The organism is Micromonospora sp. NPDC005197 (assembly GCF_040608295.1).
Taxonomy (GTDB): domain Bacteria; phylum Actinomycetota; class Actinomycetes; order Mycobacteriales; family Micromonosporaceae; genus Micromonospora.
This window is the reverse complement of sequence record NZ_JBEXHY010000028.1, coordinates 1-57671: the sequence shown is the minus strand read 5'-3', so window position 1 is coordinate 57671 and position 57671 is coordinate 1. Positions and strand designations below refer to the sequence as shown.

47 protein-coding genes and 1 pseudogene (1 of these 48 running past the window's edge) are annotated in these 57671 nt (G+C 71.8%); 22 read left to right on the top strand and 26 right to left on the bottom strand.

The features are described from left to right. A protein-coding gene (gene xylA / locus ABZU46_RS12925) for a xylose isomerase (protein WP_354857007.1) crosses the window boundary here: on the bottom strand, positions 1 to 168 show its beginning. Its footprint begins 1020 nt before the window's first position; the window shows 168 of its 1188 coding nt (coding positions 1–168); its start codon is at positions 166 to 168; the stop codon falls past the left edge of the window. Positions 169 to 246: 78 nt separating this feature from the next. Here xylA and ABZU46_RS12920 point away from each other — a divergent pair, with 78 nt between their 5' ends. The 3 genes from ABZU46_RS12920 (at position 247) to ABZU46_RS12910 (ending at position 2751) form a co-directional block, all read left to right on the top strand. Continuing rightward, entirely contained in the window at positions 247 to 1485 is a 1239-nt protein-coding gene (locus ABZU46_RS12920; protein WP_354857006.1) for an ROK family transcriptional regulator, read from the top strand. A 118-nt stretch (positions 1486 to 1603) separates the two neighbouring features. Then, positions 1604 to 2275, top strand: coding sequence for a hypothetical protein (locus ABZU46_RS12915; RefSeq protein ID WP_354857018.1), 672 nt, complete (start codon positions 1604 to 1606; stop codon positions 2273 to 2275). Beyond that, the gene (locus tag ABZU46_RS12910) at positions 2266 to 2751 is read left to right on the top strand and encodes a PP2C family protein-serine/threonine phosphatase (RefSeq protein ID WP_354857015.1); all 486 of its coding nucleotides are present in this window, start codon (positions 2266 to 2268) and stop codon (positions 2749 to 2751) included. Before ABZU46_RS12915 ends, ABZU46_RS12910 begins: the two co-directional genes overlap by 10 nt. Before the next feature lies 1 nt (position 2752). Here ABZU46_RS12910 and ABZU46_RS12905 read toward each other — a convergent pair whose 3' ends face one another. Then, on the bottom strand, positions 2753 to 3394 hold the full coding sequence (locus tag ABZU46_RS12905; RefSeq protein ID WP_354857005.1) for a MarR family transcriptional regulator: 642 nt from the start codon (positions 3392 to 3394) through the stop codon (positions 2753 to 2755). 96 nt (positions 3395 to 3490) lie between these two features. On the opposite strand from ABZU46_RS12905, the gene ABZU46_RS12900 reads away from it, so the two are divergent. Beyond that, positions 3491 to 4621, top strand: coding sequence for a PP2C family protein-serine/threonine phosphatase (locus tag ABZU46_RS12900; protein ID WP_354857003.1), 1131 nt, complete (start codon positions 3491 to 3493; stop codon positions 4619 to 4621). A gap of 10 nt (positions 4622 to 4631) precedes the next feature. Here the strand turns inward: ABZU46_RS12900 and ABZU46_RS12895 are convergent, their stop codons facing one another. From ABZU46_RS12895 to ABZU46_RS12860, 8 genes are all read right to left on the bottom strand, one after another. Further along, a complete protein-coding gene (locus tag ABZU46_RS12895; RefSeq protein ID WP_354857002.1) occupies positions 4632 to 6116 on the bottom strand; it encodes a sugar transferase in 1485 nt (494 codons plus the stop codon). Between the two features lie 213 nt (positions 6117 to 6329). Next, the gene (locus ABZU46_RS12890) at positions 6330 to 8084 is read right to left on the bottom strand and encodes a substrate-binding domain-containing protein (protein ID WP_354857000.1); all 1755 of its coding nucleotides are present in this window, start codon (positions 8082 to 8084) and stop codon (positions 6330 to 6332) included. Positions 8085 to 8248: 164 nt separating this feature from the next. Next, complete coding sequence (locus ABZU46_RS12885) at positions 8249 to 9286, bottom strand: lactonase family protein (protein WP_354856998.1); 1038 nt, start codon at positions 9284 to 9286, stop codon at positions 8249 to 8251. A 149-nt stretch (positions 9287 to 9435) separates the two neighbouring features. Continuing rightward, a complete protein-coding gene (locus ABZU46_RS12880) occupies positions 9436 to 10038 on the bottom strand; it encodes an ATP/GTP-binding protein (RefSeq protein WP_234582070.1) in 603 nt (200 codons plus the stop codon). Beyond that, positions 10019 to 10408, bottom strand: a complete 390-nt coding sequence (locus ABZU46_RS12875; protein WP_354856996.1) for a DUF742 domain-containing protein — start codon at positions 10406 to 10408, stop codon at positions 10019 to 10021. Before ABZU46_RS12875 ends, ABZU46_RS12880 begins: the two co-directional genes overlap by 20 nt. Next, complete coding sequence (locus tag ABZU46_RS12870) at positions 10398 to 10820, bottom strand: roadblock/LC7 domain-containing protein (protein WP_354856994.1); 423 nt, start codon at positions 10818 to 10820, stop codon at positions 10398 to 10400. Before ABZU46_RS12870 ends, ABZU46_RS12875 begins: the two co-directional genes overlap by 11 nt. Beyond that, a complete protein-coding gene (locus tag ABZU46_RS12865) occupies positions 10820 to 13303 on the bottom strand; it encodes a nitrate- and nitrite sensing domain-containing protein (protein WP_354856992.1) in 2484 nt (827 codons plus the stop codon). The genes ABZU46_RS12870 and ABZU46_RS12865 overlap by 1 nt, the downstream gene beginning before the upstream one ends. A gap of 243 nt (positions 13304 to 13546) precedes the next feature. After that, positions 13547 to 15037, bottom strand: a complete 1491-nt coding sequence (locus tag ABZU46_RS12860) for a catalase (protein WP_354856990.1) — start codon at positions 15035 to 15037, stop codon at positions 13547 to 13549. Between the two features lie 232 nt (positions 15038 to 15269). Here ABZU46_RS12860 and ABZU46_RS12855 point away from each other — a divergent pair, with 232 nt between their 5' ends. From ABZU46_RS12855 to ABZU46_RS12835, 5 genes are all read left to right on the top strand, one after another. Then, positions 15270 to 15869, top strand: a complete 600-nt coding sequence (locus ABZU46_RS12855; RefSeq protein WP_354856988.1) for a hypothetical protein — start codon at positions 15270 to 15272, stop codon at positions 15867 to 15869. 11 nt (positions 15870 to 15880) lie between these two features. After that, on the top strand, positions 15881 to 17008 hold the full coding sequence (locus ABZU46_RS12850) for a hypothetical protein (protein ID WP_354856986.1): 1128 nt from the start codon (positions 15881 to 15883) through the stop codon (positions 17006 to 17008). A 227-nt stretch (positions 17009 to 17235) separates the two neighbouring features. Then, a complete protein-coding gene (locus ABZU46_RS12845) occupies positions 17236 to 18894 on the top strand; it encodes a sodium:solute symporter family protein (RefSeq protein ID WP_354856985.1) in 1659 nt (552 codons plus the stop codon). Positions 18895 to 18908: 14 nt separating this feature from the next. Then, entirely contained in the window at positions 18909 to 19217 is a 309-nt protein-coding gene (locus ABZU46_RS12840; RefSeq protein ID WP_354856983.1) for a hypothetical protein, read from the top strand. A gap of 118 nt (positions 19218 to 19335) precedes the next feature. After that, positions 19336 to 19719, top strand: a complete 384-nt coding sequence (locus ABZU46_RS12835) for a hypothetical protein (protein ID WP_354856981.1) — start codon at positions 19336 to 19338, stop codon at positions 19717 to 19719. Between the two features lie 122 nt (positions 19720 to 19841). Here ABZU46_RS12835 and ABZU46_RS12830 read toward each other — a convergent pair whose 3' ends face one another. After that, positions 19842 to 21647 carry a glycoside hydrolase family 6 protein gene (locus ABZU46_RS12830; RefSeq protein WP_354856978.1) on the bottom strand — a complete coding sequence of 602 codons (1806 nt, stop codon included), beginning with the start codon at positions 21645 to 21647 and terminating at the stop codon, positions 19842 to 19844. Between the two features lie 590 nt (positions 21648 to 22237). Between ABZU46_RS12830 and ABZU46_RS12825 the strand changes: the two genes are divergently transcribed. After that, the gene (locus ABZU46_RS12825; RefSeq protein WP_354856976.1) at positions 22238 to 23533 is read left to right on the top strand and encodes a hypothetical protein; all 1296 of its coding nucleotides are present in this window, start codon (positions 22238 to 22240) and stop codon (positions 23531 to 23533) included. Between the two features lies 1 nt (position 23534). Next, the gene (locus tag ABZU46_RS12820) at positions 23535 to 24242 is read left to right on the top strand and encodes a class F sortase (protein ID WP_354856974.1); all 708 of its coding nucleotides are present in this window, start codon (positions 23535 to 23537) and stop codon (positions 24240 to 24242) included. Between the two features lie 72 nt (positions 24243 to 24314). Here the strand turns inward: ABZU46_RS12820 and ABZU46_RS12815 are convergent, their stop codons facing one another. Further along, positions 24315 to 29396, bottom strand: coding sequence for an NAD-glutamate dehydrogenase (locus ABZU46_RS12815; RefSeq protein ID WP_354856971.1), 5082 nt, complete (start codon positions 29394 to 29396; stop codon positions 24315 to 24317). Between the two features lie 286 nt (positions 29397 to 29682). Between ABZU46_RS12815 and ABZU46_RS12810 the strand changes: the two genes are divergently transcribed. Further along, complete coding sequence (locus ABZU46_RS12810) at positions 29683 to 31647, top strand: penicillin-binding transpeptidase domain-containing protein (RefSeq protein ID WP_354856969.1); 1965 nt, start codon at positions 29683 to 29685, stop codon at positions 31645 to 31647. A gap of 139 nt (positions 31648 to 31786) precedes the next feature. Here ABZU46_RS12810 and ABZU46_RS12805 read toward each other — a convergent pair whose 3' ends face one another. From ABZU46_RS12805 to ABZU46_RS12780, 6 genes are all read right to left on the bottom strand, one after another. Beyond that, the gene (locus ABZU46_RS12805; RefSeq protein WP_354856968.1) at positions 31787 to 33187 is read right to left on the bottom strand and encodes an arginase family protein; all 1401 of its coding nucleotides are present in this window, start codon (positions 33185 to 33187) and stop codon (positions 31787 to 31789) included. 85 nt (positions 33188 to 33272) lie between these two features. After that, positions 33273 to 34196 (bottom strand): tetratricopeptide repeat protein, encoded by a 924-nt coding sequence (locus tag ABZU46_RS12800; RefSeq protein WP_354856966.1) that lies wholly within the window; start codon positions 34194 to 34196, stop codon positions 33273 to 33275. A 163-nt stretch (positions 34197 to 34359) separates the two neighbouring features. Next, positions 34360 to 36048: a methylmalonyl-CoA mutase family protein gene (locus ABZU46_RS12795; RefSeq protein WP_354856964.1), complete on the bottom strand. Its 1689-nt coding sequence runs from the start codon at positions 36046 to 36048 to the stop codon at positions 34360 to 34362. 95 nt (positions 36049 to 36143) lie between these two features. Next, the gene (locus ABZU46_RS12790) at positions 36144 to 36554 is read right to left on the bottom strand and encodes an Asp23/Gls24 family envelope stress response protein (RefSeq protein ID WP_354856962.1); all 411 of its coding nucleotides are present in this window, start codon (positions 36552 to 36554) and stop codon (positions 36144 to 36146) included. A gap of 94 nt (positions 36555 to 36648) precedes the next feature. Then, on the bottom strand, positions 36649 to 37653 hold the full coding sequence (gene meaB, locus ABZU46_RS12785) for a methylmalonyl Co-A mutase-associated GTPase MeaB (RefSeq protein ID WP_354856960.1): 1005 nt from the start codon (positions 37651 to 37653) through the stop codon (positions 36649 to 36651). Continuing rightward, positions 37650 to 38849: an acetyl-CoA C-acetyltransferase gene (locus ABZU46_RS12780; RefSeq protein WP_354856959.1), complete on the bottom strand. Its 1200-nt coding sequence runs from the start codon at positions 38847 to 38849 to the stop codon at positions 37650 to 37652. The genes meaB and ABZU46_RS12780 overlap by 4 nt, the downstream gene beginning before the upstream one ends. Before the next feature lie 62 nt (positions 38850 to 38911). Between ABZU46_RS12780 and mce the strand changes: the two genes are divergently transcribed. From mce to ABZU46_RS12760, 4 genes are all read left to right on the top strand, one after another. Continuing rightward, a complete protein-coding gene (gene mce, locus ABZU46_RS12775; RefSeq protein WP_354856957.1) occupies positions 38912 to 39385 on the top strand; it encodes a methylmalonyl-CoA epimerase in 474 nt (157 codons plus the stop codon). Between the two features lie 369 nt (positions 39386 to 39754). Then, positions 39755 to 41110, top strand: coding sequence for a crotonyl-CoA carboxylase/reductase (gene ccrA / locus ABZU46_RS12770; protein WP_354856955.1), 1356 nt, complete (start codon positions 39755 to 39757; stop codon positions 41108 to 41110). 285 nt (positions 41111 to 41395) lie between these two features. Further along, positions 41396 to 42658 (top strand): cell division protein DivIVA, encoded by a 1263-nt coding sequence (locus tag ABZU46_RS12765; protein ID WP_354856954.1) that lies wholly within the window; start codon positions 41396 to 41398, stop codon positions 42656 to 42658. A gap of 177 nt (positions 42659 to 42835) precedes the next feature. Continuing rightward, positions 42836 to 45067 (top strand): hypothetical protein, encoded by a 2232-nt coding sequence (locus ABZU46_RS12760; RefSeq protein ID WP_354856953.1) that lies wholly within the window; start codon positions 42836 to 42838, stop codon positions 45065 to 45067. A gap of 89 nt (positions 45068 to 45156) precedes the next feature. Here the strand turns inward: ABZU46_RS12760 and ABZU46_RS12755 are convergent, their stop codons facing one another. Next, complete coding sequence (locus ABZU46_RS12755) at positions 45157 to 45468, bottom strand: hypothetical protein (protein WP_354857013.1); 312 nt, start codon at positions 45466 to 45468, stop codon at positions 45157 to 45159. Positions 45469 to 45772: 304 nt separating this feature from the next. Here ABZU46_RS12755 and ABZU46_RS12750 point away from each other — a divergent pair, with 304 nt between their 5' ends. The 3 genes from ABZU46_RS12750 to ABZU46_RS12740 all read left to right on the top strand — a co-directional run bounded on the left by ABZU46_RS12750 (position 45773) and on the right by ABZU46_RS12740 (position 48006). Then, positions 45773 to 46582 (top strand): helix-turn-helix transcriptional regulator, encoded by an 810-nt coding sequence (locus ABZU46_RS12750; protein WP_354856951.1) that lies wholly within the window; start codon positions 45773 to 45775, stop codon positions 46580 to 46582. Next, positions 46573 to 46761, top strand: a complete 189-nt coding sequence (locus ABZU46_RS12745) for a DUF397 domain-containing protein (RefSeq protein ID WP_354856950.1) — start codon at positions 46573 to 46575, stop codon at positions 46759 to 46761. Before ABZU46_RS12750 ends, ABZU46_RS12745 begins: the two co-directional genes overlap by 10 nt. A 150-nt stretch (positions 46762 to 46911) precedes the next feature. Further along, entirely contained in the window at positions 46912 to 48006 is a 1095-nt protein-coding gene (locus tag ABZU46_RS12740) for an AI-2E family transporter (protein ID WP_354857011.1), read from the top strand. Positions 48007 to 48009: 3 nt separating this feature from the next. Here ABZU46_RS12740 and ABZU46_RS12735 read toward each other — a convergent pair whose 3' ends face one another. From ABZU46_RS12735 to ABZU46_RS12710, 6 genes and pseudogenes are all read right to left on the bottom strand, one after another. Beyond that, positions 48010 to 48807 carry an alpha/beta hydrolase gene (locus tag ABZU46_RS12735; RefSeq protein WP_354856948.1) on the bottom strand — a complete coding sequence of 266 codons (798 nt, stop codon included), beginning with the start codon at positions 48805 to 48807 and terminating at the stop codon, positions 48010 to 48012. 70 nt (positions 48808 to 48877) lie between these two features. Next, the gene (locus tag ABZU46_RS12730; RefSeq protein ID WP_354856946.1) at positions 48878 to 49201 is read right to left on the bottom strand and encodes a hypothetical protein; all 324 of its coding nucleotides are present in this window, start codon (positions 49199 to 49201) and stop codon (positions 48878 to 48880) included. A 694-nt stretch (positions 49202 to 49895) separates the two neighbouring features. Beyond that, positions 49896 to 50126: pseudogene (locus tag ABZU46_RS12725) on the bottom strand (sigma factor); the annotation flags it as partial. 40 nt (positions 50127 to 50166) lie between these two features. After that, the gene (locus tag ABZU46_RS12720; protein WP_354856945.1) at positions 50167 to 51957 is read right to left on the bottom strand and encodes a 3-hydroxybutyryl-CoA dehydrogenase; all 1791 of its coding nucleotides are present in this window, start codon (positions 51955 to 51957) and stop codon (positions 50167 to 50169) included. Between the two features lie 125 nt (positions 51958 to 52082). Then, positions 52083 to 53174 carry an alpha/beta hydrolase gene (locus ABZU46_RS12715; RefSeq protein ID WP_354856943.1) on the bottom strand — a complete coding sequence of 364 codons (1092 nt, stop codon included), beginning with the start codon at positions 53172 to 53174 and terminating at the stop codon, positions 52083 to 52085. A 106-nt stretch (positions 53175 to 53280) separates the two neighbouring features. After that, positions 53281 to 53697: an FHA domain-containing protein gene (locus ABZU46_RS12710; RefSeq protein ID WP_354856940.1), complete on the bottom strand. Its 417-nt coding sequence runs from the start codon at positions 53695 to 53697 to the stop codon at positions 53281 to 53283. Between the two features lie 256 nt (positions 53698 to 53953). Here ABZU46_RS12710 and ABZU46_RS12705 point away from each other — a divergent pair, with 256 nt between their 5' ends. Further along, positions 53954 to 55450 carry an aldehyde dehydrogenase family protein gene (locus ABZU46_RS12705; protein ID WP_354856937.1) on the top strand — a complete coding sequence of 499 codons (1497 nt, stop codon included), beginning with the start codon at positions 53954 to 53956 and terminating at the stop codon, positions 55448 to 55450. A gap of 79 nt (positions 55451 to 55529) precedes the next feature. Further along, positions 55530 to 56189: a class I SAM-dependent methyltransferase gene (locus ABZU46_RS12700; RefSeq protein WP_354856936.1), complete on the top strand. Its 660-nt coding sequence runs from the start codon at positions 55530 to 55532 to the stop codon at positions 56187 to 56189. Between the two features lie 4 nt (positions 56190 to 56193). Here ABZU46_RS12700 and nucS read toward each other — a convergent pair whose 3' ends face one another. Continuing rightward, positions 56194 to 56853 carry an endonuclease NucS gene (gene nucS / locus ABZU46_RS12695; protein ID WP_039908963.1) on the bottom strand — a complete coding sequence of 220 codons (660 nt, stop codon included), beginning with the start codon at positions 56851 to 56853 and terminating at the stop codon, positions 56194 to 56196. Positions 56854 to 56924: 71 nt separating this feature from the next. On the opposite strand from nucS, the gene ABZU46_RS12690 reads away from it, so the two are divergent. Further along, positions 56925 to 57542 (top strand): DUF4126 domain-containing protein, encoded by a 618-nt coding sequence (locus ABZU46_RS12690; protein ID WP_354856934.1) that lies wholly within the window; start codon positions 56925 to 56927, stop codon positions 57540 to 57542. Positions 57543 to 57671: the final 129 nt, after the last annotated feature.

Sequence of the window (57671 nt, the reverse complement as noted above, 5' to 3'; positions counted from 1 at the left end):
GTCGTCGTGGAAGGTGATTCCGTACGCGCCCAGCTCGGCGAGCCGGTGCACCGCCTCGACGGCGTCCAGCTCGGGACGGGTCGCGTCGCCGAACGGGTCGCGGGCCTGCCAGCCCACGGTCCAGAGCCCGAAGGAGAACTTGTCGGCGGGGGTGGGACGGGGTGCCATGAGCAACCTCCGGGGTGGTGGTGTCAGGTATTTGTTCAGCGATTGAATTATTTGCCCGCCCTATGGCACTGTCAAGGGGTGAGCCCCACCCACGCCCCGGCCGGCGCAGCCCGTCAGGGCAGCCTCCGCGAGCTCAACCTCGCCCTGGTTCTCGGCCGGATCGCCGCCGCCGAGCGTCCCCCGTCCCGGGCCGACCTGGCAACCGCCACCGGCCTGACCCGCGCCACCGTCTCGGCGGTGGTCGAGGACCTGCTCGCGGGCCAACTGGTCAGCGAGGCCGACCCGGCGCCCCGGGCGGGCGCCGGCCGCCCGGCCCGGGGGCTGGTCCTGGCCGACCAGGGCCCGGCCGGGCTCGGCCTGGAGGTCAACGTCGACTACCTGACGGTGTGCGTCGTCGATCTCGCCGGCCAGGTCCGGCACCGCACCGTGCACCGGGCCGACCTGCGCCCGGTCGCCCCCGCCGACGCGCTGGCCCGCCTCGTCGACCTGGCCCGGCAGGCCCGCGCCGACGCGGCCCGGCAGGGCCTCACCCTGGCCGGAGCCGCGCTCGCCGTACCCGGCCTGGTGGACGACGCCGGCCTGGTCCGGCTCGCGCCGAACCTCGGCTGGCGGGACGTCGCGGTGCCCGAACTGCTCAGCAGGCACCCGCCCCTGACCGAACAGGTGCCCGGCATCCCGGCCCTGGTGGTGGACAACGAGGCCAACCTCGCGGCGCTCGGCGAGCTGCACTCCCGGCCGCCCGGCCCGGCGAGCTTCCTGCACATCTCCGGCGAGGTCGGCATCGGCGCGGGGATCGTCCTGGACGGCGCGCTGTTCCGCGGCGTACGCGGCTGGAGCGGCGAGATCGGCCACCTCCCGGTCCACCCCGAGGGCCGTCCGTGCCGCTGCGGAGGGCAGGGTTGCCTGGAGCAGTACGCCGGTCAGGAGGCGATCGTGGCCGGCGCCGGGCTGGTACGGGCGGAGCTTCCCGCGGACACCGCGACGGCGCGACTGGCCGAGCTGGCCGAGGCCGGTGACCCGGACGCGCTACGGGCGCTGCACGACGCCGGTACGGCACTCGGGGTGGCGGTGGCCGGCGTGGTCAACCTGCTGGACCTGGACACCGTGGTGCTCGGCGGCGGGTACGCCCCGCTGGCGCCCTGGCTGTGCCCGCCGGTGCTCGCCGAGATCGCGGCCCGGGTGCTCACCGCCGCCTGGTCACCGGTCACGGTCCGGCCCTCGACCCTCGGTCCGGAGGCCGCCGCCGTGGGCGCGGCCGGCTCGGTGGTACGGCGGATCGTCGCCCGCCCCGCAGGCTGGCTGAACCGCTCCGGCTGACGCGCTCCGGGCGTGCGTCGGTGCGGCTCGGTACGCTTGCCGTCGAGCAACTATCGGCAGGCGAGGAGCGCAGGAGCAGCATGCGTAGAGGTCGTCGGACGCCCGGCAGCGTCGGGCGGTGACCACGACCCGACGGGGCGGCATCGCAGGTCCGGTCGGCGGCGACTGGCAGGCGTCGCGACCACCGACCCGCCAACGCGGCGGCGGTGCGCTGCCGGCCGACTCGCCACTGGCCCGCGAGCTGCTCGACGGGCTCGCCGAGGCCGTGCTGACGACCGACGAGACCGGCCGGGTCACCCTCGTCAACGCCCGGGCAGCCCAGCTGCTCCCGGAGATCGTCGCGGGTGTCGAGCTGTCCGAGTGCCCGGTGGCGGCACTGGCCCGGGCCCTGCAGGACGGCACCGAGAGCTTCGACGCCGAGCACCACGGCCGGCACCTGCGGGGCGGTCGACGGCGTACCCACCGAGCCGAGCCGCTGGCGGGACGCCGAGGCCGCGGACCTGAGCGCCGTGCTCCCACCCGGGTTCGGCCGGCCGGGCGCGCTGCTGGTCAGCCCGATGCCCGGTCCCGGGGGGTCAGCCGGTGCACTGCTGTTGGTCCGCCGTGCCGGCCGGGCCGGCTTCGACCCACGCGACGTCGAGCTGGCCCGCGAGTTCGCCGCGCGGGCCGGCGCGGCGCTGGCCGCCGCCGAGCTGTACGGCGAGCAGGCCCACCTGGCCGGGTGTTGCAGACCAGCCTGCTCCCGCCGGAGCTGCCGACCGTGCCCGGCGGCAGCGACCGCTGGAGCTGATCCACCTGCTCAACCGCACCCTGTTCGACGCGCCCGACGCCGCACGGCGCAGCCAGCTCACCACCCTGCTGCTCGGATCACTGGAGCGCGGGGCGGCGGGGGTGGACATCCGGATCGCCGGCGGCGGGCACCCCGCGCCGCTGCTGGTCACCGCCGCCGGTTCGGTCGTCCCGGTTCCGGTCGGCGGGATGCCGGTCGGCGCACTGGCCGACGCCCGGTTCGCCGAGGCGCAGGTGCACCTCGACCCGGGCGACCTGCTCCTCGCGTACACCGACGGGGTGACCGAGGCGAACGGCGGCCCGGTCCACGCCGAGAAGTTCGGCGCGCACCGGCTGCGCGCCGCACTGGCCGCAGCGGCCGGGCTGCCTCCGGCCACGCTGGTCGACAGGCTGCTCCACGTGGTGGACGAGTGGCTGGGCGGGCAGGCTCACGACGACATCGCCGTGCTGGCGGTGTGCGCGTCGGCGCCGGCCTGAGTCAGGCGGTCCGGGCCACCGGCGGCTCACCGGTGGGCCATTCGCGCGGCGTGCCCACCGCCCGCTCGGGGCCGGTCTGCCACACCGTTCGGGTCGACCGCTCCGGGCGCTCCGACGAGTCCCCCGCCGGCCCGGTGGGCCGGTCCGGATCCCGCGGGTCCGCGTCGTCCGGCCAGTCGTCTCGCCCAGGCGGCCGGTCCCCGTCATCCGGCGCCGAGCCGCTTCGCGCCTGCTGCCGGCGGGCGGCCTCGTCGAACTCCCGCATCCCGCTCACCAGGGCGGTACGGCCCGCCGGAGTCATCGCCGCCAGCACTGTGGCAATTCGCTTCTGCCGGTCGGCGCGCAGCTCCGCGAGGAGTCGACGGGCCTCCGGGGTGAGGTGCAGGGAGATCTCCCGCCGGTCGAAGCGACCCGGCTCGCGCTCCAGCATGCCGGCCGCGACCAACCGGTCGCAGAGTCGGCTGGCGGAACTGAGCAACATGTCCAGGCGGGTGGCGAGCCGGCGTAGGTTGATCCCGTCGTGCTGCTCGACCACCATCACAGCCCGTAGTTGGGCTCCGGAGACCCGGCTGGCGGTCGCCTCGCGGGCGGAATCCCATACGCCCAGCAGGGCTCCCGCCGCCGCGTCCAACGCGGCAGCCATACTCGTCGCAGGGTCCGGTGGACCGTGTTCTTCGGCCATGGCGGCCCGAGACTACTCCGAAGCCACTGGTAGTCGAGCTTTGATCAAGGAGGCCTGATGAGTAAACCGGTCAATCGGGCACGTCGTACCCTGAACGAGACACCCGCCGACCTTCTCGTGGGCAGCATCGGGAAGATCTTCAAAGAGGCGTACGGGATCACCGAAGCGGAGCTGTACCAGGTCGACTACCGCCTCTCGGAGCTGTTGCCACTCACCGAGGGTGACTCCATCCGGGACGCCGGACACCCCGCCTGGCGGGCCTTCGACCACCAGGTGCCCCTGCTGGTCGACGGCACCGCCTGGGTGCCGGTCAGCATGCGCGGCGAACGGCGGGGCGTCCTGCGTCTCGCGCCGGTGGCCGACGACCCGGCAGTGCTCGGCGAGCTGGCCGACGTCGCCACCGCGCTCGCGCACGAGCTGGCGGCCGTCTCCGCCGGCACCGACGTCTACCGCGTCGCGCGGCGCAGCCAGCGGCTCACCCTGGCCGCCGAGATGCAGTGGGACCTGCTCCCCGGCCGCAGCCGGATCCGACCCTCGTTCAGCCTGGCCGGGCAGCTGGAGCCGGCGTACGCCGTGCGGGGCGACAGCTTCGACTGGGCCGACGACGGGCAGCGTCTCTGGCTCTCCACGGTCAACGGGACCGGTGAGGGTGTCGCGGCGTCCCTGCTCACGTCGCTGGCCACCCACGCGCTGCGCAACGCCCGCCGGGCCGGCCTCAGTCTGGGTGATCAGGCCGCCCTCGCCGACCAGGCCATCTACGACGAGTACCGGGGCAAGCGGCACCTCTCCGTGCTGTTGATGGAGCTGGACCTGCGCTCCGGGACGATGAGCGTGGTGGACGCCGGCTCGCCACGCCTCGTCCTGCTGCGGGGCGGAGAGGTCACCGAGCAACCGCTGGAGGCGCAGTTCCCGCTCGGCATGTTCGAGGCGACCGACTACCACGAGCAGACGTTCACGCTGGAACGCGGCGACCGGCTCTTCGTGGTCAGCGACGGCGTGGTGGAGGCCACCGGGAAGAACGTGCGCTACGGCGAGACGGCACTGGACCGGTTCCTGCGCCGGACGGGCCCGATGGAGCCACTGGACGCCGTGCGGTCGCTGATCGGTGACCTGCGCGCGTTCGTGGCCGGCGACCTCGTCGACGATGCCGTGGTGGTCTGCCTGGACTGGACCGGCCCGCAGGCGTGAGCGGCGGCGGTCAGTACGCGCCGCGGCTGTTCAGCACCGCGCCGGCGGTCTTCCAGAGGATGGTGAGGTCGGCGGCGAGCGACCAGTTCTCCACGTAGTAGAGATCGAGTCGGATGCCGTCCTCCCAACTCAGGTCGGATCGACCGCTGACCTGCCACAGCCCGGTCATGCCGGGCTTCACCAGCAGCCGCCGGGCCACGTCACCGTCGTAGCGGGCCACCTCCGAGGGCAGCGGCGGACGCGGCCCGACCAGGCTCATCTGGCCCAGCAGCACGTTGACCAGCTGCGGCAGCTCGTCCAGCGACCACTTGCGCAGCAGCCGGCCGACCCGGGTCACCCGAGGGTCGTCGCGCATCTTGAACATCAGGCCGTCGGTCTCGTTGCGGGTCGCCAGCTCGGTGAGCAGCGCGTCGGCGTTGACCACCATCGTCCGGAACTTGAACACGCCGAACTCCTGGCCGCCCCGACCCACCCGGACCTGCCGGAAGAGCACCGGCCCCCGGCTGTCCAGTTTGATGGCCAACGCGATGACCGCGATCAGCGGCAGCAGCAGCGCCAACGCCAGCGACGACGCCGACCGGTCGACGAACCCCTTGACCAGCTTGCGCGCACCACGGAACTCGGGCGCCTCGACGTGGATCAGGGGCAGCCCGGCGACCGGACGGGTGTGGATCCGTGGGCCGGCCACATCGGTCAGCGCGGGCGCCACGACGAGGTCGACGCCGGTCCCCTCCAGCTGCCAGCCGAGCCGACGCAGTCGGGCCGCCGTCAGCTCACCGGAGGCGGTCACCGCGACCGTGTCCGCGCCGATCGCGGTGGCGGCCTCCGGGATGCCCCGGAACGATCCCACCACCGGCACGTCACCGAGCCGCTGGGCCACCGGCGCGAGCAGCGCGTCGGGGATGCACGCGCCGACCACCTGATAGCCGGCGTACGGCTCCCGGCGCAGGGTGTGCACCAACTCCAGGACGTGTGCGGTGTCGCCGACCACGAGCACCTTGCGGGACCAGCCGGTGCCCTTCGAGCGGGCCCGGTGCAGGCGTTTGCGCGCGACGAACCGGGTCACCTCCAGCCCGACCGTGCCGACCGCGAACGAGATGCCGAGGAAACCACGGGAGACGCCGACGTCGGCGATGTAGCCGGCGATCGCGATCGCGCCGGCCAACCGCAGGCTCGCCGAGCTGACCCGCCGGTACTCGTCCGCCCCGTAGCCGACGACCCGGTCGTCGTAGCAACCGAGCGCCTTGAGGGAGATCAGCCAGGCCAGGACCAACCCCGGCGCCACCAGCACGTACGGGATCTTGGAGCCGACCGGCTCCTCGTCCCCGAACCGGCCGACGTACCCGACGAGCAGCGCGATGATGAGGATTGTGGTGTCCAGCACGACCAGGACCCGGACGTAGGACCGTTCGTCGGCGCGGGCCACCAGCCCGCTCGGCGGGCCCTCCGGCGTCGCCGAGGTGCTGGCGGGGGTCAACAGTGTCGCCGCGGTCACCGGCCCTCCCACTCTGCTCAGGACGGCCCCGGCCGACGAGTCGGACCGGAGGCGGACGGACGATGCCGGGACACGTCGACATCCTGCCTTGATAACTATGGCTGCCGATTGCTTCCGACGTATTGCCGTCACTTTTCTTCAACCCTGCGGCCATAAAAGGAACCCGCCGTACCGCTGACGCGGTACGGCGGGTTTCTCCTGCTGTGCGGCCGGTCAGCGCGGCGCCGGGGGGCGGCGCGCGATGGCGGTGAGGAAGATGCTGCCGATCTCGTTCGGGTCCTTGGTGACGAAGACGTCGCCGCCGGTCACCTTGGTGATCGACTCCAACTCGGTCTTGCTGACGCCCTCGCCGATACCGATCATGATGACCTGCACGGGCCGCTCCGGGTCCGCGACCTGCTTGAGCTTGGCGAGCAGTTGCCCCTGGCTGAGGCCGTTGTCGTCCTCGTTCTTGCCGTCGGTGAACAGCACGATGGAGTTGACCCGGCCGGGCTGCCAGTCCTCCTGCACCGCCTGGTACGCGGCCAGCATGGTGTCGTAGAGGCCGGTGTCACCGCTGGACGGCTTGATGGTGGCGAGTGCCCCCTCCAACTGCGCCCGCTGGCCGGAGAGCGGCCCGATCGGGACCAGTTGCCGGTAGTCCCGGTTGCCGACCAGCTTGGTGGAGAAGGTCCACAGGCCGATGGACCAGGAGTCGTCGAAGAGTCCCAGGCCGCGGCGGGCCGCGTCCACGGTGACCTCCTCCCGGCTGCGGTTGTTTGCGCTGGGCACCAGGTCCTTCATCGAGCCGGAGACGTCGATGACGGCGAGCATCCGACCCGACTGGGTGGCGATCGACCAGCTGGAGACGACACGCTGTATCGCGGCCGGGTCCAGGCCGCCCGCCGCGGTGCCGCCGGCCGCCGGGGCGGTCGACGCGCCGCCGGCCGGGCTCGGGGCGCCCTGCGGCGCGTTGAAGCCGGCACCCCAGTTGCCGTCCGGACCGCGCAGCGACTGCGCCGCCAGCCGGTCGCGGAACTTCGGGGCGGTGAGCAGCTCGAACAGCACCTTTGCCGCCGCCGCCTTGGTCGGCTCGATGCCGGGCAGCACCGCGTACGGGTAGTCCAGCGGCATCGGGGCCGGCTCCATGTAGAGCGCGGCGAGCGGCACCGGGGGCTTCTTGCTGTTGTAGGCGATCACGTCTTCTTCGGAGAGCGCCGCCGCACCGAGCGCGCTCGCGATGGACGTCGGGTCCGTGGCGGTCGGGAAGCGGGCCAGCAGGTCGTTGCGGAGCGAGGAGCGACCCGTGGCCAGCGCCCGCAGCGCGCCGACGGTGTTGCGCTGGGCGTCCCCGCCGGCACCGCTGGCGGCCGTGGTCAGCGAGAGCAGGCCGGACAGGCCGGCCGCGTCCCGGGTCGGCTCGACGATGCCGGTACGCAGCGGCTTGCTGCTGTTGACCTGCTTGAGCAGATCGGCCCAGGTGAACTTGGCGTTGGGCCAGCCCAGCCGCGTGGCCACCGGCTCGGGCATCGCCACGACGACGGGGCTGCGCGCGATGGAGGCGCCGTTGGTCGGCGCGAACGCGGTGGCGTCCTTCTTCAGTCGCAGCAGCCAGGTCGAGGAGTCCGGCACCCAGACGTCCGGAGTGACCGCCGTGCCGCTGGCCTGGCCGACGCCGGCCAGCACGGCACCGTGCTTCGCGGCCACCACGGCGGCCACATCGACCGGGTCGGACGCCGAGACGTCCACCCGGATGCAGGTGGGGCCGACCGCGGCGCCGTCCTTGACCCACTGGGACGCGGCGGCGTCCACGGCGGGCGCCAGCTCGGAGGCGACCGCCACGGCGAGTCGGATCTCTCCCGAACAGCTGGGCTGGATCAGCTCCTTATAGCCGAACCAGACGCCGGTGGTGACGACGAGAACCGTCGCCGTCGCGGCGGCGGCTGCTAGATGAAGTTTTGTACGCATGCGATGGCGGCCTGCTGACACGCTGACCATCTTGCGTATTAGGTGCCGTCTCTGCCACATCCGTTCGGACTAAAGTTACGCAGGAGAAACAGTTGATCACCAATTAGCAACAGAGTGTGACGAGGCGGCCCCACGGCGTTGCCAAACCGGTTTCCCTCTCACGTCCGGTCCCGCCGCCGACCGACTCACGGCAGCACGCAGGTCGGGCTCGCCACCGGGACGGGCTCGCCGACCGGGGCCGGGATGCCGGTGCTCGCGTCCCGCCGGAAGGCCCGCACCATGTCCGCCCGCTCGTCGGCCACGTACAGGTGCTCCCCGATGAGGGCGAAGTGTCGCGGCCACTCACCGCCGGTGTCCACTTCGGCCACCAGATCGGGCAGCTCACCGGCCAGGTCGAAGACAGCGATGGTGCCGACCCCGCGGTTGGCGACGTAGAGGAAACGGCCGTCCGGGTCGACCGCGACCTCCGACGGCTGGACGTGGCCCGCTCGCTCACTCGCCTCGACCCGGCCACGCTGGTGCAGTGCCCCCTCGTCGGTCACCTCGTACGCGGTGACCGAGGCGTCCAGCTCGCCGACCAGATAGCAGCGCCGGCCGTCGGGATGGCGGGCCAGGTGCCGGGGCCCGGTGCCGGGCGCCGTCCGCATCCGCGGACCGCGCGGCACCAGCCGCCCGCTCGCGCCGTCCAGGTCGTACCGGTAGACCGAGTCGGTGCCGAGGTCCACCGCGAGCAGCGGCTCCCGGCCCCGGCCCGGGGAGACCATGTGGGCGTGCGCCCGGTCCTGGCGTTCCGGGTCGGGGCCGTGCCCCTCGTGCACCACCAGATCGGTGCGCTCGCCGGGCACGCCCTGGGCGTCGAGTGGGAAGACCGCGACGCTGCCGCCGCCGTAGTTGGCCGCCACCAGGTGGTCACCGTCGGGCAGCACCGCCAGGTGACAGGGCTCGGCGCCGCCGGTCGACCGACTGCCGAGCGCGTCCAGCGCGCCGTCCGGCCCGACCTGCCAGGCGCTGACCTCCCCGTCGGTCAGCTCGTTCACCGCGTAGAGCACCGGACGGGTGGGGTGCCGCACGAGGAACGACGGTGACGGCGTGACCGCCACCGTGCCGAGGGGGGTCAGCGCCCCGGTGGCCGGGTCCCGGTGGGCGGCGACGATGCCGCTTCCCCGCCCTCCGCTCTGCGCGGTGTAACCCCCGATGTGGACGATCTCGCCCTGACCAGTCACGCTGCACCCCTTTGCCGGCATCCTGGAGTAGATCCAACCAGAGCTGCCCGCGAAGCCGACCCGCTAACCGGCTTTCCGAGGACCGGATCGGCCCGCCGATCCCGCGTCGGCGGGCCGACGCCAGGCCGCCCGCCCGCGGCGGGGCCGGGTCAGGCGGCCGGCACCGGCTCACCGCGCTGCCGGGCCACGTGCTCGACCAGGGAGATCAACACCAGCTTGCCGGACTGCCGGTCCCGGGCGTCGCAGAGCACCATCGGCACGTCCGGATCCAGGTCGAGCGCCCGGCGTACGGTCTCCAGCTCGAACCGACGGGTGTCCTCGAAGCAGTTCACGCCCACCACGAACGGGATGCCACGCTGCTCGAAGTAGTCGATCGAGGGGAAGCAGTCGGCCAGCCGCCGCGTGTCGGCGAGCACCACCGCGCCGAGGGCGCCGAAGGCCAACTCGTCCCAGAGGAACCAGAACCGGTCCTGGCCGGGGGTGCCGAACAGGTACACCTGAAGGTCGTCGTTGATGGTGATCCGGCCGAAGTCCATCGCCACCGTGGTGGTCGACTTGCCCTCCACCCCGGAGATGTCGTCGGTGCCCACGCCGGCGTCGGTCAGCACCTCCTCGGTCTGCAACGGTCGAACCTCGCTCAACGCGCTCACCAGCGTCGTCTTGCCGGCACCGAAGCCCCCGGCGATGAGGATCTTCAGTGCCAGCGGGACGGTGACCGAGGTGCCCGCCTGGTCATAGCGCACGGAGTCCACTGACCACCGCCTTGAGGATGTCGTCGTCGGGAAGGTCGCTGCCGGCCGGCGGCTCGTGCACCGCGACCAGCCCCTGAGCGAGGAGGTCACCGAGCAGCACCCGGATCACGCCGACCGCGAGGTCCAGCTCGGCCGCCAGCTCGGCCACCGACACCGGGCGACCTGCCAACGTGACCAGCCGCCGGTGCTCCGGCGGCAGCTGCGGGTGAGCCGCCAGGTCGAGGTCCGAGCCGGCCAGCACGAACGCGACCAGGTCGAACCCGTCGGCGGCCGAGCGCACCCGGCCGCCGGTGAGCGTGTACGGGCGGACCACCGGGCCCGCGTCGCCGTCCAGCCACTCGTGCTGGGGGCCGGGCGGCTCAGCCCGCATCACCGGCATCCGTCACCGGTCGGGCGGCGGCGGTGAGGTTCTCCCCCACGCGAATGACCAGCATCGCCATCTCGTACGCGACCAGGCCGATGTCCGCGTCGGCGTCGCTCACCACGGCCAGGCAGGCACCCTGCCCGGCGGCGGTGACGAAGAGGTACGCCGACTCCATCTCCACCACCGTCTGCCGGACCGGACCGCCGTCCACGTGCCGGCTCGCGCCCCGGGCCAGGCTGGAGAAGCCGGCGGCGAGCGCGCAGAGGTGCTCGGCGTCGGAGCGCTCCAGCTCGGCCGAGGCGCCGAGCAGCAGCCCGTCGGCGGAGAGCACCACCGCCTCCCGGGCGGCCGGTACCCGTTGCACCAACTCGTCGAGCAACCAGTCGAGGCTGGCGCTCTGCTTCGTCGTTTGCCGCACTAGGCGTCCCTCTCAGTCGCGGTCGGAGGTTCGGAGGCCGTCGGAGGCGCCGGAGCCGGGCCTGCCACAGCCGGGCCTGCCACAGCTGGGCCTGCCACAGCCGGAGTCGTGCCCGCGCGGTTCGCCGGAGCGGTCGTGCCGGGCGCACCGCGCCGAGCGGCCGAGCCCGGGGCGACGACGGTGGCCCGGCCGCGTGCGGTGCCGGCCTGGAGAGCCGCCATCACCCGGCGTACCTCCTCCGGCGAACGTGGCGTCGGCGCGTCGGTGACGGTGGACCGGGGCAGGGCGGTGGGGGTACGCCGTCGCACCCGGCGGGGCAGCCCCTCCAGGTCGTCAGTCGTCCCGTCGGAGGACGACTCGCCGTTGGCGCCCGGCGCGTCCGTGCCCGCCCCACCGGCGCCCGGTCCGTCGGCGGACGGGCGGTCGGGCGTCGGGCCCGTGGGTAGGGCGAGAGTGGGCAGGTCATCGGTGGCGGTCGCGGCCACGGCTGGGCTGCTACGGCCGGCGCGGGGCCGGGGCACCGCGCCTCGGCGCACAGGTCGGGCCAGGCGCCGGTCGCCCGCGGTGGCGGCCAGCGTGGCGGGGTCGGGGCCGGCCGGCGGCTCGGTGGTGACCAGGTCGGTGGGGACCAGCACCACGGCGGTGACGCCGCCCGCCTCGGAGGGCCGCAGCCGTACGCGGACGGCGTGCCGGGCCGCCAGCCGGGCCACCACGAACAGGCCGAGTCGGGCACTCTGCGCCGGGTCGAACTCGGGTGAGCTGGCCAGCCGGGTGTTGGCGCTCTCCAGCGCGGCGGCAGACATTCCCAGCCCCTGGTCGGTGACCTCCAGGACGTACCCGTTGGCGACCTGCTCCCCGCTGATGGTCACCCGGGTGTCCGGCGGGGAGAAGGCGGTGGCGTTCTCGACCAGCTCGGCGAGCAGGTGGATGATGTCGCCGACCGCCCGACCCAGCACGCCGACGGGCTGCACGCTGGTGATGTCCACCCGGTCGTACGCCTCGACCTCGCTGATCGCCCCACGCACCAGGTCGACCATCGCAACCGGGTTGCGCCACCCTCGGCCCGGCGCGGAACCGGCGAGAATGACCAGGTCCTCGGCGTGCCGGCGGAGCCGGGTGGCCAGGTGGTCCACCTGGAACAGTTGGGCCAGCTCGTCCGGGTCCTCGGCGCGACGCTCCATCCGGTCCAGCAGGTGCAGCTGCCGGTGCACCAGGCCCTGGCTGCGCCGGGCGATGTTGAGGAACACCTCGTTGAGCCCTCGGCGCAGGGTGACCTCGTCCACGGCGGCCTGGACGGCGGTGCGCTGCACCTCGGTGAAGGCCCGCCCGACCTCGCCGATCTCGTCGTTGCCGTACTCCAGGGGTGGCGCCTCCCGGGCGACGTCGACCTGCTCGCCGCGGCGCAGTCGGGTCACCACGTCCGGCAGCCGGTGCTCGGCCAGCTCCAGGGCGGCGGTACGGACCCCGCTGAGTCGCCGGACCAACGTGCGGCCGACCCGCAGCGCCACCAGCACCGAGACCACCACGGCGGCGAGCCCGAGCACACCGGCGGCGGCCAGCCGGACCAGGATCCCGACGGCCATCGGCACCGAACGGTCGGTGAGCCCGTCGGCCTCGGCCAGCTCGAAGTCGCGCAACTGCTGCTGTACCTCGTCGTGGCTGGTCTGCCACGACGCCGCGTCCACCGGTGGCCGACCGGACCCGTTGGCCCCGATCAACGCGTCCTGCATCGCGCGCAGGCTGGTGAACGCCGGGCTCTCGGTCAGTCGCTGGTACGCGGTGCGCCCGGCCTCGGGCAGGTCGGCCACCGCGCTCTCAGTGAGCCACCGCTGGTTGCCGATGGCCTGCACGAGCAGGGCGTGCTCCCCCTCGGCGAACTTCCCGGCGGTCAGCACACCGGCCAGCATGGCGTCGGTCTGGCCGAGCAGCTCCCGGGAACGGCCCAGCGTGGTGAGGGCCAGCGCCTGTCGATTGATGGCCGGATCGTTCAGATTCGCCATCGCGGAGAACGCCTGGAAGGCTGCCGAGACCATGCCGCTGTAGAGGCCGAGGGCCCCGGCGCGGTCCATCATGCCGTCGTCGATGAAGTCCCGTCCGGTCGGCAACGCCGCCAGGGCGGTGACCAGCCGGTCGACCCGGTCCTCCAACAACTCGTCGGCGGCGTCGCGCAACTCCTCCCCGTCGACCCGGCGACGCAGCTCGGCGACCGCCCGATCCGTACGCTGGCGCTGCTCGGCCAGGGCGGGCAGCTCGGTGGTGCCGGCGAGCTGCACCACCGACAGTCGACGCTCGCGTTGCAGCTCGGTGACGACCACCTCGCCGGGGCGGCCCAGGTCGTACAGCAAAGTGCGCGCGGAGAGCAGGTTCAGGGCGGGGCCGAACGTCAACGTCGTCGCGAAGATCCACAGCGCGAGGAGCGCGGTCACCGGGGCGACGACCAACGCGGTCAGCTTCGAGCGGATCGGCCAGTCGCGGGTTCTCATCAGACCTCGCCCGTACAGGGGTGGCAGGAGGGGCGCCGGCACCGCCGGGCAACGCGCTCGCCGGTCGCGCACCCGGCCGTCAGGCCGGGCACCGGCGCGGGCGCCTTGGGCAGGATACGTAATCGCGCCCGGTTGCACTACCGCCTGTCGCGCCGACATCGACGCTGCGGAATGCGCCTGCGCCCCGGCACGACGAGCGCCCCACCGGTGACCGGTGGGGCGCTCGTGCCGGCGCGGTACGGATCAGACGTGGTCGGCGATGCCGAGCCCTTCGGCGACGCGGCGGCCGTAGCTCGCGTCGCACTGGCTGAAGTGCCAGACCATCTTCTCCTGGATGTGCTTGTCACACTGGGCCAGCAGCGTGGTCAGGTTGTGCACCAGGTCGTCGCGCTCGGCGTCCGTCATCTCGCGGAAGCGCCGGCCGGCCTGCGCGTAGTTGTCCTGCCGCTCGATCGGGGCCTTCATGACGTGCCCGGAGACGAAGGGCCGGTACTCCCGGTAGGACTCGTCGGCCTCCTGGAGACCGGCCACCGAGGACGGCTCGAAGTTGATGTGCGGGTTGCCACCGCGGTTGTCCACCCCGTACGACATCTGGCCGCCGCCCTGGTTGGTGCTGACCTGGACGTCCTCGCGCGGCCGGTTCACCGGGAGTTGGAGATAGTTCGGGCCGACCCGGTAGCGCTGGGTGTCCGAGTAGGAGAAGGTCCGCCCGACGAGCATCTTGTCGTCGGAGAAGTCGATCCCGTCGACCAGCACGCCGGTGCCGAAGGCGATCTGCTCGTTCTCGTTGTGGTGGTCGGTGATGTTGCGGTTGAGCGTCATCATGCCGACCGGCAGGTAGGGGAACTGCTCCTCCGGCCAGATCTTGGTGTCGTCGAGCGGGTCGAAGTCCAGCTCGGGATGCTCGTCGTCGCTCATGATCTGCACGTTGAGCTCCCACTGCGGGTACTCACCGCGCTCGATCGCCTCGTACAGGTCCTTCGAGGCGTGGCCCAGTTCGGTGGCCTGAATCGCATCCGCCTCGGCCTGGGTCAGGTTGTGCTCGCCCTGCTGGGTCAGCCAGTGGAACTTGACCAGCACGCCCTCGCCCTGGGCGTTCACGAAACGGTAGGTGTTCACGCCGGACCCGCGCATGGTGCGGTAGTTCCGCGGGATGCCGTACGGGGAGAAGAGCCAGGTCAGCATGTGCATCGACTCGGGTGTATTGGACATGAAGTCGAAGATGCGGTTCGGCTCCTGGCGGAAGGTCACCGGGTCGGGCTTCAGCGAGTGGATCACGTCGGGGAACTTGATCGCGTCGCGGATGAAGAAGACCTGGAGGTTGTTGCCGACCAGGTCCCAGTTGCCGTCCTGGGTGCGGAACTTGACCGCGAAGCCGCGCGGGTCGCGGGCGGCCTCGGAGGAGTCCCGGCCACCGATGACGGTGGAGAAGCGGATGGTGACCGGGGTCTTCGCGCCCCTGGTCTGGAACAGTTTGGCCCGGGTGTACGTGGCCGCCGGCACGTCGCCGATCGTCCCGTACGCCTCGAACTCACCGTGCGCGACGAAGCCGCGCGCGTGCACCACCCGCTCCGGGATGCGCTCCCGGTCGAAGTGGCTGATCTTCTCCAGGAAGTGGTAGTTCTCCAGCGTGGCTGGCCCGCGTGAGCCGACCGTCCGTTGCTGCTGGTTGTTGTGCACGGGGTGACCCTGGCGGGTGGTGAGGGTCGGCCTGTCGGCCTGCGGGTCGCTCATCGGTCTCCTCCGGATGCGTGGTGCGGCGGGCCTGACCGGTCCCGGGGTGGCCGGGCCGGGTCGCTCGCGGGGCGTACGGCGGACACCACCCACCCAAGCGCGTTATCTGGAATGAGTCAAATTTTTGCCTCGAATTGTGGCGACACCCGACCAGGACCGGTGAGGAAAGTGCCTCGGATCGGGATTGGCGATCAGTACGCGGAGGGAATACCAGGTGACGAAGGAGGAGCCCATGTCGCCCACGCAGATAATCGTCATCGTGCTCGTCGTGCTGGTGATCGTCGCGGCGCTCGCCGTGGCCGTCCGGACGATCGGCCGTCGCCGCGCGCTGCGCAGCCGGTTCGGGCCGGAGTACGACCGGGTGGTGCAGGAGCAGGACAGCCGGTCCGCCGCGGAGCGCGAGCTGCGCGACCGGGAACGCCGGCACGCCGAGCTCACGCTCACCCCGCTCAGCCCGGAGTCGCGGGCCCGTTACGCCGCCGCCTGGGAAGAGCTCCAGATCCGCTTCATCGACTCGCCGGGCGAGACCGTGGGGGACGCGGACGAACTGGTCACCCGGCTCATCGAGGAGCAGGGCTATCCGACCGGGGACTTCTCCGACCAGATCGCCCACCTCTCCGTCGAGCACGCCCGCACGCTGACCAACTACCGGGACGCGCACGAGATCCACCTCCGCAACTCCCGGGGCGAGGCGAGCACCGAGGAGCTGCGCCAGGCGGTCGTGCACTACCGGGCTCTCTTCGCCGACCTGCTCGGCGAGGAGCCGGTCGGTCAGCGCACGACCGAACAGGGTTCCCACCCGGACACTCCGCACGACGCCACGAGCCGCTGAGGAGGCCACCGATGCGCCACGAAGAGCAGCAGGTGAGCAACGACCATCCGGAGGCTGTCCGGTCCGCACCGGTGCCGGTGCCGCCGACCGCCGACCGGGCCGCCCGCTCGGACGTACCCGAGGACGCCCTGGACGACCGGGGCACCTTCGACGATCCGACCACCGACGACGAGCGGGCCACTGACCACGACCCGGCCACCGACCACGAGCGGGCCAACGGCACCGACCCGGGAGCGTTCCAGGACCGGGCCGACGACGACCGGACCGACGACGAGTGGGCCGACGACGACCGGGCCGACGACACCGACCGCCGGAACCGGCCCGACGACGAGGGTGGCTTCCACGAGCCGGGGCCGCTCCCGACCGCCTTCGGCGCCACCACGGTGGCCGACGCGGTGGCGGCGTCCGCACTGGCGAGCCCGAACCCGCAGGACCAGCCGGATCCGCGGGCCGAGCGGACCGCCCAGCCGGGCGACGGCGCCGAGGACGGCGAGCGGGAGGGTCTGCGCGCCGACCCCACCGCCGAACTGCACCGCCGTGACGGCGTTCCGGAGACCGACCGGGACGCCGCACCGGCGACCGACGAGGACGCCGACCTGAACGGCGACGGCCGGCGCGCGGACACCGAGACCTCCGCGGGCACCGTCGTCGCCGCGGACAGCACGGACGGTGCGCCCGAGCGGCGCGGCGACCTGACCGACTGGGCCGGCGATCCCGACGCGGCGACCGCGGGCGCGGCCGGCTATGGCAGCGCGTCTCCGGAGATGGTCGACCCGGACGCCGACGCCGAACCGGTCACCACCGGGGCGGCCGGCGCCTCCCTGGAATCCGCCGGGACGTCGCGGCCCGCCGGTTCGACAGTCGCCGCCGAACCGGCCACGCTCCTCGACGGGGACACCGCACAGGGATTCCGGGACCGCTGGCGGGACGTGCAGCTGCGTTTCGTCGACGATCCGCACGCCGCGGCCGGTGAGGCGCAAGCCCTCGTGGAGGAGGCCATCCAGGCTCTCGCCTCGGCACTGGCCGCGCAGAAGAACACCCTGGGCGGGTGGCAGGACGCCGGCTCGGCGGACACCGAGCAGCTGCGGATGGCCGTCCGCAACTACCGGGACTTCCTGGACCGCGTACTGGGTCGCTGAGGCGTATCGATCGACGGGGCGCTCCGGCCTGCCGGCCGGGGCGCCCCTCGGCGTCCCTGAGGGGTGGCGGCTGAGTGCTCGAGACCGGCCAGTCGCACGCCGAAGGCCAAGCCGCCCGAGCGGGCGCGAACGCAGCGGAGCGGACGTGCAGGCATGAAACCTCGCGGAGCGGGTAATAGGGCGCGCGCATCGAATCCGGTGTCAACGTCGGGACGAGGGGTGACGGGATGGACGGCGGCGGTCTGCGGCTCAATATGAACGGGCTGGACTACCTGATCCTTGCGCTGTACTTCGTCACCGTCCTCGGGGTGGGCTTCGCCGCCCGGCGGGCGATCCGGACCAGCGTCGACTTCTTCCTCTCCGGCCGCTCCCTGCCGGCCTGGGTGACCGGCCTCGCGTTCGTCTCCGCGAACCTGGGTGCGCTGGAGATCATCGGCATGGCGGCGAACGGCGCCCAGTACGGCGTCATGACGGTCCACTACTACTGGATCGGCGCGGTGCCGGCGATGGTCTTTCTGGGCATCGTGATGATGCCCTTCTACTACGGGTCCAAGGTCCGCAGCGTGCCCGAGTACCTGCGGCTGCGCTTCAACCGACCGACCCACCTGCTGAACGCGCTCAGCTTCGCCGTCGCCCAGGTGCTGATCGCCGGCGTGAACCTCTACGCGCTGGCCCTGGTCATGCAGGCGCTGCTCGGCTGGCCGCTCTGGACCGCGATCGTGGTGGGCGCGGCGATCGTGCTGGCGTACATCACCATCGGTGGCCTGTCCGGGGCGATCTACAACGAGGTGCTCCAGTTCTTCGTCATCCTGGCCGGCCTCATCCCGGTCACCGTGATCGGTCTGGTCAAGGTCGGCGGCGTGGGCGGGCTGATGGACGCGGTCCGCGACTCCAAGCTCGGCGAGGCGGGTCTGCACGCCTGGCAGGACACCGCCAGCACCGACAACCCGCTCGGCGCGCAGTGGATCGGCATCGTGTTCGGCCTCGGCTTCGTGCTCTCGTTCGGCTACTGGACGACGAACTTCGCCGAGGTGCAGCGCGCGCTGTCGGCGAAGAACATGAGCGCCGCCCGGCGTACGCCGATCATCGCCGCGTACCCGAAGCTGTTCATCCCCCTGGTCACGATCATCCCCGGCCTCGTCGCCCTCGTGACGGTGAAGGGGCTCGGCGCGGAGAAGGGCGACCTGCAGTACAACAACGCCATTCCGCTGCTCATGCGGGACCTGCTGCCCAACGGCGTGCTCGGGGTGGCGGTCACCGGCCTGCTCGCGTCGTTCATGGCCGGCATGGCGGCCAACGTGAGCGGCTTCAACACCGTCTTCACCTACGACATCTGGCAGGCGTACGTCCGCCGCGGCCGGTCCGACGAGTACTACCTGCGCATCGGTCGGTGGGCGACGGTCGCCGCCGTGGTGATCGGCATCGGGACGGCGTTCATCGCGTCCGGGTTCAGCAACATCATGAACTACATCCAGGCGCTCTTCTCGCTGTTCAACGCGCCGCTGTTCGCCACGTTCATCATCGGCATGTTCTGGAAGCGGATGAGCGCGCTGGCCGGTTTCTGGTCGCTGCTGCTCGGCACGCTGGCGTCGCTGGCGACCTACCTGCTCTACAAGGGCGGCGTGATCGACTTCAACTCCGACCTGGAGGAGAGCTTCTGGGGCGCCGGCATCGCGTTCGTCACCGTGGCGGTGGTCGCCGCGATCCTCACCCCGCTCACCGCACCCAAGCGCGACGAGGAGCTGCGCGGGCTGGTCTACGGCATGGGCGGCGTCGACCTGAAGGGCGACGTGCTCGCCGGGGACGCCGTCTGGTACCGCTCCCCCGTGCTGCTGGGCGTGATCGCGGTCGCGCTCGCCGCCCTCTTCTACATCCCGGTCTTCTAGAAAGGAGTCGGCAGATGAGCAACGACGGCCAGCCGGCGCAGGACCCGTTGATCGACGAGACGCAGGCCGAGGAGCGCCGCTCCGCCGCCGCCCGACTGTTCGACATCCGTCGGGTGATCGGTGGCCTCTTCGTGGCGTACGGGATCATCGTGACGCTGATCGGCGTCTTCGACAGCCGGGCCGAGATCGACAAGGCCGAGGGTGTCCGCATCAACCTGTGGGCCGGGCTCGTGATGCTCGCCTTCGGCCTGCTCATGCTGCTCTGGCAGTGGCTGCGCCCGGCCGAGGCGCCGACCCCGAACGAGCAGCAGCCCGACAGCTGACCTCAGGCCCGCCGCGCCGGCGCCGTCCACACGGACGGCGCCGGCGTCGCGCATGGGCTCTCGCGCACGGGGTACGCGAGGGGGATCAGGCAACGTGTCGGACACAGGAGGCAGCACCATGACCGATCGCGACCGCCGACCGCTGGAGGAGAGCCCGCAAACGGCCGCTGCGGTGGACGACGACAGCACCGTCCCGCAGCTGCGGACCGGAGGCGGGCCCGACCGTGACACGCCGACCTTCACCGAGCCCCGCGACCGGCCGGCGGACCTCGCTCCGGACACCGACGACCTGATCGGCGACCCGTACGCCGCCGGCACCGGCGCCACCGGAACGGGCACCGGCGCGGGCGGCGACAACATCCGGACCGGGGCCGAGCAGCCCTGGGAGCCGGAGGACCTGGTGATGGCCCGCGGGCAGGACCTCACGCCGGAGAACCTGGACAAGGCCCGTCGCGACCTGGCCGAGCAGGGCCGCGCGGCGATCGAGCGCATCGTGCCCTGACCGGGGCGGACAAAGGGGGGTCCCCGGCCCGACCGTACTGGTCGGACCGGGGACCCCGGGAAACCTGCCGCCGGCAGTGCCTCACCTACTGCCGGCGGCGGGTTGGCGCGTGAGCTACCCGATCAGAGAGCCGGGTACGCGTTGCGCATCAGCTCCTGGAACTGAGCCGAGAACCACGCACCGGAGATCGGCGCGTCCGGCAGGGCGCCGGTCGGGCTGTTGCCGTTGCGGGCGTTGCCGCCGTACGTCGGGTCGCACATCCGGTCGAAGCCCTTGCCCTCGTTGTTCGGGATCTCCTTGCTGGAGCCGTCCGACTCACCCGGGGGCTTCACCCAGACGTAGGCGTCGATACCCGTCGCCGGGTTCGCCCGGGGCCGCTCACCGAGACCGGCACCGGCCTGGTTGCACCAGTTGCCGGCGTGGGCCCGGCGGTCGATCCGACCACCGTTGACGTACGTGTCCACGCTGGTGGTCGCGCCCGGTCCGGTGGGCCGGGCGGAGCCACCCCAGCCGTTGCGGGACGTGTCGATCAGCATGCCGATGTTGGAGTTGAAGCCGACCGAGATCAGCTTGGTACGGAACGCCTGGGCGAAGGACAGCTCGTCGACGTAGAAGTTCCAGTCGACCCACTTGGACTGCCGCACCGTCTGGCCGTTCACGGTGTCGGTGATCTTGAAGTACGGCTCCTGCAGCGCCGAGTAGTTCGCGGTGTTGGTGATGAAGCCGTGCACGTTGTTGACCGTGCTGCCGGAGGCGACCGCGGCGGTCTTCAGGATGTCGGCGGTCGGGCCGAAGTTGCTGTCCCAACCGAGCCAGCCGTGGTGCCCGGCGTCGATGTAGTTGTAGACGTTGCCGATCGCGCCCAGCTTGGCGAGGGCGTAGCCGACGCCGTTCACGTACGCGCCGTTGGCCTTGACCGTGTCACACATGACCGTGCCGCCGGCCTGACCGGACGTGTTGGTCACCAGGTTCGGCAGCGAGTCGATCTCGATGACGTTGATGATCCGCAGGTTCCGGTACTTCGAGTCGCTCTGGATCGCGGCGATCGGGTCGATGTACTCGGCCTTGTACCGGGGCAGGTCGTTCGGGCCCAGCTCACCGTTGGAGGCGAGCGCCGAGCAGTCCCGGCCGGGCAGGTTGTAGATCACGAACTGGATGTAGCCGGCGCCCTGGCGCAGCGCCTCGTCCAGGTGCTCCCGCACCCCGAACGCGCCGTTCGAGCTGCTGTTCGGAGTGCCGTTGATGGCGGCGATCCGGTCCAGCCAGACGGCGGTGGGGTTGTTCGAGACCCGGCTTCCACCCGGCTCGGCATCCGCCTTGGCCTTCCACTCCGGGTTCACGTACCCGCGCACACCGGCGTACGGGTTGTCGACCTTGGTGCCCGGCGGAGTCGTGGTCGGCGGGGCCGTGGTGGGCGGGGCCGTGGTCGGCGGCGCCGTGGTCGGCGGGGCCGTGGTCGGCGGGGCCGTGGTCGGCGGCGGGGTGGTCGGGTTACCGGTGCCACCGTTGCAGACCACACCGTTCAGGGTGAACGAGGTCGGCTTCGGGTTGCTGCCGCTCCACGCGCCGTTGAACCCGATGTTCGTCGACGCACCATTGGCGAGGGTGCCGTTGTAGGACAAGCTCCGGGCGGTGACCTGGCTGCCGGACTGGGTGTAGGTGGCCGACCAGCCCTGCTGCACCCGCTGGCTGGAGTTGGGGAAGGTCCAGCCGAGCGTCCAACCGTTGACCGGGTCGCCGAGGTTCTTGATGGTGATGTTGGCGGTGAAGCCGCCCTGCCAGTCATTGGTCGTGTACGCGATGTCGCACTGCGTCGCGGCCTGCGCCGCGGTGACCGGGATTGTCACCAGCCCGCCGGCGACCAGAACGCCCGCGCCTGCGAGCGCGAGGGTCCGGCGTGGGCCGGACAGCCTTCTCCACACATTCATGCCACTGATCTCCTTGGGCGAGACCGGGCTCGCGTACGGCCCGGCGAGACGGCCCGGCGGGCGTCCTGCACGGACGGCCTCCGGCGCCACGGGATTCATTGGGGGGTGCCCGACCCGGACGGGCGGTGGTGGTTGGTGGTGATTGGCCGGCGCGACACCGACCGCTCAGCGGCCGGTTGTCGTCCGGCGAACCGGATGCCCTCGACGACCTGCCTGCGCGGTGTGGCTCCCCGAACCGCGTGCGCCGATTCTTGCATGGGAGCGCTTCCATGGCAATGGCTCGATGCGCGGCCTGCCCTCGACTCGGACGATACCCCCGAGCAGCGCGAGCAGCACCTGCCGTCCGTTACCGGGATGACCGCCGCGGGTCGAGCACTGCGGGTCGGCAACAGCGCGGTGCGTACGCAAGGTCCTGCGGGACCCGAGACGGCACTACGGGCCGCGAAAGCCCCGTAGCACTCCTTTGCTACTTACTATTAGTAAAGGTGAGAACACGAATCTTTCACTTGATAAGTCATGAAACGGTCTAACGTCGGTCTTAGCTCGGTTGTCGCCGAGCTCAGGACAACAGGGATGGAGTGACGCAGGTCATGGCTAAGAAGATGCTCGGGAAGGTCGTTGCGGGCGCCGCACTCGGCGGCGCGTCGCTCCTGGTGTTCGCGCCGGGGATCGCGTTCGCTGACGGGCACCACGACGACGACGGCAAGGTCTTCGCCAAGCCGCACGTCGTGAAGGCCGGCGACGAGGTCAAGCTCCTCGAGATCTGCCCGGATCGGCAGGAGCACGCGTTCGTGTGGTCCAAGGTCACCGGCAAGGTCAAGCTCAAGCCGGTACGGGACGACCGGGGCGAGGACCGCGGCGAGTGGAGCGAGGAGGAGGACTCCTACGACCACGACGACAAGGGCAAGGACGAGAACGGCAAGGACGAGCACGGCAAGGACGACAAGGGCAAGGACCACGAGGGCAAGGACGAGCACGGCAAGGACGACAAGGGCAAGGACCACGAGGGCAAGGACGAGCAGGGCAAGGACGAGCACGGCAAGGACGACAAGGGCAAGGACCACGAGGGCAAGGACGAGCAGGGCAAGGACGAGCACGGCGACGACGAGTCGCAGCCGTCCGCCGATGACGCCCAGCCCGGTGGCCAGGGCGGCGGCGCTGCCGCCGACGCCTCCCGCGACGAGGACAGCAAGGACTGGACGGGCGAGGAGCACGGCCAGGACGCGGACGACAGCCGCGACAAGAAGGACTGGGAGTCCAAGGACGAAGACAAGAAGGACTGGGACTCCAAGGACAAGGACAAGAAGGACTCGGAGTCCAAGGACGAAGACAAGAAGGACTGGGACTCCAAGGGCAACGAGTACGGCTCCGACGACGAGTACGGCTCCGACAAGGGCCGCGAGTACGGCTCCGACGACGAGTACGGCTCCGACAAGGGCTGGGAGTCCAAGGGCCACGAGTACGGCTCCGACGAGGAGTACGGCTCCGACAAGGGCCGCGAGTACGGCTCCGACGAGGAGTACGGCTCGGACAAGGGCTGGGAGTCCAAGGGCCACGAATACGGCTCGGACGACGAGTACGGCTCCGACAAGGGCCGCGACCACGGCAAGGGCGAGGACGGCTGGGAGCACGAGCGCGAGTTCGTGTACTACGGCGAGGCCAAGGTCGACAAGGACGCCCGGCCGGGTCGCTACGAGCTCAAGGGCTCGTGCGGCGAGGGGGAACTGGTCGTGCTGCCCCACGGTGGGGTCGACGGCGGTGACGGCGGCGTCAGCACCGGCACCGACCGTGGTCTGGCCACCGGTGGCGCGAGCCTGCTCGGCGCTGCCGCGCTGGGCGGGATCGTGCTGATGCGTCGTCGGCGGACCGATGGTTCCCTCGTCTGACGTGACGGCGACACGGGCCGGCGGCCGTCACGGGAGACCGTGGCGCGCCGCCGGCGCGGCCGTCGTCGTCACCCTGGCCATGATCGGCGCCGGCATGATCGGCGCCTCGTTGCAGACCGGGCCCGCTCCCCGCCCTCCGCAGCCGCTCGCCCAGGCCGGCCCCGAGGTCCCCGGGCCGACGGTCACCGGGAACGACGCCACGGCGCCGGACGATGGGGAGCACGCCGCGCAGGGCGACATTCCCGTCGGGCTGAACCGGGCTGCCCCGAGCACCATCGAGATCCCCCGCATCGGCGTCAACGCGACGATCATGTCGCTCGGCACCAACCCGGACGGCACCGTGCAGGTCCCCCCGTTGGAGCAGGCCGACCAGGCTGGCTGGTACGAACCGGGCCCGAGCCCCGGTGAGACCGGCAACGCGGTCATCGTCGGGCACGTGGACTCGGCGAAGCTCGGCCCGGCCGTGTTCTTCGACCTCGGCTCTCTCGTGCCCGGCGACACGATCACGGTGCAGCGGGCGGACGGCCAGCCGGCGACGTTCCGGGTCGACTCGGTGAAGGCGTACCCGAAGACGTCCTTCCCCACCGAGCTGGTGTACGGGCCGAACGACCGGCCCGGCCTGCGGGTGGTCACCTGCGGCGGCCAGTTCGACGAGGCGGCCAAGAGCTACCAGGACAACGTGGTCGTCTTCGCCACCCTGGCGGCGTGAGGCGGACGAACACGGACGCGGCCCGGCCGGTCGGGGTTACCCGATCGGCCGGACCGCGTCCGGCGTACCGAATCAGGCCGCGGCGGAGGTCCGCACCAGGGTGCGGATCTGGCGCAGCAGCACGGACAGGGCTGCGAGATCCGCCCGCGACTCGTCGAACTCCCCCATCGCCCGGCGGGCCCGGTGGATCGACGTGGCGTTCGACTGCTCCCACTGCTGCACCCGCTCGTGCGGCGGCTGATCCTCCGGGGTGGAGTCGAGCACCTCCGCCGTGAGCGCGGCCAGCGCGGCGTACAGGTCGTAGCGCAGCGCCATCCGCGCGAGGGTCTGCCAGCGGTCCTCGCGCGGCAGCAGGGAGATCTTCGACAGCAGCGAGTCCACCCGGAACAGGTCGGAGAGCACGAAGTAGACCGAGGCCACCTCGCTGACGTCCCGTCCGCTGCGGGTCGCGGTCTCCACGACGTCCAGCAGGCCGAAGCTGTACATCAGCCGGGTCGCCTGCTCCGCCAGCTCGCGGGGCAGCCCACGGTCGGTCATCGAGTCGATGTGCGCCTCGATGGCCTGCCGCTCGCCGCCGTAGAACAGCTCCTCCAGCCCCGGCAGGAGCCGGGCCACCCCGTCGCGCAGCCGGGAGATCTCGGTCGGCACGTCGATCGGCGAGCGCCGGTTGGTGACCAGCCAGCGCACCGCCCGGTCGAGCAGCCGGCGGGTGTCCAGGTAGACACTGGTCTGCAACTCGGGCGCGACCTTGTTGTCCAGCGCCTCCACCGCGTCCCACAGGTTCCGCAGGCCGAACACCTCGCTGACCACCACGTACGCCCGGATCACGTCCGCCGCGCTGGCCGCGGTCTCCTCGACGACCCGGAAGACGAACGAGATGCCGCCCCGGTTGATCGCCTCGTTGACCAGCACGGTGGTGACGATGTCCCGACGCAGCCGGTGCCGGCCCATCCGGTCGGCGAACCGCTCGCGCATCGGCGTCGGGAAGTAGTTGACCAGGACCTCGGTCGTCCACTCCTCGTCGGCCAACCCCTCGGTGAGGATCTCCCGTTCCAGGACGATCTTCACGTACGCGAGCAGCACCGCGAACTCCGGCGCGGTCAGTCCGGACTCGCTGCGGACCGCCAGCTCCTCGTCCGGAGGCAACGCCTCCAGCGCCCGGTCCAACCCGCCCGACCGCTCCAGCTCGTTGATCATCCGGCGGTGCACCGGAAGCAGCGAGGCGGCCTGGGCCTGGGCGTTGTTGATCGCCCGAGCCTGGTCGTAGTTGTCCCGCAGCACCAGCTCCGCGACCTCGTCGGTCATCCCGGCCAGCAGCTCGTCCCGCTCGGCAGTGGTCAACTCGCCGTCGGCCACCGCCGTGTTCAGCAGGATCTTGATGTTCACCTCGTGGTCGGAGGTGTCCACGCCGGCCGCGTTGTCGATGAAGTCGGTGTAGATGCGGCCACCGGTCAACGCGTACTCGATCCGGCCGAGCTGGGTCCAGCCCAGGTTGCCGCCCTCGCCCGCCACCCGGCAGCGCAGGCTGCGCCCGTCCACCCGGATCGCGTCGTTGGACTTGTCGCCCACCTCGGCGTTGGTCTGGGTGGACGCCTTGACGTACGTGCCGATGCCGCCGTTCCAGAACAGGTCCACCGGAGCGGTGACGATCGCCTTCATCAGCTCCTGCGGCGAGAGCTGGGTGACGTCGTCGTCGAGGCCGATCGCCGCCCGGACCTGCGGCGTGATCGGAATCGACTTCGCGGTACGCGGGACGATGCCGCCCCCGGCCGAGATCAGCTCGGGGTTGTAGTCCTCCCACGACGAGCGGGGCAGGTCGAACAGTCGACGACGCTCCGCGTACGAGGTGGCCGCGTCCGGATCGGGGTCGAGGAAGATGTGCCGGTGGTCGAACGCGGCCACCAGCCGGATGTGCTCGGAGAGCAGCATCCCGTTGCCGAAGACGTCCCCGGACATGTCGCCGACGCCGACGACTGTGAAGTCCTGGGTCTGGGTGTCCAGGCCCAGCTCGCGGAAGTGCCGCTTGACCGACTCCCACGCCCCCCGGGCGGTGATGCCCATCTTCTTGTGGTCGTAGCCGGCGGAACCGCCGGAGGCGAACGCGTCGCCCAGCCAGAAGTTGTGCGCCAGGGAGATCTCGTTGGCGATGTCGGAGAACGTCGCCGTCCCCTTGTCCGCCGCCACCACGAGGTACGGGTCGTCGCCGTCGTGCCGGACCACGTCCTCGGGCGGCACGATCTGCCCGCTGACGATGTTGTCGGTGACGTCCAGCATCGCGCCGACGAACTCCTGGTAGCAGGCGACCGCCTCGTCCCGGTCGCCCGGCTTCTGCTTCAGCACGAAGCCGCCCTTGGCACCCACCGGCACGATCACGGTGTTCTTCACCATCTGCGCCTTGACCAGGCCCAGCACCTCGGTGCGGAAGTCCTCCCGACGGTCGGACCAGCGCAACCCGCCCCGGGCCACCGGCCCGAACCGCAGGTGCACGCCCTCGAACCGGGGCGAATAGACGAAGATCTCGAACTTCGGCCGGGGCGCCGGCAGGTCCGGGATGGCCTGCGGGTCGAGCTTGAACGCCACGTACGCCTTCGGCCGCCCGCCGACCGGCTTCTGGTAGAAGCTGGTCCGCAGCGTCGCCTCGATCAGCGTGAGGTACGAGCGCAGGATCCGGTCCTGGTCGAGGCTCGCCACGTCGTCCAGCGCGCCTCGGATCGTCTCCACCAGCTCGCCGCTGCGCTGCTGCCGCTGCTCGGCGGTCAGCTCGCCTGGCGCGAACCGGGTCTCGAACAGCTCCACCAACAGGGTGGCGAGCTTCGGGTACGCGATGAAGGTCTGCTCCATGTAGTCCTGCGAGAAGACCGTGCCGGCCTGCCGCAGGTACTTCGCGTACGCCCGCAGCACCACCACCTGCCGCCAGGTCAGCCCGGCGCGCAGCACCAGCTCGTTGAACCGGTCCACCTCGGCCTCGCCGCGCCACGCCGCCGCGAACGCGTTCTCCACGTGTGGGCGTACCTCGGACAGCTCGTGGTGCCCCTCGGGCAGCCTGAGGCCGAAGTCGTACAGGTAGACCCGACCGTCGATCCGGTCCACCTCGTACGGGTGCTCGTCGACCACGCGGACGCCGAGCGAGTGCAGCACCGGGAGCACGGCGGAGAGCATCATCGGCTCGCCGTACCGGTAGACCTTGAACCGGACGTCCATCGTCTCGGCCAGGTCGGCCCCCGGCATCCGGGTGCCGGGCCGAGGTGCCAACTGCTTGCGGAACAGGTGCATCTCCAGCTGGCCGGGCTCCTCCAGCAGCTCCAGCTTCGCCAGGTCCTTCATCGCCTCGTACGGCGTGTGCCCGTCCTTGTAGCCCTCCGGGAACGCGTCGGCGTACCGGGTGAACAGGTGCTTGGCCTGCTCGTCGCCGAGCTTGCGTTCCAGCACCAGCCGGTAGTCGTCGTCCCAGAGTCGGGTGGCGTCGGCCAGCTCCTCGGCCAGCAGGTCGGCGTCGATGTCGCCGGGCGGCCGGGTCGGGTCGGTACGGACGATGAAGTGCACCCGAGCCAGCATCGACTCGGTGACCCGGGTCGTGTAATCCACCCCGACGCCGTTCAGCTCACGCAGCAGGATGTCCTGCATGCGCAGCCGGTTCTGGGTGGTGAACCGGTCCCGGGGAAGGTAGATCAGGCAGGAGATGAACCGCCCGTACGCGTCGCGGCGCAGGAACACCCGCAGCTGCCGGCGGCCCGCCATCCGCAGCACGCCGATCACCGCGTGGTACAGGTCGTCGGTCTTGATCTGGAACAGCTCGTCGCGCGGGTAGGTCTCCAGGATCTGCAGCAGATCCTTGCCGGAGTGGCTGCGCCGGCTCAGGCCGGAGCGGTCGAGCACCTCCGCGACCTTACGACGCACCACCGGCAGCTCCCGGACGCTGGTCCGGTACGCCGCGGTGGAGAACAGGCCCAAAAAGCGCCGCTCCCCGATGACCTCGCCCTCGGAGTTGAAGATCTTGAACCCGATGTAGTCCAGGTACGCCGAGCGGTGCACGGTGGCCCGCGAGTTGGCCTTGGTGATGATGAGCAGGCGCTTCTCCAGCACCTTCTCGTGTGCCTCGTGCGTCATCGACGACAGCGACCGGGCCTCCGGGGAGTCCGAGCGCAGGATGCCCAGGCCGGTGCCGAGCACCGCCTCCAGCGCCTTGCCGTCCACCTGGTCGGCGGGGTTCCCGTCCGGGGCGTCCACCAGGCGGTACTCGCGGTAGCCGAGGAACGTGAAGTGGTCGTGCGCCAGCCAGCGCAGCAGCTCCACCGAGTCGGTGATGTCCTTCTCCGGCACCGGCGGACGGTTGTCCGAGGTGCGGGCCGAGGCCAGCTCGTCGGCGAGCGCGAGCGCACGCTGACGCATCTTCGGCCAGTCCTCCACGGCCTCCCGCACGTCGGTGAGCACCCGTTGCAGCTCACGGCGCAGCCGGTCGCGTTCGGCGGCGTCCCGGACCGGGTCGATCTCGATCCGCATCCAGCTCTCGATGATGTCGCCGGCGATCGCGTCGTCCGGCTCCACGTCCGCCGAGACCTCGGTGAGCCGGCCCAGCGGCTCGCGCCGGACCACCACCAGCGGGTGCACCAGCAGATGCACGTCCAGGTGGTACGAGTTGAGCAGCGCGGTCACCGAGTCGACCAGGAACGGCATGTCGTCGGTGACGATCTCGACAACGGTGTGGTGCTGGTCGGCGTGCGGCTCGTGGATCCGCAGCTTCAACTCGCCGGGCACCCGCTGCTGGGCCAGGTCCCGGTGCGCCCGGGCCGCGTCGAGCATCTCCTCCGCCGTGAAGCCGACCAGCTCCTCGTCCGGGGCGAACCGCCAGAAGCGACCGACCAGGGTCGCCGCGTCGTGGTCGTCCCCGGCGAGCGCGACAGCCTGGGCCACCAGGCGCTCCGCGTTGGGGACCGGTTCGTCGAGCTCGGCATCCTCCACGTCGTCGGCCAACGCCTCGGTCGGCAGGCCCAGATCGTAGATGGTGTCGATGCTCGACCCGGTCAGCCCCGTGACGCCCGTGTCGAGCCGGCCGTAGCCGTCCCCGTCGGTCGCCGAATCGAAGCTGTCGTCGTCCCGGCCGGAGTCATCCTGCCGGAGGTCGGGTTCCGGTTTGATCGCCGGACGCCGGTCCATCGGTGCCACTCCCCTCGACCCACCGCGTTGTGGGTCACTCTGCCGCCCAGCGTAGGCCTGCCGTTTCGCGCCTTGGTCGGCGGACCACTGGCCGGACGTCCGGATCCGGACTTTGTCCTTTCACCCGTTGCGGGTCCGAGGTTGGCCGGTTGCGGGATACCCCGCCCCGCGATGTTCATCACACCGGCCCGGCCCGTCTTTCCGCACGTCGAGCGCCACACGGGACGTTGGGGACACCCTTCGCGTACTACCGTGCAGGGCAGCCCGAGACCGGAAGGACCGCTTCATGACCTTGTCCTACCCCCGGCCCCACCGGCCGAACCGCGCCCGACGGGTCGCCGCGCTCACTGCGACCCTGCTCACCGCTGGCGTCCTGGCGGCGTGCTCCGGCGACGACGGGCCGGAGCACAGCGCCGACGCCTTCCTCGCCGGCTGGCGCAGTGGCGACCTGCAGGCGGTCGCGATGGTCGACACGACCGGTGCCAAAATGCCGGCGGCCGAGGTGACCAAGGAGATCAAGGAGCTGTCCGGCGAGTTGGCGGCCACCCCGCCCACCCTGACCCGGCAGGGCGAGCCGAAGATCACCAAGAACATCGCGACCACGACGATCCGGGTCGACTGGCCCCTGCCGGGCCAGACCCACTGGACGTACGACCGGGAGCTGCGGCTCGTCCAGGGCGACGACGACCAGTGGCAGGTGATGTGGGAGCCGCGGGTGATCCACGAGCAGCTCACCAAGGGCGACCGGCTGGGGCTGCGCCGCGACACCGGCCCCCGGGCGGGCCTGCTGGACGCGGCCGGCAAGCCGATCGTGGCGCCCCGCCAGGTGGTGCGGGTGGGTGTGCAGCCGAACCAGGTCACCGACATCAAGAAGCTGGTCAAGGATCTCGACGCGGCCTTCAAGGCGATCCGCCCGGCCCTGGTCCCCGCCGTCGACCTGGCCGACCTGCCGAAGCGGGTGGCCGAGGCCGACCCGGGCGCGCTCGTCGAGGTGGTGACCCTACGCGAGGACGCGTACCGGCAGATCAAGCCGCGGATCTACGACCTGCCCGGCACCAAGTTCGTCTCCGACAAGCTCGACCTGGCGCCGACCCGGGAGTTCGCCCGTGCGCTGCTCGGCTCGGTCGACCCGGCGCAGGCCGACGACCTCGCCGCCCACCCGGACCGGTACGTCGCCGGCGACCTGGTCGGGCACGGCGGGTTGCAGGGCCGCTACGACGAGCGGCTGCGCGGCGCCCCCGGTCTGACGGTCGTCGTCGAGCGGCCCGCCGAGGACGGCAAGCTGGCAGCCACCGGCACCGAACTGTTCCACCGGGAGCCGCAGCCCGGTCAGGCGCTGAAGACCACCCTGGACGTGGCCACCCAGAACGCGGCCGACGCAGCCCTGCGCGCGGAGCCGCGCCGAGCCGCCCTGGTGGCGGTACGCATCAAGGACGGCGCGGTGCTCGCCGCCGCCAACGGTCCCGGGCCGGCCGGCGAGAACCTGGCCTTCACCGCCCAGGTGCCGCCGGGCTCCACGTTCAAGATGGTCAGTGCGCTGGGTCTGCTGGACCGGGGCGCGGTCACCCTGGACGGGCCGGTGGAGTGCAGGAAGACCTTCACCGTCGATGGCCGGTCCTTCAAGAACTCGGACAACTTCGAGTTGGGCTCGGTGCCGTTCCGCACCGACTTCGCCAAGTCCTGCAACACGGCTTTCGCCTCGTTGGCCCCGAAGCTCGGCGGTGACGGGCTGGCCGCCGCCGGCCGCTCGCTGGGCCTGGAGGGGCAGTGGGATCTCGGCACGGACGCCTTCACCGGCAAGGTGTCGACCGGCGGCAGCCTGGCCGAGCAGGCCGCCGCGTCGTTCGGCCAGGGCACCACGCTGGTCAGCCCCCTGGCCATGGCCGGCGCCACCGCGGCCGTCGCCCGGGGCCGCTTCGAGCAGCCGAAGCTGCTGGTCGACCCGGCACCGGCCAAGCCGGCCCCGCCCGGCGAGCAGCTGAAGCCCGAGTCCGTCGCGGCGCTGCGGACGATGATGCGCGAGGTGGTCACCGCCGGCACCGGGAGCGCGCTGAAGGACGTTCCGGGCGGCGAGGTGTACGGCAAGACCGGCACCGCCGAGTACGACGACAACCCGGCCCACACGCACGCCTGGTTCGTCGGCTGGCGGGGTGACGTCGCGTTCGCCGTGTTCGTGGAGAAGGGCGGGGCCAGCACCGCCTCAGCCGTCCCGATCGCCGAGCGCTTCCTCCGGGCCCTGCCCGCCACCTGACCCGCCGCACGCCACTGGTCGCCACCCACGCCCAGCGGTGATCCACCCGGTGCCGCGGAAACCGGGGTGTCCAGGCCATCCGGACACCCCGGTTTCGCTGATTCCGGGGTGGATCGCGGCGAGGTGGGCCGGGACCGGATCAGGCGGAGTCGGCTTCGTGCCTCTCCGGCGGGGTCTCCGTCGGCGGGGAGGGTCGTCGGAGCAGACCCGGGCCGGCCGACGCGGGCGGACCGACCGGTTCGCGCTCGACCGTGACCGCGATCTGGGCCGCGAGGCCGGATGGCTCGGCTGGGGCCCGCCCGCCCGCGCCGGGTGGCGCCACCGCCGGCGCGACGCCGTCAGCCACCGCACCGTCAGCCACCGCGCCGATCGACGAACGGACGCCGGAGGGACCGACGCCGGCAGACCCGACGCCCGGGGGCTGGCTGCCGGAGGCGTCGCCATCGGAAAGGTCGTCGCCGCCGCGCTCGTCGACCCGATCGGGGCCGTCGCGCCCGGCGAGGCGCGCGGCACGATCGAGCCCATCACGCCCGGCGAGCCGCTCGCTGGCGGTCGCGGCCCGGCCGTTGCCACGCCGCGGGGAGGGCGTGGGCCGGGGCGACAGCAGTCGGGGTGGCACCGCCTCCGGGGCGGTGACCGGGGCCAGGCCGGCGACCACGGTGTTGACGATCTCGGCGGCGTACGAGCCGTCCGGGTCGTAGTCGGGGTCGAAGACGGTCAGCTCGACGCCGAGGCAGTGTGGGGTGTCGACCAGGCCGGCGAGCAGGATCTCCAGCTCGGCGAAGGCGATGCCACCCGGGTCGGGGGCGTCCACGGCCGGCATCACCGCCGGGTCGAGCACGTCGACGTCGATGTGCACCCAGTAGCCCGCGCAGTCGGCGAGCTGCTCGTGCGCCCACTGGGCCGTCCGGGCGGCGCCCTCGGCGCGCAGCGCCGGCACCGGTCGGGTGGTGATGCCCGCGGCCTGGAGGTCGAGGCGGTACTCGTCCTGCGCCCGGATGCCGAGCACCACCACGTCGATGTCGCGGAAGTAGGGTCGACGGCCCTCCAGCGCGGCCAGGTCGGCCTGCCCGCGCCCGGTGACGAGGGCCAGATCCTCCCCGGCGGCCGCGCCGACGTAGGAGGCGTTGCCGGGGTGCCGGAAGTCGGAGTGCCCGTCGACGAAGACCAACCCGATCCGCCCGCCGACCGCCTCACCGAGGCGGTGCATGGCCAGCGCAGAGCCGAGCAACACGGAGCAGTCACCGCCCAGCACCACCGGGAACTCGCCCCGGTCGATGATCGAGCCGACCCGCTCGGCGAGGGCGAGGGAGTAGTCGGCGATCTCCCGGGCGTGGCACACGCCGTCACCGGGCCGCCAGTCGCCGGGGTCGTACCGGGGTGGGGTGACGCAGCCGGCGTCGCGGGCCCGCAGCCGGGCCAGCAGGTCGTGGTCGCGCAACGCGCCGGGCGCCTTGGCGCAGCCCGGCACGGAGGTGGATGTCGGCGGTCGCAGGCCGAGATTTGTCGGCGCGTCGAGGACGGCGATCCGGCGCATCATGAGCTCCCGTCCTCGGTGGTCGGGCGGGCCGGCGAAACGCCGGCCCGCGCTGGCGTACTACGAACTCACGATCCGTGCGGCGAACTCAGAACAGGGCGCTGGCCAGGGCCCGTCGGGCCGAGGCGACCGCCGGGTCGTCCGGGCCGGCGATGGAGAACAGCGACACCAGGTGCTGGCGGACCGTCTCGCGGTCCTCACCGGCGGTCCGTCGGACCAGGCCGACGAGCCGGGCGTACGCCTGCTCGGCCAGGCCGCTGAGCACCTCGATGTCGGCGGCCAGCAGTTGGGCCGCGACGTCGTCGGGGGCGCTCTCGGCGGCGGCGAGCGCGGTGGCCGGGTCGGCGCCGGCCACCCGGCGGGCCACGCCGACCTGGGCCAGGCCCGCCGTGGCCGCGGCGTCCGCCGGGGCGTCGGCGAGGATCTTGCGGTACGCCTGCTCGGCGGCGTCCAGGTCGCCGCTCATGAGCGCGTCGTCCGCCTCGTCGAGGCGCGGGTCCTCCGGTTCGGCGACGGCCACGCCACCGGCCTTGAGCACCGCCTGGATCCACTGGCGGAGTTGGGCCTCGGGCACCACACCGGAGAAGGCGTCGATCGGCTGGCCGCCGACGACCGCGTAGACCATGGGGATGCCCTGGACCCGGAACATCTGGGCGATCCGCGGGTTTTCCTGCACGTCGACCCGGGCGAGCACCCAGGTGCCACCGCTCTCGGCGGCCAGCCGCTCCAGCACCGGGGCGAACTCGTCGCTCTCCGGGAAGCCGGCCGCACCGAAGAAGACGATGACGGGCATGGCCATCGACCGTTCGAGCACATCGGCCTGGATGGTCGCCTCGGTGACGTCGACGATGGCGGCGTTGCCGCCGGCGGTCTGCGCGCCGGGCACGCCGGCGGACGGGCCGCCCTGCGGGGGTGTGCCGGGGCGGGTACTGGCTGGTGCGGGGCCGCGCAGCGTGCTGAGGTCGACCGCGCCGCGGGTGAAGATCGACGAGGTGATCCGTGGGTCGCTCATGGTTACCTAGTCTCGCACGCGAGCCCGGAATCCCGGCTCACCCACAACTGCGACGTTGCGACTCTCACGCCCCATTCCACCCCCGGCGATCGGGCAGTTCCGCCGCCGAGACGGGGCGTCCGTCCGGCAGCGACCGCGCGATCGACGGGGGTGGTGGTATGGGTCAGAAACGGGCGGGTTCGCGGTAGGTGCCCCACTCGGCCCGGAGGGCGTCGCAGATCTCGCCCAGGGTCGCCTCGGCGCGGACCGCGTCGAGCATGGCGGGGACCATGTTCTCGTCGGTGCGGCTGGCCTCGACCATCCGGGCGACCGCGGCCTTGACCGCGGCGTCGTCCCGTCCGGCCTTGCGCTCGGCGAGCACCCGGCGCTGCTCCAGCTCCACCTCGTGCGAGATGCGCAGGATCTCCAGCTCCTTGGCGACCGTGCCGGTGTGGCAATTGACGCCGACGATCTTCTTGTCGCCCTTCTCCAGGGCCTGCTGGTAGACGAATGCCGACTCGGCGATGTGCCCGGTGAACCAGCCGTCCTCGATACCGCGCAGGATGCCGGAGGTCATCGGGCCGATCTGGTGCGGCCCGTCGCCGCCGAGCTGCCGGATCCGGGCGAAGATCTCCTCCGCCTCGGCCTCGATCTTGTCGGTCAGCGCCTCGACGTACCAGGAGCCGCCGAGCGGGTCGGCCACGTTGACCACCCCGGTCTCCTCCATCAGCACCTGCTGGGTACGCAGGGCGATCTCGGCGGACTCGTCGGTGGGCAGCGCCAGGGTCTCGTCCAGCGCGTTGGTGTGCAGCGAGTTCGTTCCGCCGAGCACCGCCGCGAGCGCCTCGACGGCGGTGCGTACGACGTTGTTGACCGGCTGCTGGGCGGTCAGCGACACCCCGGCGGTCTGTGTGTGGAACCGCAGCCAGAGGGCCTTCTCGCTGGTCGCGCCGTAGACGTCACGCAGCCAGCGGGCCCAGATCCGGCGGGCGGCGCGGAACTTGGCGATCTCCTCGAAGAAGTCGAGGTGCGAGTCGAAGAAGAAGCTCAGCCCCGGCGCGAAGACGTTCACGTCCAGGCCGCGCGAGAGGCCCAGCTCCACGTAGCCGAAACCGTCGGCCAGGGTGTACGCCAGCTCCTGCGCGGCGGTCGAGCCGGCCTCGCGGATGTGGTAGCCGGAGACCGACAGCGGCTTGTAGCGCGGGATCTCCGCCGCGCAGTACTCCATCAGGTCGCCGATCAGGCGCAGGTGCGGCTCGGGGTCGAAGAGCCACTCCTTCTGCGCGATGTACTCCTTGAAGATGTCGGTCTGCAGCGTGCCGTCCAGCTTGGACAGGTCGGCGCCCTGCCGCTCGGCGGCCACCAGGTACATGCAGAACACCGGCACGGCCGGGCCGGAGATGGTCATCGAGGTGGTGACGTCGGCCAGGTCGATGCCGTCGAAGAGCGCCTGCATGTCGGTGGCGGTGTCGATGGCGACGCCGCAGTGGCCGACCTCGCCGAGCGCCTGCGGGTCGTCCGAGTCGCGGCCCATCAGCGTCGGCATGTCGAACGCGACCGACAGGCCGCCACCGCCGGCGCCGAGGATCATCTTGTACCGCTCGTTGGTCTGCTGGGCGTTGCCGAAGCCGGCGAACTGCCGGATCGTCCAGGTCCGCCCGCGGTAGCCGGTCGGATGAAGACCCCGGGTGTACGGGTACTCGCCCGGCCAGCCGATCCGCTCGAAGCCCGGGTACGCGCTGCCCTCCGGCGGCCCGTAGACCGGCTCCACCGGCATCCCGGAGAGCGTGGTGAAGTCGGCGTCCCGCTTGCGCGCGGAGTCGTACCGGGCCTGCCAGCGTGCCCGTCCGGCGTCGATCTCGTCGGCGTCCATGCGCAGGGCTCCTCCTCGGTTCCTCGACTGCACGTCGAGTGTAGAGCCCTGGCCTGAACGATCGCTAAGTAAGCTCGTACCGACGAGTAACCAGGTCAGAGCGTGGGAGCGGCGGAAGCGCCCATCGCCACGTCGTCCACCCGGATGTTGACCTCGTCGACCCGCAGCCCGTACGCCTCGACGGCCTCGGTGACCCGGGCCCGCACCTGCCCGGTGATCTCCGGCACCGGCTGACCGGCGTCGATCACCAGCACCAGGTTGACCACGGCGGCGTCGCCGGTCACGTGTGCCGAGCAGCCCCGCCGGGCGTCGCCCACCTGGTCCAGCCCGACCCGGTCGAGGACGGAGTTGAAGAACCGGGCGACGTCGCCGCCCAGCTCGGCAACCCCGGGCACCGCGCGAGCCGCAGCGACGGCGATCTTCTCGATCACCTCGTCGGCGACCTGCGTCGTGCCGCCGGCCGGCGCCGTCGTCGCGCTCAGCTCCTGGGTCGCCTCGTGATCCATTCCCACTCCCCCTGCTCCTCACGCCGACCCCACCGCCGTGGGGCGGTGCGAGCCTACAAGGGTCGGGCAGCGCGGGGCTGTCCGGCGTGGACGGTCACCGGGCGAGCTGGGCGAGCAGGGTGTCCGCCGCCGCGTACGGGTCGAGACCACCCTCGGCCACCGTGGCGGCGAGCGTGCTCAGCTCCGTACCGTCGCGCAGTGAGCCGATCCTGGCGCGGAGGGCGCCGAGCGCGATGGCCTCGATCTCGGCGGCGGCCCGCGCCTCCTGGCGGCGGCGCAGCTCGCCGTGCTCGACCAGCCAGCCCCGGTGCTTGTCGATGGCGGCGGCGATGTCGTCGATGCCCTCGCCCCGGGCCGCGACCGACCGGACCACCTGAGGCCGCCACTGCCCCGGGCCGCGCTCACCCAGGGCGATCATGCCCTGGATGTCACGGACGGTGGCGTCGACGCCGTCCCGGTCGGCCTTGTTGACCACGAACACGTCGGCGATCTCCAGGATGCCGGCCTTGACCGCCTGGATCGCGTCACCCATGCCGGGGGCGAGCAGCACGAGCGTGGTGTCGGCCAGCGAGGCGACCTCCACCTCGGCCTGCCCGACGCCGACGGTCTCCACCAGCACCACGTCACAGCCGGCGCCCTCCAGCACGCGGACCGCCTGCGGTGTCGCCGCCGCCAGCCCGCCGAGGTGCCCGCGGCTGGACATCGACCGGATGTAGACGCCCGGATCGGTGGCGTGGTCCTGCATACGCACCCGGTCGCCGAGGATCGCCCCGCCGGTGAACGGGCTGGACGGGTCGACCGCCAGCACGCCGACCCGGTGCCCACGTGCCCGCAGCGCGCGGACCAGCTCGTTGGTGGTGGTGGACTTGCCCACCCCCGGCGAGCCGGTGAGCCCGACGACCTGGGCCTGCCCGGCGTACGGCGCCAACGCGGCGGCGATCGCCGGCAGCAGGGTGTCGCCGTTCTCCACCAGGGTGATCAGGCGGGCCACCGCACGGGGGTCACCGGTGCGGGCCCGCTCGACCAGCAGCGGCACGTCCCGGCTGCGGCGCACGGACGTGGTGGCCGCCGCCGGGACGCCCTCGATCGCATCGCTCACTGTGCAGCCGCTGCGCTTCCCGGCACGTGGATGATCAGCGCGTCGCCCTGGCCGCCGCCGCCGCAGAGAGCGGCCGCGCCGGTGCCGCCGCCGCGCCGCTTCAGCTCCAGGGCGAGGGTGAGGACGAGACGCGCACCGGACATGCCGATCGGGTGGCCCAGCGCGATCGCGCCGCCGTTGACGTTGACCTTGTCGGGGCTGATGCCGAGGTCGCGGGTGGACTGGATGCCGACCTGCGCGAACGCCTCGTTGATCTCGATGAGATCCAGGTCCTCGACGCTCAGGCCGCCCTTCTTCAGGGCGTGGTTGATCGCGTTGGACGGCTGCGAGTGCAGGGAGTTGTCCGGGCCGGCGACGTTGCCGTGGGCACCGATCTCGGCCAGCCAGGTCAGGCCCAGCTCGTTGGCCTTGGCCTTGCTCATGACGACCACGGCGGCGGCGCCGTCGGAGATCGGCGAGGAGCTGCCGGCGGTGATCGTGCCGTCCTTGGCGAAGGCGGGACGCAGCTTGGCCAGGGACTCGACGGTGGTGTCCGGGCGGATGCCCTCGTCGTCGCTGATCACCAGCGGGTCACCCTTGCGCTGCGGGATCAGCACCGGGGTGATCTCCTCGGCGAAGTGGCCGTTCTTCTGCGCGGCGGCGGCCCGCTGGTGGCTGGCCGCGGCGAAGGCGTCCTGCTCCTCGCGGGAGATGCCGTGCTTCGTGCCGAGCCGCTCGGTCGACTCGCCCATGGAGCAGCAGTCCCAGGCGTCGCTGAGCCCGTCGTGCGCCATGTGGTCCTTGACCACCACGTCGCCGTACTTGTAGCCGGTGCGCTGGCCCATCAGCAGGTGCGGGGCGTTGGTCATCGACTCCATGCCGCCGGCCACCACGATGTCGAACTCGCCGGCCCGGATGAGCTGGTCGGCCAGGGCGATCGCGTCCAGGCCGGAGAGGCAGACCTTGTTGATGGTCAGCGCCGGCACCGACATCGGCACGCCGGCCTCGACCGCCGCCTGCCGGGCCGGGATCTGCCCGGCGCCCGCCTGGAGCACCTGGCCCATGATCACGTACTGGACCTGGTCCGGGCTGACGCCGGCCCGCTCCAGGGCCGCCTTGATGGCGATCCCGCCGAGCTTGGTGGCCGGGAGGTCCTTGAGGTTGCCCAGCAGCCGCCCCATCGGGGTCCGCGCGCCGCTGACGATCACCGAAGCCATGCCTGCCTCCGAGGGGGGTGCCGAGCTGTACGCCTTAACGATTGTTCGGCCAGACTAGCGCCATGGCTGAGAACTCCCCCGTCGAGCCCGGTGCGGACTACGTCACAGACATCGGGCTTCGCAAGATTGACCACGTCGGCATCGCCGTCGCCGACCTGGATGCCGCGATCGACTTCTACCAGCGGACCTTCGGGATGCGCTGCGTACACACCGAGACCAACGCCGAGCAGGGCGTACGGGAAGCGATGCTGACCGTCGGGCCGACCGCCGAGGGCGGCTGCGTGCAACTGCTGGCCCCGCTCACCCCGGAGTCGACGATCGCGAAGTTCCTCGACCGCAACGGGCCGGGCGTGCAGCAGGTCGCGTACACCGTGGCGGACATCGACGTGGCCTGCGCGGCGCTGCGCGAGCGGGGCGTACGACTGCTCTACGACGCCCCGCGCCGCGGCACCGCCGACAGCCGGATCAACTTCGTGCACCCCAAGGACGCCGGCGGCGTCCTGATCGAACTCGTGGAACCCGCCCCCACCCACTGACCCCCACCCCCTGACCCGCCCACCCCGGCCCACTGACCCGCCCACCCCCGGCCCACTGACCCCCGCCCATCCCCGGCCCACTGACCCCCGCCCATCCCCGGTGGGTCAGGGAGTGGGTCGTGGGTGGGGCAGGGGGGTGGGCGCGCACGTCTGTGCGTGGTTGGCAGGGCGGCCGGGCACCTTCACGCATTGGTGGATGCAGTTTTTCACAGAGGACTTCCCGCCCTAGCTACCGTTCAGTAACGTCCCGGCCCACAGGAGCGCGACCGGGGCCGGATGTGTCGAATGCCGACATGGTGGTCGTGTCCATCGGCCCCGACGATGGCAGCACCCGGCCCGTGCGGGTGCGGGGACGAACCGGAGGTCACCGTGCAGGACATCCTCGAAGCGATCATGGCGGCGGAGGAATCGAACGATCCGGACCGCGAGCTGGCGGGCGTCGCCGGACTGCCCGTGCCGGAGAGTTACCGAGGCGTGGTCGTCCGCGCCGAGGAGGCCCGGATGTTCGACGGCATGGCCACCCGGGACAAGGACCCGCGCAAGGCGCTGCACGTGCAGGAGGTGCCGACGCCGGAGCTGGCGCCGGGCGAGGCGCTGATCGCGGTGATGGCCAGCGCGATCAACTACAACACGGTGTGGACCAGCATCTTCGAGCCGGTGTCCACCTTCAAGTTCCTCCAGCGCTACGGCCGGGTCTCCGAGCTGACCCGCCGGCACGACCTGCCGTACCACGTGGTCGGCTCGGACGCGGCGGGCGTGGTGCTGCGTACCGGCCCGGGGGTGACCCGGTGGGCGGCCGGCGACGAGGTCGTCGCGCACTGCCTCTCCGTCGAGCTGGAGGACGCCGCCGGCCACGACGACACCATGCTCGACCCGCAGCAGCGGATCTGGGGCTTCGAGACGAACTTCGGCGGCCTAGCCGAGCTGGCCGTGGTCAAGGCCAACCAGCTGATGCCCAAGCCGCGGCACCTGAGCTGGGAGGAGGCGGCCAGCCCCGGGCTGGTCAACTCCACCGCGTACCGGCAGCTCGTCTCACACCACGGCGCCAACATGAAGCAGGGTGACGTGGTGCTGATCTGGGGTGCCTCCGGCGGCCTCGGCGGGTACGCCACCCAGATGGCCCTCAACGGGGGCGCGATCCCGGTCTGCGTGGTCTCCTCGCCGGAGAAGGCCGAGCTGTGCCGCCGGATGGGCGCGGAGCTGGTCATCGACCGGGCAGCCGAGGGCTTCCGGTTCTGGAAGGACGAGCAGACCCAGGACCAGGACGAGTGGCGGCGCTTCGGCGAGCGGATCCGCGAGCTGACCGGGGGCGAGGACCCGGACATCGTCTTCGAGCACCCGGGACGGGAGACGTTCGGCGCGAGCGTCTACGTGGCCCGCCGTGGCGGCACCATCGTCACCTGCGCGTCCACCAGCGGGTTCCAGCACCAGTACGACAACCGCTACCTGTGGATGCACCTGAAGCGGATCGTGGGCAGCCACTTCGCCAACTACCACGAGGCGTGGCAGGCCAACCGCCTGGTCGCGCTCGGCAAGGTGCACCCGACGGTGTCGCGTACCTACCCGTTGGAGCAGACCGGTCAGGCCGCGTACGAGGTGCACCGCAACGCGCACCAGGGCAAGGTCGGGGTGCGCTGCCTCGCGCCCGCCGACGGGTTGGGCGTCCGTGACGGGGAGTTGCGGGCCCGGCACGAGGAAGCGATCAACCGGTTCCGGGGGCACTGAGCGGGCCACCGGCCGGACGGATGAGCAGCCGGTGGCCAATGCGGTGATCGGCCATTGTTCTTCCACCCCCATTAGCGGGAACCCATCCGGATCGAACAAAGGGCCACGGGGCGCACCCGTGGCCCTTTTTCGTGTCACGCTGCGTGGCGCCCGTCCCGCCCGGGACCTGCCAAGATCGCCGATTGGTCCGGCCTCGGCGGCCAGGTCAGTTGACCATGTAATGAGGACACGAAAGCTCCGCACCGCTCTTGCGAAGCACCCTGGGGCGTCTGCCAGTATGTCCCAATGCCCCAGCAGCAGTCCTCCCCTCTCGCGTTCTTCGATAACGCGAACTCGCAGCCAGATTTCACCGTTGGCCTGCGCGGATACAACACTCACCAGGTCGATGACTTCATCGGCCGGATGACCGCCGCGCTGACCCAGTCCGAGCAGGCCCGTGCCGAGGCTGAGCAGCGGATGAACGACGCCCAGCGTCGCCTCCGCCAGGCCGAGCAGCGCATGAGTGCGCTGGAGCAGAAGCTCACCGACACGAACAAGCAGCTCGAAGAGAACAGCCGGCCCACCCTCTCCGGGCTCGGCACCCGCGTCGAGCAGATCCTCCGGCTCGCCGAGGAGCAGGCCAACGACCACCGCAACGAGGCCAAGCGCGAGTCCGAGGGCATCCTCTCCGCCGCCCGCCTCGAGGCCCGGGAGATCACGGACAAGGCCCGCGCCGAGGCCGCCGCGATGAAGGCCAGCGCCGAGCGCGAGGCCGGCAACCTGCGCACCGCCGCCGAGCGCGAGGCCGCCGAGGTCCGGGTGCAGGCCCGCCGCGAGGCCGACACGCTGCGCGCCGACGCCGACCGCGAGACCAAGCAGCTGCGTACGGTGACGGCGCACGAGGTGGCCGAGCTGAAGTCGACCGTCGAGCGGGAGGTGGCCACCCTCCGGGCCACCGCCGAGCGGGAGATCACCCAGCACCGCTCGAAGGCCGCCCGCGAGGCCGAGGAGAAGCGCGCCGAGGCGACCAAGCTGCTCACCGACGCACGGGACAAGCGCGACAAGGACCTGCAGGCTCTGGAGCTGCAGCTGGCCGAGCGGCGCGAGAAGGCCGAGCGCGAGGAGTCCGAGCGGCACGCCGCCCAGGTCGCGCAGACCCAGAAGATGGTCAGCGAGGCCGAGCAGCGCGCCCGGGCCGCGCAGGAGCGCGCCAAGGAGATCGAGCAGCGCGCCGAGGCCCGCCGGGTCGAGTCGGAGCGCAACGCGGCCGAGACGATCGACAAGGCCAAGGCGCACTCCGAGAAGACGCTCAACGAGGCCAAGGCCGAGTCGCAGCGCCTGCTCACCGAGGCGCGCACCGAGGCCGAGCTGACCACGCAGGCCGCCCGCCGCGAGGTCGAGGACCTCACCCGGCAGAAGGACGCGGTCACCTCGCAGCTCGGTCAGATGCTCTCCGGGCTCGCCGGCATCGTGCCCGGCATGCCGGCGGCGGCTGCCCCGGCGGCCAAGCCGGAGGCGAAGAAGACCGACGGCGGGCAGGAGCGGGTGACCGCGGAGACCGCCGGCTGACGCGAGGCGTCAGGTCGGGGCATCGACGGCGCGAGGTGACACCGGGTGACCGGTGTGACCTCGCGCCGTGTGCGTTTCCCAACCCTTGGTGTGGCACCCTCGCCACGGAGTGAAGTAGGTCCCACAAGGGGCGTCCGTATCGCCCCAGCAGGGGGCGATGCGTGTGAGGATGGGGGCATGTCGCACGGCGAGGAACTGTTCGCTCTCGGCGGGGACGTGACCACGGAGCCCAGCTTCGAGTCCGCTCTGCGGGGGTACGAGAAGAAACAGGTTGACCGGTACGTCGCGCGTGCCGAGCACGAGATCGCGACCCTCGCCGCCGAACGGGAACAGGCCTATACACAGATCCACAAGCTCGCCGGCCAGGTCGAGGTTCTGCAACGGGATCTGACCCAGGTCCGCAAGCAGATGAACGTGGTGGACCGGGCCTCCTTCCGGCACCTGGGCCCCCGCGTCGAGTCGATCCTCACCCTCGCCGAGGAGCAGGCCGAGCAGATCCTGTCGGCGGCCAACGAGGAGATCGACGCCCGTCGCGCCACCGCCGAGCACATCATCGAGGAGGCCCGCGAGCAGGCCGCGCGGGCGTTGAAGGACTTCGAGATCGCTCTCGCCGCCCGGCGCCAGGAGGAGGAGCGGCACAGCGCCTCCCGCCGCGCGGAGGCGGACGCGACCCTGCGGTCGGCCAAGGACGAGTCGGCGAAGCTGCGCAAGACCGCACAGGACGAGCTGGCCAAGGCCCAGCAGGAGGCCACCCACCTGCGGGACACCGCCAAGGAGATCCACACCCGGGCACAGCAGGAGGCCACCAAGCTGCGCGAGGCGGCCCGCGAGGCGCTGACCACCGCCCGGCAGGAGGCCGGCGAGCTGCGCGAGGCGGCCAAGGAGGTGCACGCCAAGGCCCAGCAGGAGGCCAAGCGGCTCACCGACACGGCGACCGAGGCGGGCCGGGCGACCCACGCCAAGGCCCAGCAGGAGGCCAAGCAGATCATCGACGACGCGTCGATGGCCGGCCGGGCCACCCGCGCCAAGGCCCAGCAGGAGGCCGAGCGGCTGACCACGCAGGCGTCCGAGTCGGCCAAGCGCAGTCGGTCCGAGACCGAGGCGTACGTGCAGCGGATGCGCAGCGAGACCGAGGCGTACGTGCAGCAGTCCCGGGCGCAGACCCAGCAGGAGCTGGGCGCCTGGCGAGCCGGCGTGGAGCAGGAGGTCAACTCGCGGCGCGAGGCGGCCGACCGCGAGCTGGCCCAGCGACGGTCCACCGCCGAGCAGGAGTTCGCCAAGCGGCGCGACGAGCTGGACAAGCAGCACGAGTCCCGCAAGCAGGAGCTGGAGTCCACGTTCGCCAACCGCCAGCAGGAGCTGGAGTCGGGTTGGGCTGCGCGCAGCGCCGAGCTGGAATCCGAGTTCACAGCCCGCAAGAACGAGCTGGAGACCGAGTACACCGCCCGCAAGAACGAGATCGAGCAGGGCGCCGATGCGATCCGTCAGGCGGCCGAGCGGGACGCGTCGGCCCTGCGCCAGCGCGCCGAGACGGAGTCGGCCGAGCTGTTGAGCCGCGCCGCGACCGAGGCGGGTGACAAGCGCCGCAAGGCCGACGAGCACGTCGCGGCCTCGCGCCGCCAGTTCGAGGAGTACGCGGCCACGACCCAGCAGCACCTGGCGACCACGCAGCAGCACCTGGCGGCGACGCAGCAGGAGGCGGCCGCCGGCCGGCAGCAGCTCGCCCACGTGATGTTGGAGATCGCGCAGGCCCAGCAGCAGCTCGCCGACCTGCGGCAGGAGACCTGGAAGGCGCGGCAGGAGTCCGACGAGCTCGAGCGGCAGATGGCCGAGGTGCGGCTGCGCAGCACCACCGGCCCGATCGACGGCCCGACCGCACCGGCCACGGACGACCGCCCCGACCCGACGGCCGTGACCGCGCCGGCAGGCGGCGAGGCCGCCACCGGGTCGGGTATCGGTGACGATGACGCCGGTGCGCCCGTCGCCGCCGGCACGGCGAGCGACCTCACGATCGAGCCGGACCACGCCGGTGCGCCGGTCGCCGCCGGCACGGCGAACGGTCTCAAGAGCGAGCCCGACGACGCCGGTGCGCCGGTCGCCGCCGGCACGGCGAACGGCCGCAAGGCCGAGCCCGACGATGCCCGGGAGCCGGCGAACGCCGCTGCGGGCGGCGAGGCCGGGCAGTCCACGACCCGCCCGGTGGCCGAGCCGGTGACCACTGTCGACGGCGGCGCGGCCAGCGCCGGGGTGGACGGCGAACCGACCGTGGCGGCCGTTCCGGGCGAGGGTGGCCGGGGCGCCAAGCCGACGAAGATCACCAGCACCGGTGAGAACGGCAAGCGCCCCAGCAAGCCGACCACCGACGAGCGCAGCGCCAAGCCCAGCAAGGTCACGATCGAGAAGGACTGACGGGCACCCACCCGTCCGAGCTTCGAGATCTTGGACAGTTTCCGTTCAACAGGAACGGAAACTGTCCAAGATCTGCGCGTCGGCCGGTTCTAGTCGATGATCGGGCGGCGGAACGGGCCCCACACGACGAACCGTTCGAACAACTCCCGGGGCGTCGGCCCGTCGTAGGGGTTGAGCTGGTACAGGTCGTGTGCCGCCTCATGGTAGAGGCCGGCCAGGTAGATGGTCAGGGCCACCGGGTCCGCGTCAAACTCCGCCTTGAGCAGCAGCCGGGCGTCCGCGCAGGGCCATGGTCGGCCGTCGGCCCGGCAGCACCACAGAGGCCGCAGCGGGGTGTGCGGCGTCCGATCGCCGCAGGCTCGGGGAAACAGGGGGTACGGCCCGAGCCGCGGCAGCGGCAGCCCGGACGTACGGGCCCGTTCCTGTGGACCGGAACCCGACGGCGTGCAGCCGGCGGGCGACCTCGGCACCGGGTGAACGGGGTCGGACCGACCGGAACGGCGAAGGCGCGGCATCGATACCTCCTCGACTGACTCAGAACGGACGCGCCGCCGGTTGGGGCGACAGCGGCGACCGGGTACGTGACAGTCTGCTGAGAACACCACTACGGTCGGAAGGCATCGTCGTGTCCGCCGGCGTGACTGGGGTAACGGCGTGGTCCGCCGGGTCGACCGGTGGCGATCACCAACAACCTGCGGAGGCACTGTGGAAGGCGACGCCGCGCCGACGGCCGACATGATCCGCGCCCAACTGCGCCGGCTGCGGACCGCCGCCGGGATGAGTCAGGAGGAGTTCGGTCGGCTGGTGCACTACTCCGGCTCGATGGTGTCCGCGCTGGAGCTGGGCCAACGGCCGCTGGACCGGCTCTTCCTGGCCCGCGCCGACGAGGTCCTGACCACCGGAGGCTTGCTCGTGCACCTGCTCAAGCTCGCCGAGCGCGACGGCCTGCCGAGCTGGTTCCGGCCCTGGTTGGACGCCGAGCGGACCGCCCGCCAACTGCGCTGCTTCCAGCCCACGCTCGTCCCGGGTCTGCTGCAGACCGAGAACTACGCCCGCGCGGTGATCCGCTGCGACGATCTGCTCAGCGACGACGAGGTCGAACGCCGCGTGCAAGCGCGCCTGGACCGCCAGTCCATCCTCACGCAACCCGACCCACCGCAGCTCATCGCGGTCGTGGACGAACACGCGCTGCGGCACACCGCTGAGCACATGCGTGGGCTCATGGTCGAGCAACTCACCCAGTTGATCACCTACGCCCAACGCCCGCCGGTCAGCGTGCACGTCATTCCCGCCGAGGTTGGAGTGCACGTCGGGATGTCCGGACCCTTCACGCTTGCGCGCGGCGCCGACGGTGGCTGGGTCGGCAACCTCGAAAACCAGCTTGCCGGCGTCGTGGTTGACCGAGATGGTGACGTAGCTACGCTGCTCTCACGATGGGAGACGGTGAGAAACGAGGCGCTCTCTCATCGGCACTCGATTGACCTGATGAAGGAAGCAGTGAATTCATGCACCTGAGCGGCGCGGTTTGGCGCACCTCCACTCGCAGCGGTAACAGTGAGTGCGTCGAGGTGGCGGACAATCTGCCCGGACTGGTGGGGGTGCGGGACAGCAAGGACCCGTCCGGCGCGGTGCTGGTGTTCGCGACAGCCGCGTGGCGGGCGTTCGTGGCCGCCGCCCGCCATCCCACCGCCTGAGCCGGGAGGTCCCTGGTGCCGCAGCACGACCCGTCCGGCGACGACCCGGACGTGACCCCAGGTCCCCCGCGAGCGGAAACGCCACCGCCGGCGGAAACGCCACTGCCGGTCGAGACGCCGCCGCCGGACGAGACGCCGCCTCCCGTGCCGGTGCCGGCACCGGGGATCGACCCGGAGGAGCCGCCTGCCGTGCCGTCCGGGAAGTTCGGCACGCCGGGGCGTCCACTGCGACGCAGCAGCTTCCTGGTCGGCTTCACGGGCGCGCTGGGCGTGCTGCTGGCGTACACCCTCTATCTGGGGATTCGCAATGCCGGCGGCATCCTCGTGCTGGTGGTGATCGCGCTCTTCCTCGCGGTGGGCCTCAACCCGGCGGTGGTGCGGCTACGCACCTGGGGTGTGCCCCACGGCCTGGCGGTGACGGTGGTGGCGTTGACCGTGGTGCTGCTGCTCTGCGGGGGTGTGGTGGCGCTGGTCCCGCCGATCGTGACGCAGTCCGGGCAGTTCATCGACCAGATCCCGAGCCTGCTCGACGAGTTGCGCCGCAATCCGACGGTCAATGACCTGGTGGAGCGGTACGACGTGGTGGAGCGGGTGCAGGGCGCGGCCAACGCGGCCACCATCGGCCGGGCGCTCGGCGGGGTGCTCGGGGGCGCCCAACTGATCTTCGGCACGGTGTTCCGGACGTTGACCGTGCTGGTGCTGACCATCTACTTCCTGGCCTACTTCAACCGGCTGCGCTCGCTGGGCTACTCGGTGGTGCCCCGGTCGCGGCGGGAGCGGGTGCAGCTGATCGGCGACGAGATCCTGGCGAAGGTCGGCGCCTACATGGTCGGCGCGCTGAGCATCGCCGTGCTGGCCGGCGCGACCACCTTCGTCTTCGCGCTGATCGTCGGGCTGCCGTACCCGTTCGCGCTGGCCGTGGTCGTCGCGGTGACCGACCTGATCCCGCAGATCGGCGCGACCCTGGGCGCGGTGATCGTGAGCCTGGTCGGTTTCGCCGCCGACCTGCCCACCGGCATCGCCTGCGCGGTCTTCTTCCTGATCTACCAGCAGATCGAGAACTACCTCATCTACCCGAAGGTGATGCGCCGTTCGGTGGAGGTCAACGAGGTCGCCGCCCTGCTGGCCGCGCTGCTCGGGGTGGCGCTGCTGGGCGTGGTGGGCGCGCTGATCGCCATCCCCACGGTGGCCGCGCTGCAACTGATCCTGCGCGAGGTGGTGCTCCCCCGCCAGGAGCGGAGTTGACTGTCAGTCGGCCGGCCCGGGGACGGGCGTGTCCGCGAAGGCGGCCACCGTTCGGTCGGCGTACGCGCTGACGTCGCCGGTCTCCATCGGCCCGTCCCAGGTCGTCGGCAGCGGCACCTCGGCCGCCGGGTTGACCCGCTTGACGATCTCGTCGAGCACGGTCTCCGCGTCGCCGACCCAGAGGTGCTTCGCGCCGGGCACCCCGACCACCTCGGCCTGCGGCACCGCCGCGAACCGCTCCCGCGCCTCGGCCGGGCGCAGGTAGTCGTCGAACTCGGGCACCAGCGCCACCAGTGGTCGACCCGAATCGGCCCAGGTCGCCAGATCGTCCGGGGCCGAGAACCGCAGCGGCGGGGAGAGCAGGATCGCTCCGGCCACCGCCGGGTCGCACCCGTACTTCAGGGCCAGGTCGGTGCCGAACGACCAGCCGACCAGCCAGATGTTGGGCAGTTCGGCGAACTCCGCGTACTCGATGGCGGCGGCCACGTCGTAGCGCTCACCCACCGCGCCGTCGAAGGCCCCCTCGCTGGTGCCGCGCACACTGCTCGTGCCCCGGGTGTTGAACCGCAGCACGGCCACGTCGGCCAGCGCGGGCAGCCGCCACGCCGCCTTGCGGAACACGTGGCTGTCCATCATTCCGCCGTGGGTGGGCAGCGGGTGCAGGCAGACGAGGGTGGCCACCGGGGGCCGGTCGGCCGGCAGGGCCAGTTCGCCGACCAGCCGCAGACCGTCGGCGGTGTGCAGCTCGATGTCCTCCCGGCGGCCGGGCAGGATCGACGACGCGCGGATCGCTGTGCTCACCGCTCAAGTCTGTCGCGAACTCACCGCCGCCGCCCGCCCAGGCACGATCAGGGTGATCCAGGTCGCTCGCTCAGTAGCGCGGCGTGCCCCGGCCGCGCTGCACCGCCGGGCCGCGCCGCTCCCGGGCACGCCAGCACCCGCTGTGCCAGTGCCGGCGGTCGGTCAGGTCACCCAGGCCGTCGGCGGGCCAGGCCACGAGGTGCGCCACCCCGGGTCGGATCTCCTGGTCACAACCGGGGCAGCGGTACGTCTTGGCCGACGCGCCCGCCCCGATGCCGCGTACCTGCCAGGCGCCGTCGGTCCACTGCTGCACCGAGGCGACACCCTGCCGGACGCGGTCGGCGTCCAGGTTGGCGTTCTCGTCCCGGCGAGGGCGATTGCGACGAGGGCTCACAGTCACCAAGCGTACGGTCCGTCGGACGGACCAGCCCCCGGGCCGGTCCGTCCGACGGCTGCGATCACTTCCAACTCTGTGGCCGCGTCGGGTCCTCGACGACCCGCGCTCCCGCCAGCACGGTCGTCGCGTCCGCCTCGGTGAAACCGCTCGTCGCGCCCGGCTCGACGCCGGTCGGCCGCGGGCCGTCCCACTGCCAGCCGAAGTTCACGCTCACCACCGTCTTGCGGATGCCGAAAAGATCCAGTGTCGTCCCGTCCGCGGAGAGATTCGCGGGCCGACCGGCGATGGTCCGGTTCCCCTCGGTACGGGTGCCGGCCCCGCTCGCGTAGCGGTAGTTCACGAACATGACGTGGGTCGCCGCCCGCGCAAGGGTGAAGTCCGAGGTGACCAGTCTCGGGTATGAGCTGACGTCGACCGAGCAGGAGGTGATCGGTGCGCGGTCGGGCAGACTGCCGAGCCGCAGCGGCACGGCGCACGAGCGGGCCTCGTTCCAGCGCAGCGCCCTGACCGCCTGCTCCAGCCCGGCGCGGTCCCCCCCCAGGATGACGGCACGGGCGTACAGACCCGGCGCGGGACGCCACGACGTGACCATGCCACTCGCGCCATCGCTCGTCGGGTGGATCGTGCCGTCGAAGGTCTGGGGCCCCGGCCCGGCCACGTCGACCTGGACGTTGCCGAACGAGACGCTGGTGGACAATTCACGGCTCGACCGGCGACGCCACCAGGAGTTGTTGGCGTTGACGAGCATCCGGCGCACGTACACGTCGGGCCGGTCGGCTCGGGCGATCTTGCGCCAGTGCACGTACGCCCGGGACAGCACCTCCTGGGTGAGGTCCTCGGCCCGGTGCTCGTCACCGGTGAGCAACCGCGCCAGCCGCACGAGGGCTGGGCCGCGGCTGGAGACGTACTCCTCGAAGGTCACATCCGGTAGACGCGGCCGGGTCCCTCCGGCGTTGACCCGGTCAGCGGTGCGAGTGGTCGCGGAAGCCGCGGCGGGTCTTGCGGCCCAGGTAGCCGGCCGTGACCAGGTGCTCCAGCAGCGGCGCGGGCGCGAAGCCCGGCTCGCGCAGCTCCAGGTACAGCTCCCGCTGGATGGCCAGCGAGACGTCCAGCCCCACCACGTCGAGCAGCTCGAACGGGCCCATCGGGTAGCCGCAGCCCAGCTTCATGGCGTGGTCGATGTCGTCGGCGGTGGAGTAGCTGGCCTCCAGCATCTTCACCGCGTCGTTCAGGTACGGGAAGAGCAGCGCGTTGACGATGAACCCGGACCGGTCGCCGCAGACGACACCGGTCTTGCCCAGCGCGGCGCAGACCGCCCGCGCGGTGGCGGTGGCCTCCGGGGAGGTACGGATGGTCCGGACCACCTCGACCAGCGGCATGACCGGCGCCGGGTTGAAGAAGTGCAGGCCCACCACGTCGGCCGGCCGCTGGGTGGCCATCGCCACGTCGATCACCGGCAGGGACGAGGTGGTGGTGGCCAGCACCACGCCCGGCTTGCAGATCTCGTCGAGGCTGGCGAAGAGCGCCTTCTTCACGCTCAACTCCTCGACGACCGCCTCGACCACCAGGTCGACGTCGGCGAGGTGGTCGAGCGTGGCCGACCAGCTGATCCGGCCGAGCGCGGCGTCCCGGTCGGCCTCGGCGAGCTTGCCGCGCACCACGCCCTTGTTCAGCGAGGTCTTCACCGCCTCGCAGACCGCCGCGGACTTCTCCGCGCCCCGGGTCACCGAGACGACCTCGTAGCCGGCCTTCGCGAACACCTCGATGATCCCGGTGGCCATCGTCCCGGAGCCGACGACACCGACCTTCGCGATGGCGCGCGCGCCGTCGGCGAGCGCGGCCTCCGTGGCCGGCGGCGTCGCCTCGTCCGGTACGACGACCGGGGAGCCGGGCCGCTGGTAGGTGTAGAAACCCCGACCGGACTTCCGGCCGAGCAGCCCCGCCGTCACCATCTGCTTGAGCAGCGGCACGGGGGCGTGCCGGCGGTCCCGCCCGCCGCGGCGGTACATCGTGTCCAGGATCTCGTACGCGGTGTCCAGGCCGATCAGGTCCATCAGCGCCAGCGGGCCCATCGGCAGGCCGCAGCCGAGCTTCATCGCCGCGTCGATGTCCTCCCGGGTCGCGTAGTGCGACTCGAACATGCCGACCGCGTGGTTGAGGTAGCCGAAGAGCAGCGCGTTGGCGATGAAGCCGGCCCGGTCGTTGATGGTGACGTCGACCTTGCCCAGCCGGGCGCACAGCGCCTCGACGTCGGCGACCACCTCGGGCGACGTGACGACGGTGCGGACCACCTCGACCAGCTTCATCACCGGCGCCGGGTTGAAGAAGTGGATGCCGATCACCTGGTTGGGCCGGGTGGTGGCGACCGAGATCTCGGTGACGCTCAACGACGAGGTGTTGGTGGCGAGAATGGTGTCCGGCCGGCAGACCCGGTCCAGCTCCGCGAAGATCCGCTGCTTGAGGTCCAGGTGCTCGGGCACCGCCTCGATCACCAGGTCCACGGAGTGCAGGGCGTCCAGCCCCACCGCGAAGCGCACCCGCTCGTGCAGCGCGTCCCGGTCCGCCTCGGCGAGCTTGCCCTTGGCCACGGCGCGATCGGTGGAGCTGGTGAGGGTGGCCCGGCCGCGCTCCAGCGCCGACTCGGAGATCTCGACCGCGAGCACGTCGATGCCGTTGCGGGCGAAGACCTCGACGATGCCGGCACCCATGGTGCCCAGCCCCACCACACCCACGGTGCTGAACTCGCGCGCCACGATCGGCCTCCCCAGACACTCCGCACGGCCACTGAACGGCCGCTAAGGTTATGCGCGCGAGTCTGCCACGTGACGCTCGGTTGTCGAGACGCCGTGGCATATTTCACCCACGGCGCGAGGGGCCGTCAGACGGCCGGCACGCCGGTCAGCGCGAGGAGCTCCGCGACGAACTCCGCCGGGCGTTCCAGGTGCGGGCTGTGCCCGCAGCCGGGCAACACCACCTCGCGGTACGCGCCGCCGGCCGCCGCGTACCGCTCCAGCACCGCACGGGTCTGGCCGACCATCGGCTGCGGCGGGCAGGACTCCTCGCCCGGCCAGCCGGGCACGACACCCAGCGAACCCAGGTACGCCAGGTCGAACAGCGACGTGTCCGACACGATCACGTCGGCGTCGCCGCGTACCCAGGTGACCGGCGGCTTGGGTTTGACGGCCACCAGCTCGTCGGCGATCCGGAACCAGGTCGGGGCGAGCGCGTTGAGCACGCCGCGCTCCCCCGGCGCGGTGCCCGGCCAGTTCGCCGAGGGCACCGCCGTACCGGGGTAGTTGTCGTCGCCGGTCGCCGTGGACAGCACGCTGTCCAGCAGCAGCTCCTCGTCGACGCCCAGCGAGGCGGGATCGGCCACGTAGGTGGCCCGCAGCACCGCGCGCGGGCTGGCCGGCGCGTCGGCGTCGCGATCACCCGCGGCGAGCCGCGCGACGAAGTCGGGGTTGGCCGTGCCGGCGCCGGTACCGGCGAAGTCGGGGGTGGTCGGCGTGCCGGTCAGGTCGCGCGTGCCACCGAAGCCGTACGGCGACACCGGCGCGGCCAGCAGCAGCGCGCCCACCCGCTGCGGGTGGTCGACCAGCAACCGCATCGCCACTCCCCCGCCCAGGGAGTGCCCGACCACCACGGGCAGGCCGCTGGCGGTGCCGCTGCCGCTGCCGCTGGCGAAGAGGGTCGGGTCGTCCAGCAGGGCGGCGATGTCGTCGGCGAAGTCCCGCAGGCCCCGCGTGGCGTTCACTCCAGCGGTCGCGGAGTCGCCGTACCCCCGCAGGTCAGGGGCCACGACCCGCAGCGTCGGCGGCAGCCGCCGGAGCAACGGTTCCCAGAACAGCGAGGACGAGCAGTTGCCGTGGATCAGCAGCACCGGAGTGCCGTCCGGCGGGCCGGCCACCCGTACCGCCTGGGTCGTGCCGTTCGCCGTCACGACCCGCTGCTCGCTCTCCATCCGCGGCATGCTGCCACGCCGTTGTCCGCCGGTCCAGGTGCTGGACAGCCACCCGGCGACGCCGCCCGGTGTGGCGGACCACCGCCCACACCTCGGCGGGGGCCTTCGCCGCGGGTCAGCGGCGGCCGGTGGGCGGGGTGGCCAACGGCAGGGGCAGCGTCGGGCGGATGTCCCGCCGGGCCGGGCCGAAGCTGAGCCCGACCGGATCCGTGTGGGCGACCCCCGGGTCGAACAGGCGCAGCTCGGTCCGACCGAGCCGGATCACGTCGCCGTCGGAGAGGCGTTCCACCTCGGTGATCCGGCGGTCGTTGAGCCAGGTGCCGTTGGTCGAGCCCAGGTCACGCAGCGAGGCACCCTCCGGGGCCAGCCACACCTCGGCGTGCCGGCGGCTCAGGTGCGGGTCGTTGATGACCACGTGACCGGTCGGTGCCCGACCGATCACCTGCGGCTCGACCCGAAGGCGAAAGCTCGCGCCGCGCATCGGCCCACCAGCGACCGTCAACAGCGGCAGCAGTTCCGGATGTTCCTCCATGGACAGTCAGCCCTCCACCCCACACCGTTACTCCGCGCGTCAGCCTGCCATCAGACGGTAATCGTCAATACCGACCAGCCGGTCAGCTCCTCGTCACCTCCCGGCCACCCGCCGTTCGACGATTCGGGCGGCCAGTCTCCGGCACCCAGCGCCTGACCTGCACTGATCAACGAGCGGGCGGGCCGATGCAACTCCCGTCCGGCCGACCCGAAATCGTGCCCTACCGATGAGTAATGTTCGGGTCTAGACTTCCGCCATGACGGCTGTGCATGTCCCCGGCACCCCTCTCATCGAGGCGGACCAGCTGGTCTCCACCAGTCCGGCCACCGGCGCCGAGGCGGGCCGCCTGCCCGTCGCCACCGCTGCCGACGTGCGGCAGGCCGTCGACCGGGCCCGCGCCGCCGGCGAGTGGTGGGCCGGCCTGGGCTTCACCGGCCGCCGGCAACGGCTGCTGCGCTGGCGCGCGCTGCTCGCCCAGCGGATCGAGCAGCTCGCCGACCTGGTGCACGTCGAGGGCGGCAAGCCGGTCCCCGACGCCATCGTCGAGATCGTCACCGCGATCGAGCACGTCGACTGGGCGGCGCGCAACGCCGGTCGGGTGCTCGGTCCGCGCCGGGTGCGGTCGCGGCTCATCCTCGCCGAGTTCTCCGGGCACCTGGAATACCAGCCGCACGGCGTGGTCGGGGTGATCGGCCCGTGGAACTATCCGGTCTTCACCCCGATCGGCTCCGCCGCGTACGCCCTGGCCGCCGGCAACGCCGTGGTGTTCAAGCCCAGCGAGTACACGCCCGCCGTCGGCCAGTGGCTGGTGGACACCTTCGCCGAGGTGGTGCCCGAGCAGCCGGTGTTCACCGCCGTGCACGGCCTCGGTGACGTGGGCGCGGCGCTGTGCCGCTCCGGGGTCGACAAGGTGGCCTTCACCGGCTCCACGGCGACCGCCCGGAAGGTGATGGCCGCCTGCGCCGAGACGCTGACCCCGGTGCTGATCGAGGGCGGCGGCAAGGACGCCATGATCGTCGACAGCGACGCCAACCTGGACGCCGCCGCCGAGGCGTGCGTCTGGGGCGCCATGACCAACGCCGGCCAGACCTGCATCGGCATCGAGCGGGTCTACGCCGTCGACCCGGTCTTCGACGCCTTCGTCGACAAGGTCGTCGCCCGCGCCGGCCGGCTGACCGTGGGCCCGGAGGGCGCCGACATCGGCCCCATCACCATGCCCGGCCAGATCGAGGTGATCCGCCGCCACATCGACGCCGCGGTCAGCTCCGGCGGTCGCGCCGTGCTCGGCGGCCCGGATGCGGTGCAACCTCCGTACGTGCATCCGACCGTGCTGGTGGACGTCCCGGAGGAGTCGGCCGCCGTCCGCGAGGAGACCTTCGGCCCGACGCTGACCATCAGCCGGGTCCGCGACGCCGACGAGGCCGTCGCCCGCGCCAACGCCCTGTCGTACGGCCTGGGGGGTTCGGTCTTCGGCCGGCAGCGCGCGGTGGCCATCGCGCGGCGCCTGCGCTCGGGGATGGCTTCGATCAACTCCACCCTGACCTTCGCCGGGATGTCCACGCTGCCGTTCGGTGGGGTCGGCGACTCCGGCTTCGGGCGGATCCACGGCGAGGACGGCCTGCGCGAATTCGGCCGCGCCAAGGCCATCACCCGCCGCCGGGCACGATCGCTGCTGCCGTCGATGACCTTCGAACGCACCCCGAGCGACGTGGCACGCCTCATCAAGGCCATCAAGATGATGTACGGCAGATGAGTGTCGGATAACCGATCTGCGCGCTGATCAGCGCATCGACATGTTTATGCAGCGTGGTCGCGGCGGTACATTGCGTTAAATGGGCCACAATCGATTGCGCCACCGCCTTGTCGACAGTGACCAGTCGTGGAGCGCACGGCAGCGGCGTCGTCGTTCGGACTGGCTGGCGCGCACGTTCCCCGAGATCGGCGACATGCATGTCGTCGACCTCGGCGGCCGGCTCGGCACCTGGCACCGCGCCACCGTCCGACCGGCCCGGGTCACAGTGGTCAACCTGGAACAGCCGCCCGCCGCGGTGCCGGAATGGGCCCACGTCGAACAGGCCGACGCCTGCGACCTGCCACCCCATGTCGCCAATGGCGCCTACGACCTGGTCTTCTCCAACTCGGTGCTGGAGCACGTCGGCGGGCACGAACGCCGGCTGCGGTTCGCCGCCGCGGCCCGGTCACTGGCCGATCGCCACTGGGTGCAAACGCCCTACCGCTACTTCCCCATCGAGCCGCACTGGATCGCGCCCGGAATGCAGTTCCTGCCGATCCGGCTGCGCACCGCGCTCGCCCGCCGCTGGCCCCTCGGGCACAAACCGACCCGCAGCCACGAAGCCGCCATTCACCAGGTGCTCTGGACCGAACTGCTGGACCGCTCGCAGATGCGCCACTACTTCCCCGACTCGCGAATGCTCATCGAGCGGTTGGCCGGCCTGCCGAAGTCGCTGATCGCCGTCCGAACCGAGGCGTGAGCGGTCAGAAGAGGGTCAGCTCGTCCTTCTCGATGCCGCGCAGCCGGTCGTAGTTGACGACCACGCACCGGATGCCCCGATCGGCGGCGAGCACCCGGGCCTGCGGCTTGATCTCCTGGGCGGCGAAGACGCCGGTGACGGGGCTGAGCAGCGGGTCGCGGTTCATCAGTTCGAGATAGCGGGTCAACTGCTCCACCCCGTCGATCTCGCCACGCCGCTTGATCTCGACGGCGACGGCGCCGGAGTTGGCGTCCCGGCACAGCAGGTCCACCGGCCCGATCGCCGTCATGTACTCGCGGCGCACCAACGTGTACCCCTCGCCGAGCACACCCGGGTTGGCCGCCAGCAACTCCTGCAGGTGCGCCTCGACCCCGTCCTTGCGCAGGCCGGGATCCACACCCAGCTCGTACGAGGTGTCCTGGAAGACCTCCTCCAGGGTGATCCGCAGCTCCTCGCCGGCCTTGTTGACCACCCGCCACACGCCGGGGGCCTCCTCCAGCCGACACGGCGGGCTCATCCAGTTCAGCGGCTTGTACGCACGATCGTCGGCATGGATGGACACCGACCCGTCCGCCTTCACCATCAACAGCCGGGTGGCCGGCGGCAGGTGAGCCGAGAGCCGTCCGACGTAGTCCACCGAGCACTTCGCAATGACCAACCGCACCCGACGAGGGTAGCCGAGCACCCGGCGACCGCCACCGAGCGGCACTGGCGCGTCGGTGCGATGCTGAGACCGTGTTCGAAGTCCTCACCGGCACCGGCCTCGCCGCCTCGGCGGGGCTGAACGCCTACATACCCCTGCTCATCCTCGGTCTACTCGGTCGTTACACCAACCTGATCGACCTGCCCAGCGGTTGGACGTGGCTCGGCAACGGCTGGGTCATCGTCATCCTGGCCGTCCTGCTCGCCGTCGAGGTGGTGGCGGACAAGGTGCCGGTGGTCGACCACATCAACGACGTGGTGCAGACCGTCGTCCGGCCCACCGCCGGCGGCCTCGCCTTCGGCGCCGGGTCGTCCTCGGAGACCGTGACCGTCAGCGACCCGGGGAGTTTCTTCACCTCCCACCAGTGGGTGCCCGTGGCCACCGGCGTCCTGCTCGCCTTCGGCGTACACCTGCTCAAGTCCGCCGCGCGGCCAGTCATCAACGCGACCACCGCCGGGTTCGGCGCCCCGGTCGCCAGCACCGCCGAGGACGCGACAAGCGTGGTCGTCTCCCTGGTCGCGATCATCCTGCCGGTGCTGGTGCTCGCCTTCCTGGTCGGCCTGGTCGTGTTCATCTACTGGTTCTTCCGTCGACGCTCCGAACGCCGTCGGGAACGCGAGGCGGCCCGCGCCGCAGGCTTCCGCGTCTGACCTGGGGCCTTCCTCGCGGGGCGCACCGGCTCCGCTCCGCTCGACCGCTCGCGCCTTCAGATCCTGGACAGTTTCCGTCAGCAGCTGACGGAAACTGTCCAAGATCTCGCGGGCATGACAATGGCCGGC

What these genes read in the sequence shown, in the direction of transcription:
- ABZU46_RS12790 (WP_354856962.1), bottom strand. Translation starts at nt 36,554, where the DNA reads ATGGATCACGAGGCGACCCAGGAGCTGAGCGCGACGACGGCGCCGGCC.
- ABZU46_RS12810 (WP_354856969.1), top strand. Translation starts at nt 29,683, where the DNA reads ATGACCTTGTCCTACCCCCGGCCCCACCGGCCGAACCGCGCCCGACGG.
- ABZU46_RS12805 (WP_354856968.1), bottom strand. Translation starts at nt 33,187, where the DNA reads ATGATGCGCCGGATCGCCGTCCTCGACGCGCCGACAAATCTCGGCCTG.
- ABZU46_RS12745 (WP_354856950.1), top strand. Translation starts at nt 46,573, where the DNA reads ATGCACCTGAGCGGCGCGGTTTGGCGCACCTCCACTCGCAGCGGTAAC.
- ABZU46_RS12700 (WP_354856936.1), top strand. Translation starts at nt 55,530, where the DNA reads ATGGGCCACAATCGATTGCGCCACCGCCTTGTCGACAGTGACCAGTCG.
- ABZU46_RS12905 (WP_354857005.1), bottom strand. Translation starts at nt 3,394, where the DNA reads ATGGCTGCCGCGTTGGACGCGGCGGCGGGAGCCCTGCTGGGCGTATGG.
- ABZU46_RS12845 (WP_354856985.1), top strand. Translation starts at nt 17,236, where the DNA reads ATGGACGGCGGCGGTCTGCGGCTCAATATGAACGGGCTGGACTACCTG.
- ABZU46_RS12875 (WP_354856996.1), bottom strand. Translation starts at nt 10,408, where the DNA reads ATGCGGGCTGAGCCGCCCGGCCCCCAGCACGAGTGGCTGGACGGCGAC.
- ABZU46_RS12825 (WP_354856976.1), top strand. Translation starts at nt 22,238, where the DNA reads ATGGCTAAGAAGATGCTCGGGAAGGTCGTTGCGGGCGCCGCACTCGGC.
- ABZU46_RS12795 (WP_354856964.1), bottom strand. Translation starts at nt 36,048, where the DNA reads ATGGACGCCGACGAGATCGACGCCGGACGGGCACGCTGGCAGGCCCGG.
- ABZU46_RS12765 (WP_354856954.1), top strand. Translation starts at nt 41,396, where the DNA reads ATGCCCCAGCAGCAGTCCTCCCCTCTCGCGTTCTTCGATAACGCGAAC.
- ABZU46_RS12865 (WP_354856992.1), bottom strand. Translation starts at nt 13,303, where the DNA reads ATGAGAACCCGCGACTGGCCGATCCGCTCGAAGCTGACCGCGTTGGTC.
- ABZU46_RS12860 (WP_354856990.1), bottom strand. Translation starts at nt 15,037, where the DNA reads ATGAGCGACCCGCAGGCCGACAGGCCGACCCTCACCACCCGCCAGGGT.
- ABZU46_RS12855 (WP_354856988.1), top strand. Translation starts at nt 15,270, where the DNA reads ATGTCGCCCACGCAGATAATCGTCATCGTGCTCGTCGTGCTGGTGATC.
- ABZU46_RS12830 (WP_354856978.1), bottom strand. Translation starts at nt 21,647, where the DNA reads ATGAATGTGTGGAGAAGGCTGTCCGGCCCACGCCGGACCCTCGCGCTC.
- ABZU46_RS12715 (WP_354856943.1), bottom strand. Translation starts at nt 53,174, where the DNA reads ATGCCGCGGATGGAGAGCGAGCAGCGGGTCGTGACGGCGAACGGCACG.
- ABZU46_RS12710 (WP_354856940.1), bottom strand. Translation starts at nt 53,697, where the DNA reads ATGGAGGAACATCCGGAACTGCTGCCGCTGTTGACGGTCGCTGGTGGG.
- ABZU46_RS12800 (WP_354856966.1), bottom strand. Translation starts at nt 34,196, where the DNA reads ATGAGCGACCCACGGATCACCTCGTCGATCTTCACCCGCGGCGCGGTC.
- ABZU46_RS12850 (WP_354856986.1), top strand. Translation starts at nt 15,881, where the DNA reads ATGCGCCACGAAGAGCAGCAGGTGAGCAACGACCATCCGGAGGCTGTC.
- ABZU46_RS12705 (WP_354856937.1), top strand. Translation starts at nt 53,954, where the DNA reads ATGACGGCTGTGCATGTCCCCGGCACCCCTCTCATCGAGGCGGACCAG.
- mce (WP_354856957.1), top strand. Translation starts at nt 38,912, where the DNA reads ATGGCTGAGAACTCCCCCGTCGAGCCCGGTGCGGACTACGTCACAGAC.
- ABZU46_RS12760 (WP_354856953.1), top strand. Translation starts at nt 42,836, where the DNA reads ATGTCGCACGGCGAGGAACTGTTCGCTCTCGGCGGGGACGTGACCACG.
- ABZU46_RS12900 (WP_354857003.1), top strand. Translation starts at nt 3,491, where the DNA reads ATGAGTAAACCGGTCAATCGGGCACGTCGTACCCTGAACGAGACACCC.
- ABZU46_RS12835 (WP_354856981.1), top strand. Translation starts at nt 19,336, where the DNA reads ATGACCGATCGCGACCGCCGACCGCTGGAGGAGAGCCCGCAAACGGCC.
- ABZU46_RS12840 (WP_354856983.1), top strand. Translation starts at nt 18,909, where the DNA reads ATGAGCAACGACGGCCAGCCGGCGCAGGACCCGTTGATCGACGAGACG.
- ABZU46_RS12815 (WP_354856971.1), bottom strand. Translation starts at nt 29,396, where the DNA reads ATGGACCGGCGTCCGGCGATCAAACCGGAACCCGACCTCCGGCAGGAT.
- ABZU46_RS12780 (WP_354856959.1), bottom strand. Translation starts at nt 38,849, where the DNA reads ATGGCTTCGGTGATCGTCAGCGGCGCGCGGACCCCGATGGGGCGGCTG.